The sequence below is a fragment of the Brevibacillus sp. HB2.2 genome, from assembly GCF_013284275.1.
Lineage (GTDB): Bacteria > Bacillota > Bacilli > Brevibacillales > Brevibacillaceae > Brevibacillus > Brevibacillus brevis_D.
Map to the genome: position 1 here is coordinate 1 of NZ_JABSUV010000028.1, position 57671 is coordinate 57671.

At 47.9% G+C, this 57671-nt stretch carries 50 protein-coding genes (1 of these 50 running past the window's edge); 19 read left to right on the forward strand and 31 right to left on the reverse strand.

All coding sequences use genetic code 11. The annotated features are described in order from the left end of the window. Positions 1-30: 30 nt before the first annotated feature. From pruA to HP401_RS31170, 6 genes are all read right to left on the reverse strand, one after another. Entirely contained in the window at positions 31-1578 is a 1548-nt protein-coding gene (gene pruA, locus HP401_RS31145; RefSeq protein WP_012684430.1) for an L-glutamate gamma-semialdehyde dehydrogenase, read from the reverse strand. A 261-nt stretch (positions 1579-1839) separates the two neighbouring features. Continuing rightward, on the reverse strand, positions 1840-2907 hold the full coding sequence (locus HP401_RS31150) for a CamS family sex pheromone protein (RefSeq protein ID WP_012684429.1): 1068 nt from the start codon (positions 2905-2907) through the stop codon (positions 1840-1842). Between the two features lie 41 nt (positions 2908-2948). After that, positions 2949-3875, reverse strand: a complete 927-nt coding sequence (locus tag HP401_RS31155) for a WD40/YVTN/BNR-like repeat-containing protein (protein ID WP_173606237.1) — start codon at positions 3873-3875, stop codon at positions 2949-2951. 20 nt (positions 3876-3895) lie between these two features. Beyond that, positions 3896-5911 (reverse strand): NAD-dependent DNA ligase LigA, encoded by a 2016-nt coding sequence (ligA, locus tag HP401_RS31160; RefSeq protein WP_172141804.1) that lies wholly within the window; start codon positions 5909-5911, stop codon positions 3896-3898. Between the two features lie 234 nt (positions 5912-6145). Further along, positions 6146-8494 (reverse strand): DNA helicase PcrA, encoded by a 2349-nt coding sequence (gene pcrA, locus HP401_RS31165; protein ID WP_173606238.1) that lies wholly within the window; start codon positions 8492-8494, stop codon positions 6146-6148. A gap of 101 nt (positions 8495-8595) precedes the next feature. After that, positions 8596-9396: a VanW family protein gene (locus HP401_RS31170; RefSeq protein WP_173606239.1), complete on the reverse strand. Its 801-nt coding sequence runs from the start codon at positions 9394-9396 to the stop codon at positions 8596-8598. Positions 9397-9589: 193 nt separating this feature from the next. On the opposite strand from HP401_RS31170, the gene HP401_RS31175 reads away from it, so the two are divergent. Next, positions 9590-10639 carry a DUF418 domain-containing protein gene (locus HP401_RS31175; protein ID WP_173606240.1) on the forward strand — a complete coding sequence of 350 codons (1050 nt, stop codon included), beginning with the start codon at positions 9590-9592 and terminating at the stop codon, positions 10637-10639. Between the two features lie 167 nt (positions 10640-10806). Here the strand turns inward: HP401_RS31175 and mglC are convergent, their stop codons facing one another. The 9 genes from mglC to HP401_RS31220 all read right to left on the reverse strand — a co-directional run bounded on the left by mglC (position 10807) and on the right by HP401_RS31220 (position 22036). After that, a complete protein-coding gene (mglC, locus tag HP401_RS31180; protein ID WP_173606241.1) occupies positions 10807-11826 on the reverse strand; it encodes a galactose/methyl galactoside ABC transporter permease MglC in 1020 nt (339 codons plus the stop codon). A gap of 18 nt (positions 11827-11844) precedes the next feature. Then, positions 11845-13362 carry a sugar ABC transporter ATP-binding protein gene (locus HP401_RS31185; RefSeq protein ID WP_173606242.1) on the reverse strand — a complete coding sequence of 506 codons (1518 nt, stop codon included), beginning with the start codon at positions 13360-13362 and terminating at the stop codon, positions 11845-11847. Positions 13363-13444: 82 nt separating this feature from the next. Next, on the reverse strand, positions 13445-14491 hold the full coding sequence (locus HP401_RS31190) for a galactose ABC transporter substrate-binding protein (protein ID WP_173606243.1): 1047 nt from the start codon (positions 14489-14491) through the stop codon (positions 13445-13447). A gap of 125 nt (positions 14492-14616) precedes the next feature. Beyond that, a complete protein-coding gene (locus HP401_RS31195) occupies positions 14617-15603 on the reverse strand; it encodes a substrate-binding domain-containing protein (protein ID WP_173606244.1) in 987 nt (328 codons plus the stop codon). Beyond that, positions 15600-17363 (reverse strand): cache domain-containing sensor histidine kinase, encoded by a 1764-nt coding sequence (locus HP401_RS31200; protein WP_173606245.1) that lies wholly within the window; start codon positions 17361-17363, stop codon positions 15600-15602. Before HP401_RS31200 ends, HP401_RS31195 begins: the two co-directional genes overlap by 4 nt. A gap of 3 nt (positions 17364-17366) precedes the next feature. Further along, positions 17367-18971 (reverse strand): response regulator, encoded by a 1605-nt coding sequence (locus tag HP401_RS31205; RefSeq protein ID WP_173606246.1) that lies wholly within the window; start codon positions 18969-18971, stop codon positions 17367-17369. Positions 18972-19041: 70 nt separating this feature from the next. Continuing rightward, positions 19042-19527 carry a tetratricopeptide repeat protein gene (locus tag HP401_RS31210; RefSeq protein WP_173606247.1) on the reverse strand — a complete coding sequence of 162 codons (486 nt, stop codon included), beginning with the start codon at positions 19525-19527 and terminating at the stop codon, positions 19042-19044. Positions 19528-19606: 79 nt separating this feature from the next. Further along, the gene (locus tag HP401_RS31215) at positions 19607-20845 is read right to left on the reverse strand and encodes a PqqD family protein (RefSeq protein ID WP_173606248.1); all 1239 of its coding nucleotides are present in this window, start codon (positions 20843-20845) and stop codon (positions 19607-19609) included. Between the two features lie 36 nt (positions 20846-20881). Continuing rightward, complete coding sequence (locus tag HP401_RS31220; RefSeq protein WP_173606249.1) at positions 20882-22036, reverse strand: HesA/MoeB/ThiF family protein; 1155 nt, start codon at positions 22034-22036, stop codon at positions 20882-20884. Between the two features lie 503 nt (positions 22037-22539). On the opposite strand from HP401_RS31220, the gene HP401_RS31225 reads away from it, so the two are divergent. Further along, a complete protein-coding gene (locus HP401_RS31225) occupies positions 22540-23097 on the forward strand; it encodes an RNA polymerase sigma factor (RefSeq protein WP_012684413.1) in 558 nt (185 codons plus the stop codon). Next, entirely contained in the window at positions 23094-24803 is a 1710-nt protein-coding gene (locus HP401_RS31230) for a DUF4179 domain-containing protein (RefSeq protein WP_173606250.1), read from the forward strand. Before HP401_RS31225 ends, HP401_RS31230 begins: the two co-directional genes overlap by 4 nt. Before the next feature lie 63 nt (positions 24804-24866). On the opposite strand, the gene pcrB is transcribed toward HP401_RS31230, so the two are convergent. From pcrB to HP401_RS31245, 3 genes are all read right to left on the reverse strand, one after another. Continuing rightward, on the reverse strand, positions 24867-25562 hold the full coding sequence (pcrB, locus tag HP401_RS31235) for a heptaprenylglyceryl phosphate synthase (protein ID WP_173606251.1): 696 nt from the start codon (positions 25560-25562) through the stop codon (positions 24867-24869). A gap of 17 nt (positions 25563-25579) precedes the next feature. Further along, positions 25580-25870: a YerC/YecD family TrpR-related protein gene (locus tag HP401_RS31240; protein ID WP_007717484.1), complete on the reverse strand. Its 291-nt coding sequence runs from the start codon at positions 25868-25870 to the stop codon at positions 25580-25582. A 118-nt stretch (positions 25871-25988) separates the two neighbouring features. Continuing rightward, positions 25989-27044 (reverse strand): DUF3048 domain-containing protein, encoded by a 1056-nt coding sequence (locus HP401_RS31245; protein WP_173606252.1) that lies wholly within the window; start codon positions 27042-27044, stop codon positions 25989-25991. A gap of 180 nt (positions 27045-27224) precedes the next feature. Between HP401_RS31245 and HP401_RS31250 the strand changes: the two genes are divergently transcribed. The 3 genes from HP401_RS31250 (at position 27225) to HP401_RS31260 (ending at position 31066) form a co-directional block, all read left to right on the forward strand. Next, entirely contained in the window at positions 27225-27926 is a 702-nt protein-coding gene (locus HP401_RS31250; protein ID WP_012684409.1) for a response regulator transcription factor, read from the forward strand. Beyond that, complete coding sequence (locus HP401_RS31255) at positions 27923-29338, forward strand: HAMP domain-containing sensor histidine kinase (RefSeq protein WP_012684408.1); 1416 nt, start codon at positions 27923-27925, stop codon at positions 29336-29338. Before HP401_RS31250 ends, HP401_RS31255 begins: the two co-directional genes overlap by 4 nt. Before the next feature lie 228 nt (positions 29339-29566). Beyond that, a complete protein-coding gene (locus tag HP401_RS31260) occupies positions 29567-31066 on the forward strand; it encodes an IMP dehydrogenase (protein ID WP_012684407.1) in 1500 nt (499 codons plus the stop codon). Positions 31067-31112: 46 nt separating this feature from the next. On the opposite strand, the gene HP401_RS31265 is transcribed toward HP401_RS31260, so the two are convergent. The 13 genes from HP401_RS31265 to HP401_RS31325 all read right to left on the reverse strand — a co-directional run bounded on the left by HP401_RS31265 (position 31113) and on the right by HP401_RS31325 (position 40671). Further along, a complete protein-coding gene (locus HP401_RS31265; RefSeq protein ID WP_173606253.1) occupies positions 31113-32204 on the reverse strand; it encodes a GerAB/ArcD/ProY family transporter in 1092 nt (363 codons plus the stop codon). Between the two features lie 37 nt (positions 32205-32241). Beyond that, the gene (locus HP401_RS31270) at positions 32242-32475 is read right to left on the reverse strand and encodes a hypothetical protein (protein WP_173606254.1); all 234 of its coding nucleotides are present in this window, start codon (positions 32473-32475) and stop codon (positions 32242-32244) included. Positions 32476-32544: 69 nt separating this feature from the next. Continuing rightward, positions 32545-33747 carry a Ger(x)C family spore germination protein gene (locus HP401_RS31275; RefSeq protein WP_173606255.1) on the reverse strand — a complete coding sequence of 401 codons (1203 nt, stop codon included), beginning with the start codon at positions 33745-33747 and terminating at the stop codon, positions 32545-32547. A 55-nt stretch (positions 33748-33802) separates the two neighbouring features. After that, positions 33803-35314 (reverse strand): spore germination protein, encoded by a 1512-nt coding sequence (locus tag HP401_RS31280; protein ID WP_173606256.1) that lies wholly within the window; start codon positions 35312-35314, stop codon positions 33803-33805. Positions 35315-35439: 125 nt separating this feature from the next. Further along, positions 35440-36414, reverse strand: a complete 975-nt coding sequence (locus HP401_RS31285; RefSeq protein WP_173606257.1) for an aldo/keto reductase — start codon at positions 36412-36414, stop codon at positions 35440-35442. A 75-nt stretch (positions 36415-36489) separates the two neighbouring features. Further along, positions 36490-37296, reverse strand: a complete 807-nt coding sequence (locus HP401_RS31290) for a sigma-70 family RNA polymerase sigma factor (protein WP_064201895.1) — start codon at positions 37294-37296, stop codon at positions 36490-36492. Between the two features lie 22 nt (positions 37297-37318). Next, the gene (locus tag HP401_RS31295; protein WP_173606258.1) at positions 37319-37900 is read right to left on the reverse strand and encodes a lytic transglycosylase domain-containing protein; all 582 of its coding nucleotides are present in this window, start codon (positions 37898-37900) and stop codon (positions 37319-37321) included. Further along, positions 37894-38469 (reverse strand): dTMP kinase, encoded by a 576-nt coding sequence (locus HP401_RS31300; protein ID WP_087342261.1) that lies wholly within the window; start codon positions 38467-38469, stop codon positions 37894-37896. Before HP401_RS31300 ends, HP401_RS31295 begins: the two co-directional genes overlap by 7 nt. Positions 38470-38473: 4 nt before the next feature. Beyond that, positions 38474-38893: a hypothetical protein gene (locus HP401_RS31305; RefSeq protein WP_087342257.1), complete on the reverse strand. Its 420-nt coding sequence runs from the start codon at positions 38891-38893 to the stop codon at positions 38474-38476. A gap of 37 nt (positions 38894-38930) precedes the next feature. Next, positions 38931-39485, reverse strand: a complete 555-nt coding sequence (locus HP401_RS31310; RefSeq protein ID WP_173606259.1) for a sigma-70 family RNA polymerase sigma factor — start codon at positions 39483-39485, stop codon at positions 38931-38933. Positions 39486-39803: 318 nt separating this feature from the next. Then, complete coding sequence (locus HP401_RS31315; protein WP_173606260.1) at positions 39804-39971, reverse strand: hypothetical protein; 168 nt, start codon at positions 39969-39971, stop codon at positions 39804-39806. 90 nt (positions 39972-40061) lie between these two features. After that, positions 40062-40322, reverse strand: a complete 261-nt coding sequence (locus HP401_RS31320) for a hypothetical protein (RefSeq protein WP_142498371.1) — start codon at positions 40320-40322, stop codon at positions 40062-40064. A 94-nt stretch (positions 40323-40416) separates the two neighbouring features. Then, positions 40417-40671, reverse strand: a complete 255-nt coding sequence (locus tag HP401_RS31325) for a hypothetical protein (protein WP_173606261.1) — start codon at positions 40669-40671, stop codon at positions 40417-40419. Between the two features lie 134 nt (positions 40672-40805). Here HP401_RS31325 and HP401_RS31330 point away from each other — a divergent pair, with 134 nt between their 5' ends. The 13 genes from HP401_RS31330 to HP401_RS31390 form a co-directional block, all read left to right on the forward strand. Continuing rightward, a complete protein-coding gene (locus tag HP401_RS31330; RefSeq protein WP_173606262.1) occupies positions 40806-41237 on the forward strand; it encodes a hypothetical protein in 432 nt (143 codons plus the stop codon). Positions 41238-41341: 104 nt separating this feature from the next. Continuing rightward, on the forward strand, positions 41342-42193 hold the full coding sequence (locus HP401_RS31335) for a hypothetical protein (RefSeq protein ID WP_173606263.1): 852 nt from the start codon (positions 41342-41344) through the stop codon (positions 42191-42193). A gap of 169 nt (positions 42194-42362) precedes the next feature. Next, complete coding sequence (locus HP401_RS31340; RefSeq protein WP_087342237.1) at positions 42363-42767, forward strand: hypothetical protein; 405 nt, start codon at positions 42363-42365, stop codon at positions 42765-42767. A 98-nt stretch (positions 42768-42865) separates the two neighbouring features. Next, on the forward strand, positions 42866-43096 hold the full coding sequence (locus HP401_RS31345; protein ID WP_254457130.1) for a hypothetical protein: 231 nt from the start codon (positions 42866-42868) through the stop codon (positions 43094-43096). 59 nt (positions 43097-43155) lie between these two features. Further along, positions 43156-46410: a hypothetical protein gene (locus HP401_RS31350; protein WP_173606264.1), complete on the forward strand. Its 3255-nt coding sequence runs from the start codon at positions 43156-43158 to the stop codon at positions 46408-46410. 12 nt (positions 46411-46422) lie between these two features. After that, positions 46423-47034, forward strand: a complete 612-nt coding sequence (locus HP401_RS31355) for an S-layer homology domain-containing protein (RefSeq protein WP_173606265.1) — start codon at positions 46423-46425, stop codon at positions 47032-47034. A 48-nt stretch (positions 47035-47082) separates the two neighbouring features. Beyond that, the gene (locus HP401_RS31360) at positions 47083-48498 is read left to right on the forward strand and encodes a hypothetical protein (RefSeq protein WP_173606266.1); all 1416 of its coding nucleotides are present in this window, start codon (positions 47083-47085) and stop codon (positions 48496-48498) included. A gap of 11 nt (positions 48499-48509) precedes the next feature. Beyond that, positions 48510-51545: a M23 family metallopeptidase gene (locus HP401_RS31365; RefSeq protein WP_173606267.1), complete on the forward strand. Its 3036-nt coding sequence runs from the start codon at positions 48510-48512 to the stop codon at positions 51543-51545. Then, on the forward strand, positions 51545-51964 hold the full coding sequence (locus tag HP401_RS31370) for a hypothetical protein (RefSeq protein WP_064201880.1): 420 nt from the start codon (positions 51545-51547) through the stop codon (positions 51962-51964). The genes HP401_RS31365 and HP401_RS31370 overlap by 1 nt, the downstream gene beginning before the upstream one ends. A 6-nt stretch (positions 51965-51970) precedes the next feature. Continuing rightward, the gene (locus HP401_RS31375; protein WP_012684382.1) at positions 51971-52390 is read left to right on the forward strand and encodes a hypothetical protein; all 420 of its coding nucleotides are present in this window, start codon (positions 51971-51973) and stop codon (positions 52388-52390) included. 13 nt (positions 52391-52403) lie between these two features. Continuing rightward, on the forward strand, positions 52404-54212 hold the full coding sequence (locus tag HP401_RS31380; RefSeq protein WP_173606268.1) for a hypothetical protein: 1809 nt from the start codon (positions 52404-52406) through the stop codon (positions 54210-54212). A 14-nt stretch (positions 54213-54226) separates the two neighbouring features. Then, positions 54227-55315 carry a hypothetical protein gene (locus HP401_RS31385; protein ID WP_173606269.1) on the forward strand — a complete coding sequence of 363 codons (1089 nt, stop codon included), beginning with the start codon at positions 54227-54229 and terminating at the stop codon, positions 55313-55315. 82 nt (positions 55316-55397) lie between these two features. Then, on the forward strand, positions 55398-57671 hold the 5' portion of the coding sequence (locus tag HP401_RS31390; RefSeq protein ID WP_309145145.1) for a 3-keto-alpha-glucoside-1,2-lyase-like domain-containing protein. 984 nt of this gene lie beyond the right edge of the window; the window shows 2274 of its 3258 coding nt (coding positions 1-2274); it begins with the start codon at positions 55398-55400; the stop codon falls past the right edge of the window.

Sequence of the window (57671 nt, forward strand, 5' to 3'; positions counted from 1 at the left end):
GTAAAGGAGGCAGCTTTTTTATTGTGTAGCTTACAGTTTTTCAGAAACCATTTTTGCTTGTGTGAAGAGCAGGAGGTAGTCTGGTCCACCCGCTTTGGAGTCAGTACCGGACATGTTGAAGCCTCCGAATGGATGTACACCTACCAAAGCGCCTGTGCACTTGCGGTTGAAGTACAGGTTACCTACGTGGAACTCTTCGCGAGCGCGCTCCAGGTTCTCACGGTTGCGGCTGATGACAGCGCCAGTCAAGCCGTACTCAGTGTTGTTCGCAATTTCCATTGCATGATCGAAATCGTTGGCTTTGCAGAATGCTACCACTGGGCCAAAGATCTCTTCTTGCATGATGCGAGCTTGTGGATCTACATCTGCAAATACAGTTGGCATGATGAAGTAGCCGGATTCTGGACCTTTTTCGCCACCTGCAACCAGTTTGCCTTCTGTTTTACCAATCTCGATGTACTCGAGGATTTTGTTGTATGCTTTCTCGTCAACCACAGGACCTGTGTAGAAATCGTTGGTTCTGATGTCGCCCACAGTCAGTTGTTTGGTCAGCTCTACTACGCGGCCCAGTACTTGGTCGTACACGTCTTGGTGAACGATAGCACGGGAGCAAGCGGAACATTTTTGACCGGAGAAACCGAATGCAGAAGCCACGATGGACTGTGCAGCCAACTCGATATCGCAGTCGTTATCAACAACGATGGAGTCTTTACCGCCCATTTCAGCAACCAGACGCTTCATCCATTTTTGACCTGGACGATGTTTCGCAGCCAGTTCGTTGATACGAAGACCTACGTCACGGGAACCTGTGAAGCTGATGAAACGAGTCAGGTTGTGCTCTACGAGGTAATCTCCGATTTGGCTACCGGAACCTGGTACGAAGTTTACAACACCAGCAGGTACGCCAGCGTCTTCGAGAATCTCCATGAATTTCGCAGCGATTACTGGAGTGGTAGAAGCAGGCTTCAATACGACTGTGTTACCCGCTACGAGAGCTGCTGTCGTCATACCAACCATGATCGCAAGAGGGAAGTTCCAAGGCGGGATAACGATACCTACACCAAGTGGAACGTAGTACAATTCGTTGTCTTCATCAGGGATACGAGGCAGATCATGGCGCTGGGACAGCTTATCCATTTGGCGGCCATAGTATTCCATGAAGTCGATTGCTTCTGCTGTGTCAGCGTCAGCCTCTGCCCAGCTTTTTCCTGCTTCTTTTACGAGCCAAGCAGAGAACTCATGCTTACGGCGACGCATGATTGCTGCTGCTTTATACAGATAGCGGGAACGCGCTTGTGCAGGCACCTTTTTCCATGTTTCGAAAGTGCTAGCAGCTGTTTGGATCGCTTTCTCAGCCAGTGCTTGATCAGCCTGGGAAACAACGCCCACTACTTGTTCTTTATTAGAAGGGTTGAAGGAGTTGGATTTCTTTTCAGTTGTGATGCGTTCTCCGCCGATGATAAGCGGATACTCAAGGCCAAGCTCACTTTCTACCTTAGCGAGAGCTTCTTCAAATGCCTTTTTATTTTCTGGCAGACTAAAATTGGTAAACGCCTCGTTTTTGAATTCCACTTGCATCTTGTGACGCCTCCTTATCGATATCTTCCATGTTCGGATCACTCATAAAACATATGCAAGGATCATACCAACAAAACCATTTAAGGCTCGACTCTATTAGTGTTTGCATTTTTGCAGAAAAATCACCGACAAGATTCAAGAAGTATCTCGAACACTTTTGTGCACACACCGTTCAACATTTCACACATTTGTTCAACCCGTTATTTTTTGTGTACAAAAAAAAACACCCGACCTGATCATTCGGGTGTTTTATGCTTTTCCTTATTGTCTGTATATATGCATATACGGCTCTCCACTTGTCGGTCGAATGTAGATCGACAATGGTTTGTTCATCGACTGTACATACAGGTTGACGTGAACGCTTTTGTCGAAGAGCTGATTGATGCTTCCTGCTGCAAATTGCGTAAACTGCAATGCCTCTGTTCTGGAGTCATACTCTGCAGTGGCGGTAATCGTAATCTCAGTGAGCTTGCCGTCCATGAAACGTCCCAAACCAGTCATTCCGATATATTCAGGGAAATAGCCCTTGGATTGACGCATGAGCTTGTCGTACTGCAACGACTGCTCTGGGTATTTCTGTTCAACCTCTGAACTCGGGAACAGGAAATATTCCTCTTCGATCGGCAGCCACTTGGATATTGTTGCTTCATTCGCCCCTACTGTTCCTGACATGATGAAGTGCCCCGGCACCAGAGTAGAATTCACTTCCGGTACTTGATACATCAAAATCAGGATCGGAACTTCCGGATTGGTTGCACGTACAGACTGCACGATACGAGCTGCAACCTGCTGACCTTTTGCTTGTAGTTCTTGTGCCGTGTACACCTTGTCCTGACCGGTTGCATCCTGATAATTCGGCGAAAGCGACAAGCCCAACACCATACCAGCAAGGCTCTTATCCTTCTTGCTCAGATAATCATGCTCCAATACGTGCACGAGAATTCCGTTTTTCTTTTTCCCGTTGGCCCCAGCCGTCTTTTCCTGTGCAATCCACTGGGTAACTTGCTCTTTTTTTATCACTTGACCTTCTTGGAAATAATAATCGGACGTCGGGTATGTCTCCCGAGCAAACTCCATCAAGCCTAATTCAAGGTGACTGAAATCGACGCGATATTTCGTATCAGCAAGCATTCCTCGTGTCTGGTTTTGCTTGTACGGGGTAATGCTTCCGTAGTAATCCTCGGATACTTCCACTACCTCCGACAAGGACGGTGTAGTAGGCTCAGGAGCTTTGTCCTTGCCCCCAGGTATCAGCGAGCAGCCAGTCAATGCCATCACAAGAAGTACAGCTGTCAAGAACCTGCATCCTGCCAAAAACTTCACTTTCATAGATTACTCCTTTTCGTATCCAAAGGTGGGCGATGTACAAATCATTCGTTCCACTTGATCCATCGATTGTCTTCGAGCTTGTAGATCAATGCCGATTCGCCAATTCCCACCCATTTTGTATCCTCGCCACCTGAAGCAATGACAATCAGCTTTTCTGGTGAACGAGCATCCAGCAAACGCCATTCGCCCTTGATTTTCTCATAGATACCTTTTTCGGTTGCGACAGCGAGAGTACCAGTTCGTCTGTTAATAGCGAGCGAATAGATCTGCTGTACTCCGGGAATCTCCTCTGTCTTCCACTGCCCCTCTTCATTATAGAGCAAGCTGAATTGGGCCGCTACATAGAGTCGGTCTTGTTCGGGATCAAAGTCCATGGCAAATACTTCCTGGTCCATTGGCTGCCACAGACTCCAAGATTGGGCCCCGTCTGTCGATTGATAAATGCCTTCACCCGAGACAAAGGCAAACAGACGTACTTCGTCTCCTCGGCGATTCCCCACAAAGCTGGTGATATTCGCTGGCTCTGGTAACCCCTTGTTGACTGAAGTCCACTTTTTACCACCATCTGTTGAATGAAGAACCCCATCAATTCCACCGACAAATATTCGCTTCGGATCATCCGGGTCCACAAACCATCCTTCAATCGCATACTGCTCTAAATCTGTCGAGAGAGATCCCCACGTTCCACCGCCAGTTGAGCTATACAATCCAGCATTCGTACCAACCCATACTTGACGAGCGTCATCGGTCATCATCAGATTGTGAATCGTTGCTCCCAGTTCCAATACGTCCTGATAGGTCAAGTTCCCTTGTAGAGCAGCAGCTGTAACTGTTGGAGGATTCGCATTGATTTCTTTACTGCCAGTACTGCTGTTATTTCCACAGCCAACCAATTGCAGCATGGCTACTACACCGATTCCCCATTTCAGGAAGCTATTCATGCTCTTCACGTCCCTTCCCTTACTCATCCGTTGTCGCCACCGTTTTCTTAGGCGTTGCTCTCCAATACTTGCAGGAAGCCTGCTTCGTCCATAACAGCCACGCCTAGTTTTTCTGCCTTCTCCAGCTTGGATCCGGCTTTTTCACCTGCAATCACCAGGTCTGTCTTTTTGCTGACGCTGCCTGTTACCTTGCCACCCAAGCGCGCAATCGCTTCCTCTGCTTCCTGCCGCGACATTTGCGTCAAGGTACCAGTCAAAACGATTGTTTTGCCTGAGAATGGGAGGTCTGCGCCACTCTCAATGCGGATTCCTTTGTACTCCATGTTTACTCCGGCCGCTCGCAGTCTCTCAATAACTGCCTGAGCCTGCGGCTGTGCGAAGTAGTTCACGAGACTCGCAGCCATTTTCGGCCCGATCTCATCGATTTGTGTAATCTCTTCTTCAGAAGCCTGCATAATGGTATCGATATTACCAAAATGCTCCGCAAGAACACGTGCCGCCTTGGCTCCGACCAAACGAATGCCAAGACCGAACAATACGCGCTCCAGCGAGTTCTCCTTGCTTGCTTCAATAGCCGCAAGCAAATTATCTACGGACTTTTCACCCATGCGCTCCATGCCCAATAGAGCATCGCGCTGCTGGTGCAAATAATACAAGTCAGCGACACTGTGGATGATACCGTCGCGATACAGCTGGGCCACGACCTTTTCTCCCAAGCCGTCAATGTTCATAGCCGTACGGGACACGAAATGAATCATGCCTTCACGGATTAGGGCCGGACACATTGGATTGATGCAGCGCAGAGCCACTTCTTCCTCCAAGCGTACCAGCTCACTCCCGCATTCAGGACAATGCGTTGGCATGGCAAATGGCACTTCATTTCCTGTACGACGCTCTGGCAAGACTGCGATAATTTCCGGGATAATGTCCCCCGCTTTTTTGACGACAACATGATCGCCGATAAGGAGGCCTTTTTCCCGAATAATGTCTTCGTTGTGCAAGGAAGCACGCTTCACGGTCGTACCTGCCAAACTGACTGGCTTCAATAAAGCAGTCGGGGTGACATTCCCTGTACGCCCCACAGATACTTCAATCCCTTCGAGAATCGTAACCGCTTCTTCGGCAGGGAACTTGTATGCGATGGCCCAACGCGGACTTTTCGCAGTAAAACCAAGCTCCTCCTGCTGAGCGTAACTGTCGACCTTGATCACCATGCCATCGATTTCATAAGGCAAATGAGGACGCTTTTCTGTCCAGCCCGCAATAAAAGCGAGCAGTTCATCGACGTCGTCAAATACACGTCGCTCCTGATTGACCATGAAGCCGAGCGTCTCCAGCAAGTCAAGCCCTTCACTGTGCGATTCCACTGTTTCCCCTTGCAAATCGCCAATGCCGTAAATAAACGTATCGAGTTGACGGGATGCAGCAATTTTTGGATCAAGCTGACGGAGTGAGCCTGCTGCGGAATTGCGCGGGTTGGCAAATAGGGCTTCTCCACGCTCCTCGCGTTCCTTGTTCAGCTTTTCAAATGCTCCCTTGGACATGTAAGCCTCACCGCGAACCTCAAGGGTTAACGGCTTCGTCAGCCGCAAAGGAATGGAACGAATCGTTTTCAGGTTTTGTGTGATGTCTTCGCCTGTTGTTCCGTCTCCACGAGTAGCTCCGCGGACGAACAGCCCATTTTCATAATGTAGCGATACGGCCAGACCATCAATTTTCAGTTCAGCTACATATCGGACAGCCTGACTGCCAACGGCCTGACGCACCCGGCGGTCAAAATCCCTGATGTCCTCCTCATTAAAGGCGTTGCCAAGACTGAGCATCGGTGTCTTATGAACGACCTTTTCAAAGAAGGGCAGCGGTTCTCCCCCTACACGCAAGGAAGGAGAATCAGGTGACTGCAAATCAGGAAAGCTGGTTTCAAGCTCCCTTAGCTCCCGCATCAATTGATCGTATTCCTGGTCAGAAATCTCAGGTCGATCCTCTTCATGGTAAAGACGATTATGTCGCTCAATTCGTTTCGCTAATTCTTTAATTTTTGTTTCCGCCGTCAATCGATCCATTTCGTTCATCCTTTCATACTCATACCTGTTCAAAAAGTTGGCTTTTCAGCACCGAGATAATGGCGAGAACCGCACGAAGGAGGAGCGGAGTGTAGGTACCTACATGAGCACCGGACTTCGAAGGTGAACGCCATTATCGATGCGAATAAGCTTCCCGGATTGCTTCGTGATCAAAAGACGACTTTTTGAACTACCTTTTTGCGATTGGCCTGTATTTGCATTTGTATTTGCACATTATCCTTTTTGAATAGGGGCGAACTTCGCTAAAAGCTTTTTAATGCCAGTCGGGCTTGGGAAAGCAATGTCGAGCTCCATGTCGTCGCCTGTTCCTTTTACTTTGACGACCGTACCGTTGCCCCATTTGCCATGTGCCACTCTATCGCCAACCTTCCAATCAATACTTGCTCCTTGACCGTGTCCAGGCAGTTTTTCACCCGCCGGACGAGTAAACGTAGCAGGTGTGCTGCTTGCGGTCCGTTGACCCGTGCCAAATTTCGGAGCAGAGCCTGCTTGTGAGGAAGGCGCTCCAAACGGTTTCGCTCCCGTGTCACGTCCGAATGCACTGCCATCCCGCTGTCCAAATGCACTACTGCGTCCACCGCCAGAAAAGCCTCGGTCCGCTGTCGCTGGATTTCCTTCCAACAGCTCAGCCGGAATTTCTTGCAGGAAGCGAGACGGCGCATTCACATTCGTCCGTCCAAACAACGTCCGCATACGGGCACATGTCATGTACAGACGCTCCTCTGCCCGTGTAATTCCCACGTAAGCCAGACGGCGTTCTTCCTCCATCTCGGCATCGTCAAACAAAGAGCGGCTATGCGGGAAGACACCTTCCTCGCAACCTACCAGAAACACCACAGGGAACTCCAGTCCCTTGGCGCTGTGCAAGGTCATTAATACAACCTGTCCCTCTGCCGATACTTCCTCCTGGGCACCGTCATCTCCCAAGGAATCGATGTCTGCTACCAGCGCGAGGTCTGTCAGGAACGCAAGCAAGCTCTTGTCTTCATTTTTGCGCTCGAACTCCTGGGTTACAGACAGGAACTCCTCGATATTCTCCAGACGTGCCTGTGCTTCCAGCGTTTTCTCCTCTTTTAAAGAATCGCGGTATCCAGAGCGCTTCAGCACTTCTTCCACCAGTTCTGTCACACTCAAGTAATCGGTCATTTGCATCAAATTCGAGATAAGATCATTAAAGGACAGGATAGCATTCGTCGTGCGCGAAGGCAGCCCCATGTAAGCCGTCTCCTGAATCGCTTGGAAAAGGGACTGACCATTTGCGTTCGCATACGCTTGTAGCTTGTCTACTGTCGTATCCCCGATATTTCGCTTCGGTACATTGATAATGCGCTGCAAGCTGATATCGTCATCCGGATTGGAGATGAGACGCAAATAAGCCAAGATGTCCTTGATCTCTTTGCGATCGTAGAACTTGGTTCCGCCGACGATGGTGTACGGCATGTTCGATTTGATGAAAACTTCCTCGACCACACGAGACTGTGCATTCGTCCGATACAGGATCGCGAATTTGTCGTAGCTCTTGTACTGTGCCATCTGCTTGCGAATCGTATCGACGATAAAGTACGCCTCGTCGTGCTCGGAATCACCCTGGAAGCACATGATCTTGTCGCCGCCAGGATTCTCTGTCCAGAGTTTCTTTTCTTTGCGCAACTTGTTGTTGGCAATGACTTGGTTCGCTGCCTGCAAAATCGTTTTGGTGGAGCGATAGTTTTGCTCGAGCTTGATGAGCTTGGCTTCGGGATAGTCTTTTTCAAAGTTTAAAATGATCGAGATATCGGCACCGCGCCATTTATAAATACTTTGGTCAGCATCCCCCACGCAGCAAACATTTCGGTGCTTGTCTGCCAGCATGGAAATCAAAAGGTATTGCGCCCGGTTTGTATCCTGATACTCGTCAACGTGTATATAGCGGAATTTCTTTTGATAAAACTCCAATACTTCCGGCACTTCTTTAAACAGACGAACTGTCGTCATGATCAGATCGTCGAAGTCCAGCGATTGATTGTTTCTCAGCTTTTTCTGATAGGCCGTGTAAACCTTTGCTGCCACTTGTGCAAATGGATCGCCCGCAAGACGCGTATAGGTTTCTGGATCGGTCAGCTCGTTTTTCGCTCCGCTGATCGCAGCCAAAATCGAACGCGGCTCATACTGCTTCGGATCGATGTTCAACTCTTTTAAACATTGCTTGACGACAGACAACTGGTCACCCGCATCCAAAATGGAAAAGCTGCGATTGATGCCGAGTCGGTCGATATCCCTGCGCAAAATCCGCACACACAAGGAGTGAAACGTCGACAGCCATGCATCCTGCGCTGCCGCTCCGCCAATAATGGCAGCCACACGGTTTTGCATCTCCCGCGCTGCTTTGTTGGTGAAGGTGATCGCCAAAATGCTCCAAGGCGCTACCTGCTTGGCACTGATCAGATATGCGATACGCTGTGTCAGTACCTTAGTCTTGCCGCTACCCGCACCGGCCAAAATCAAGACGGGACCTTCTGTTGTAAGGACTGCTTCCCGCTGCTCGGGGTTTAGTCCAGCTGTGATACGATCTGCAAAAGACATATGTATAAATCCACCTTTCCACGTTCCCTAGACGAAAGCATATGTTCCTATTTTCGCACAGATCGCAGTGGAGTTCCAGTTCGTATCCCGAACAGGAAACATCATCCTTTCGGTAGCAATGGCTCGTACATCAAATAAGCCCGATTCTCCGTCAGCCATTCTTGCTCCACCCGTTCTCCTTCCAGCGTGTAGACATCTCGATACAATTCATTTTTCCGTTCATACCCTCCCCAAATCGAAGGAAGGATCTCATGTTCTTTCTCGATAATGACGTACGTCCGTGTCGGTGGCATGTCGGAACGCCATTCCCCTACCAAATGTGTATCGGTCAGGTAGACATGCAGTTGAAAGGGCTGTTGCGTCCGGTTGGCGATTTGCAAATCCAGATAGTTATAGAAACAAGTCGCTCCACTCCCAAACGGCTGTGTCCGATGCGAATCAGGAAAAACATCGAAGCTATGACGATGTCGTTCCGTCACTGTCAACGGTGTATGAAGGGTCATCCAGTACAGCAGATTCGAGAGCTGACAAAGCCCTCCGCCAACTCCGGCCGTGACGCGTCCCTGCGAGAGCAGCATCCCCTCTACATAGCCTTTGCTACGGGTCGGCTTGCCAATCTGCTTCCAATACGAAAAGGTTTCCCCCGGATGGATGATCAATCCGTTCAGTCGTGCAATGGCCAGCCTCAAATTGATCACTTTGTTATGCTGCATCCACATTTCCACGTTCTGCAATGGGCGTAACAAAATCGTTTGATGAGAATAATGGACATAGCGCAACCATTCGCTTCTTTTCTCATGAGCGAACCTCGTTCGACCAAATGTCCATTGTACATACCTTTTCCAACGAAAATAGGCCATGCCCGCTGCCAGACGCCACTTTCCCCGTGCGATTGGTTTCATTGCGCACCCCAACTTCCTGATTATTACAATAGACGCAGGAATTTGAGATGAAGTTGCGGTCGAATACGGGAGCCCCCTCACTTCTTACACTTTTGTAAGCGAGACGTAAGCAAATGCCATGTCCCTCCATCCCCGGTTGAGCTAGGATAGGAGAAGTGCGCGATCGGGCGACCAACAACAAGAGAAGGAAGTGATGGGATTGAAAGAAAACGCACCTACGTTGAACCAACGAATTGATACATTAGATACTGTACGGGGCTTCGCCTTGATGGGCATTCTCCTCGTCAACATCGTGGCATTGCTGTATGCGCAAACACCTGAGCTAGGAAGTATAGACCACTGGCTGTTCCAGTTTTTCAATTTCTTTGTGGAATCTCGCTTCTTCGTAATCTTCTCCTTCTTGTTTGGCGTAGGCTTCTATATTTTCATCAGTCGAGCAAAAGAAAAAGGGGCCAATAGCACCGTTTTGTTCATTCGGCGTCTGATTGCCCTACTCGCTCTTGGCTTTGTGCATAAAATGTTTCACCCTGGTGAAGCACTTTTCATCTACGCTATTTTCGGCTTCATCTTACTGCCCTTTTATCGATTGAAGGCGCGAACCAATCTGATCATCGGCCTTATTCTGTCTATCCTTGTCTGCTCTATTGGCTTTAAAGCGCTTTTGGTGCTTCCCTTATTTATTTTGGGACTCGCTGTCGGGCAATACGGGGTCTTTCAAGATATTCCGAAATTTTTACCCGTGATTAAAAAAGTGCAGGGCGTGACCTTCGTCCTTTCGTTAATCGGCTTGTTTATCCAATACCGACTGACTCCAGCTGATCTGGCAATGAGTGGCGCGAATCTGGTTGTAGACGATACCCTGTCAGAAGAAGCCCTCCAGCAGTTGATGAACTACACGATTGCCTTGACCTCCACTGGTCTTGTCATGGCTGCCTTTTACACGACGACCCTGATTCGGCTGCTGCAAAATAAAACCGTCCAGACCATCCTCTCTCCGCTGACCAGCTATGGGCGCATGGCATTGACAAACTACGTCGGACAAACCGTATTAATCCTTGTGGGAGGCTATGTGTTCGATTGGTTTGGCAATCTCGGCTACCTGCAAACGACACTGATCTGCCTCGGTATCTACGTGGTGCAAATGGTAGTAAGCGTACTCTGGCTGTCTGTCTTCCGCATGGGGCCACTTGAGTGGGTCTGGCGATTATTTACGTATATGAAAATCACACCGTTGCGAAAATAAACAATCAGAGACCCCAGAAAAAGCTGCCTTGGTTGACAGCTGATCCGGGGTCTCTTTTTTATAATATCGGAAAGTGTAAACTTCTTCGGGTTTCCTCCCGATATTACGGAAAACATTCCGACAATACGCGGTCGCTCATCCATGAGCAAGCCTCGAAAAAGGTTTTCTTATTTTTTCGCCAAGTATTTACGAATGTCAAAAGCAACGGCTGCCACAATGATGAGTCCTTTGATAATGAGCTGCCAATACGGGCTGACTCCAATAAACGTAAGACCGTAGTTGATGACGCCAAAAATAAGGACACCCGCAAGCACACCTGGAACGGTACCAATTCCGCCAGACGTCGAGACTCCTCCTACCACACAGGCTGCAATGGCGTCCAGCTCGTACATGTTACCGTAGTTGTTCGTCGCCCCCCCTGTCCGGGCTGCCTCCAAAACACCACCGAGTCCATACAGGGCACCCGCAATGGCATAGATCATCATGAGGTTGAAAGCGACGTTGATCCCGGAAACAGTGGCGGCCTGCATGTTGCCTCCGATGGCGTACATGTTTTTACCCAGCCGTGTTTTGTTGAAAATCACCCAGACGATGAACGCAACCATGATCGCAATGATGACGATATACGGAATCGAATACGGGCCACTCGGGCCGATGTACCCCGTCCCAAGCTGATTGAAGTCACTCCGCAATCCAGCTATTGGCTGAGATTGATTGGGCTCCCTGTCAAAATAGATGGAGTTGAACCCGTATACAATGACCATCATGCCCAGCGTGGCGATAAAAGGGGGCACACTAAAACGAGACACAATAATGCCGTTGATCAGGCCAACCAGCAAGCCCGCAGCAATTGCAATGAGAATAGGGATAAGCAACGGCAAATCGGGTAAATCCGGGAAAAACCTCCGCGGATAGTCTTGAGTTTGCAGCATCGAGGCGGAGATGACAGCCGTCAATCCGACCACTCGCCCCGCGGAAAGATCCGTTCCGCCTGTAATAAGAACAAACGCAGCACCCAACGCAATAATGGCGCGAGTGGAGGATTGCATCAAAATATCCCGAAGCGTTGTAATGGAAAGAAAATTGGGATCGTAAATCGCAATACCCGCTATCAACAAAACCAAAACGATATAGATGGCATTTTGCGTAACAAAGCTTTGCACCTGTTTAGCAGACAACGAAGACATGCCTATTCCCCTCCTTTCTCATGCTAGATGCTTGGTAGCCAGCCGCATGATCTCTTCTTCGGTTGCCGTTGTCCCTGACAAAAAACCGGAGAGCTTACCCTCACACATGACCATGATTCGATCTGACATGCCAAGCAACTCTGGCATTTCCGAAGAAATCATGATGATGCCTTTTCCCTGACTCGCCAGCTCCGCTATGATGGTGTAGATTTCGTATTTGGCGCCGACATCGACTCCACGCGTAGGTTCGTCCAGCAATAAAATATCTGGATCAGTCAAAAGCCACCGCGCTAGCAGAACCTTTTGCTGATTGCCTCCTGACAGGTTTTTGATCATTGCTTTCATAGAGGGAGTCTTGACACGGAGCATCTCGATGCTTCGGCTGACATCTGCCCTACGCTTGCGCTCATTGAGGAGCAGAAAAGGTGTTTGGTAACTGGCCAAATTCGCGATGACCGTATTTTCCAGAATCGATAAGACAGGAATGATGCCGGTGACTCGCCGCTCCTCCGTCAAGAGCGCCATTTTGTACTTCTTCGCATCCTTCGGTGATTTGATCCGTACCTCCTGACCGTTGATCGACACTTTTCCTGCCGACACTGCGCGCAGTCCAAACAATGCCTCAATCAGCTCTGTTCGTTGTGCACCCACGAGACCGCCTACGCCTAAGATTTCGCCTTTGCGCAATTCAAACGACACGTGCTGAAAAGACTGGGAAAACGGGGAGGTCAATCCCTCTACCTTCAAAATTGGTTCCCCGGGTGTATTGGAGCGACTCGGGAAACGCTGCGTCAGGTCCCGTCCGACCATTTTGGAGATGATCAGGTCTGTCGTCAGCTCAGCTGCCCGCCATGTACCGATGAGCTTGCCGTCGCGCATGATCGTCACGTCATCCGCAATCCGTAAAATTTCTTCCATCTTGTGTGAAATATAGATGATGGCGACACCTCTGCTCTTCAGTTCACCGATGATCGCAAATAGCTGCTCCACCTCGTTTCCCGTCAGTGACGACGTCGGTTCGTCCATAATAATCACTTTCGATTGGTAGGAGACCGCTTTGGCAATTTCAAGCGACTGTACCTTGGATACAGACAAGTCACGGACTACAGCGTGCGGATTTAGGTCCATTCCCAGATCAGCAAACAGCTTTTCCGTATCCGAAAGCATTTTTTTCTCATCCACAAACGGAAAAGGACCGATTCGTTTAACCGGAAAACGTCCTAGCCATATGTTTTCCATGACATTGCGAAAGGGCACCGGATGCAGCTCTTGATGAATCATGGAGATGCCGTGCGCTAGCGCGTCCTTTGAGCAGCTCATCGTCACCTGCTCATTGTTTAAGACGATTTCTCCCGCATCTGGCCGATAAATTCCGAAGAGACACTTCATCAGGGTCGATTTGCCTGCACCATTCTCTCCCATCAGTGCATGGACTGTTCCGGGCCGGACTTTTAGCGTGACATCATCGAGTGCCTTGACCCCTGGAAATTCTTTATGAATGTGGTTCATTTCCAACAAAAACACCTGCTGGGCCATGGAATGCCCTCCTCTGTGCAAAATCATCCCCATCATCGAAACAGGAGAGTCGGATTCGTCTCTTCACCGACTCTCCTGCTTCTTATTTCGCGTCGTTCATGTTCTCCTTGGTGATTTTTTTGTAAGGCACCCACACGTACTTGCCGTCCGTAATGTCAAAGCCTGTGGAATCTTTTGTTGGCGTTTCCCCTTTGGCCAAAGACGCCGCGATGCTAAGCGTTGCTTTTCCCTGGTTGTTCGCATCGTTGAGAACCGTTCCGAGCAAGGTTCCCGCTTCCAGCTCCTTCAATGCAGGCGCTGTGGCATCCACGCCAACAACGGGCATGTACTTACCATTCGCGAAATAGCCAGATGCCTTCAGCGCTTCAATTGCCCCCAGTGCCATATCGTCGTTGTTGGCAAGAACTGCTTCGATCTTGTCACCGGAAGCTGCAAGGAAGGCTGCCATTTTTTCCTGCCCTTTTACGCGATCCCACATGGCCGTATCTTCCGCGACCTTCTCTACTTTAATCCCTGCGTCTTCAATCGCCTTCACCGAAAACTTCGTCCGCAGCTCAGCATCCTGATGCCCTGGCTCGCCTTTTAACATGACGTATTGGAGGACACCATCCTTGTTTTTATCTGCTTCCGGGTTTGCCTTCCAGTAATCGACGATCAGCTGCCCCGAGATCGTGCCGGATTCCTCCGCTTTTGCTCCCACGTAATAGACCTTATCCCACTTCTGCATATCCTCTGGCATCGGCTCACGGTTGAAAAAGACGACAGGGATATTGGCCTGCTTCGCCTTGTCGATAAGGACGCCAGCAGCTGTGCGATCCACCGGATTGATGGCGAGGGCATTCACCTTTTTGTTAATGAACAAATCCACTTTGTCATTTTGCGTAGGCTGAGCATTTTGGCTGTCTACAATGTCCACTTCCGCTTTGCCCTCCGCTGCTTTTGAAATCGCATTGCGTACTCCCGTCATGAACGTATCATCGAACTTGTAAATGGCGATCCCGATTTTGGGATTCCCCGCAGGAGCCGCCCCTCCCCCCGACGCTGCTGGCTGCGAACCGCCTGACTGTGAGCATCCAACCACCGAGAGTGTAACAGCGGCCACCAGTGTAGTAGCAATCAGCTTTTTCATTCGATAATCCCCCTTTATCCCCTATGTTTACATCTGATATATACCAAATGTAAGCGTTTTCCAAATTGTGTTCCATCGAAAATTCTGCGCATTTCTAGCAAAATTCTCATCTGTTTTTCGGTGGCCTATTTAACGAAGGGGAAGAGGAGCTTTTGATTCTCCGACCAGAACATATTCTCCCGATCGATTACCTTTGTTCCGGTGTCGACCAGACTGGGCACTACTTCGCCATTGCTCGCTTCGACGGCGTACTTGACGCCGAGATATCCCATCGATAGCGGCTTCTGGATGATCGTCGCGGAAATGATACCTTCCTGCAAATACTCCAGTACTTCCGGCGGACTGTCGATGGCGACGATTTTGACTTTGTCCCGTAGTCCACTGTTTTCCATTTCCTCGGCCACACCGATCGCTGTACTGGAATCGAGTGCAATCACTCCTTTCAACTGCGGATGTTTGCCGAACAGTTTGCGCGTCCACTCACCAATCTGCTTTTTATCCGAGGGAGCATTTTCGTTGGCAACCAGTTCAACCTGCATTTCCCGTGGGAGCAAATCGAGGACGCCCTGTTCTCTTCGTTTGGCATTTGCCTTTATCCGATCTGTACCGAGCAATGCGATTTGTCCCTTTTTTTCAATTAGATACACCATTTTTTCGAAGGCCTTCCTGCCCATATCGTAGTTATCCGTCCCAATGTAGCTCTTGACGGCTGAATCTTTTCCGACTGTGTCGAGTACAAGGATCGGGATGGCCCGCTCCCTTGTCAGCTTGATGGCTTCTCGCAAAACTCGTTCGTCACTAGGTGCCACCACGATTGTCTCGGAGCCATCTGCGATTGCTTGCTGCACCAGCTCCATTTGTCGGCTAGCATCCTCCTCATAGTCCGGTGCGTAAAAATTCAAGTTTCGCTCATATTCCTTAGCAGCCATCTCCGCGCCAAGCTTGACCGTTCGCCAATAATCGCCATGCTTCATACGGACGATTAGCGCCACTGTCTTTTTCTTGTCTACTTCCACATTCGTTAGCGAAGCACTGCACGAGTAAAAAAGCGTCACCGCTACCAAAAAGACCAGTCCGTATACGGTAAAACGTTTCCCCGCTACTGTCCTCATAAACAATCTCGCTCCTCTGCAACCTGCCGCGGAATCCATACACGCACAACGGTCCCCTCTTCCTGTTCGCTCTCGATTTCCAATCCGTACTGTTCGCCAAAGGTCAGTCGGATGCGTTCCTGCACGTTTTGAATTCCAACGCCCGAGCCTTCTTCGCTTTTGTAAAAGCCAGCCTTTACTTGTGCAAGAACATCTGGGGACATGCCCAAGCCATTGTCACTTACCTGAAGTAACACCTTACCGTCGATGAGCGCTGCAAAAATGCGAATCCGGCCCGGATCAGCCAAATGCTCGATCCCGTGGTAGATAGCGTTTTCCACAATCGGTTGGAGCAGTAACTTCAGCGTCAGGCAGTTGAGCACCTCATCCTCATTCTCGACCACGATCTCGTACTCAAATTTTTGCTTGTACCTCATTTTTTGAATAATGAGATAATGCAGTGCATGCTCCAGCTCTTCGCGCACCGTGATAATGTTCTTGCCTCTACTCAGGCTAATCCGAAACAGCTTTGACAACGAAGTAATCGTGGTGATGACATCCTCGTTTTTTCCGTTGCCGACCATTCTGACCACAGAGTTCAGCGTATTGTACAGAAAATGCGGATTGATCTGTGCCTGTAGCACCTCCAGCTCGCTTTTTCGTTTGGCTTCCTGTTCCCGAATGATCTGGTGCATCAATTCCCTGACCTTCGCGACCATCAGATGAAAACGCAAGGAAAGCTGTTCCACCTCATGGCTTCCCCGGATCGGTTCACTCTCTGAAAAATCTCCCTGCTCCACCTTTTCCATGGACCGCTCCAACAGCTTGATCGGTCGAGATATTTTTGCAGAGAGATAGTGCAGTACAAACAACACCATGACAATCACAAAGATGAGCAACCAAAAAATGAAGCGACTAATTTCTTTTTTGGTCGTCACAATCTCGTCCATGTAGGAAACCCCAATGATTTTCCAGCCTAGCTGATCGATGGTCTTGATCGTGATCAAACGCGTTTCGTCCTGCGTCTCTTCTACATAGCTGCCGTAGGAATGCTTCAGCGGCAAGGAACGGTTTTCATTTTTCAATCCCGCGTAAATCAACTGCTGCTGCGGATGGTAGACGATGTTCCCGACCAAATCGATGATGTAGACGTACCCCTTTTTCCCCAAGCCCACTCTCTGGCATAGGTCATCGATCTCTTTGAAATTCACATCGACTAAAAGTACGGCAGGAATTTCTCCGTCAGGTCCGTGGAGAAGAATTTCCCGACTCATCGAGACGACCCAGGTGTACTCACCTTTAAACAAGTTCTGGATATGCGGGAGCGAAAAGTTCAGATTCGTCGGGTCCTCAATCGCCTTTTGGAACCAGCTCTGTTCCGTCAAACGAGTGTTTTTCCTCAGTACTTTGGAAGGAGTTGTGGCCAATAACGTTCCGTCTCGTGTAAAAACCGCGATGGAGACGATGTCCTTTCTCGTTTCTACGATTGTCTCCAGCTGTTCGCTCAGCTTGTCAGCCGTGAGTCCCTTGCTTCTTCTGATCTTGTCATCGACGAGCTCGAAAATTTGCGTCATCCCATTCAAGTAGCTGTCCAGATTGTATTTCACCTGCTCCAGGATTTGCTGTGTGTGCAGATAGGCGTTTTGCTCTGCCGTCTGCGCAAATTTTCCGTACAGCATCACCCCGACAAACAGCATGACGAGTACCGTCACGAGTGTAAAGGAAGTGGTAATGATAAATTGAATGCCTTTGACCTTGATCACCGTAAGCAATCGTTTCATCGGTTAACCTTCCTGCTCGCTCTGACTTCGGTACTCTTTAGCGGACATGCCTGTATACTTGCGAAAGCTGAAGCTAAAGTAATTGGGATCGGTATATCCTACTTTCTCCGCGATTTCAAAGGACTTCAAATCGGTCGTCCGCAAAAGCTCCTTGGCCTTTTCCATGCGCAACGCCAGGAGATAGGACACAAAGGTGGTTTTCGTCTCTTTCTTGAAAATACCGCTAAAATAACCGAGGCTAATGTGCAGATGCTCGCACACCTTGTGGATGGATATGTCGGGAGAATGATAATGTGCGTGGGTGTAGTCCAATGCCTGTGTGATCAATCGCCTGTACGTCGTTTGCCGTCCGCTTGCGATACTCGCCATGAGGCGCTCACAAATATCTGTGATCTGTTCTCGAGCATCCTCCATACCAGTAAAAGTCGTCATGACCTGCAACAGATAACGTTGCCCGCCAAATAGTTGATCCATGTCAACTTCGGCACGATGGGCAGTCTTCAAAATGGTCGTCATAATTTCCAACAAATAAATTCGGTAGTCCTCAATGGATACGGGAACACCCGCCACCTGATCAAACAATTCATCAATCACGGCCCGAAGCTCCGTACTCGTCCCCATTTTGATGCACCGAACCAATTCATGCTCCCTTCTCTCATCGAGGCGTATCTGCTCACTCGCTTGCTTTTCCACGTCATTGATCACAATCACCCTGTTGCAGCCGAGGATGCTTTTGTAATCGAGAGCCTGCATGGCCTCCTCATACGAATAAGGGAGTGCTGCTATATTTGCCACAGCGTTGCCGATTCCGATTGTTACCGTGATGCTCATATATTTTTCAATCGTTCGCCTGATTTCTTCTGCCATATGTTGTGCTCGCACTTCGATTCGCTGCGTGTCGTCTGCTTTTGTTCGCATGAGCAGCACAACCTGATCTTCATGGAGAAAAACAATACCCGCCTGTTTGCCCGCGTTCAGCTGCTCTTCTGCGATATTTTTCACAGCAAAAAGAAACAACTGCTGCTCCTCCTGCTTGGGCTGGTCTACACAGATGACCGCCACGAGATATTCGGGACTTCTGAGCTCAATCCCGTATTCGCAGGCTTTTGAAAAAACATCGTGCTGTACGAGTTGACGACTCAGCAAAGATGATAAAAAAACCTCCCGCAGCACCGGCAAGCTTTTTCGATAGCTATCGCGCAGCAGCTGAACGTTTTCCCGATGGGCCGCCTCTTCGTCCATCCGTCGCTTGACCTTGTCCAGCGCTTCCATCAGCTCACTCGCGGAAAACGGCTTGAGCACATATTCATCAATTTGCAGCTTCACGGCCTTTTGCGCGTACTCGAACTCATCAAACCCAGTCAAGATAATGATGCGGATGGCAGGGTAATCGCGCCCGATGGACTCCGCCAGCTGAAGTCCGTTCATAAAGGGCATCTTGATGTCGGTTACGACGACGTCCGGTCGCAGCCTCTCTACCAGCTCCAATGCCTCTCTTCCGTTTTCTGCTTTGGCAACCACCTCGTACCCGTGGCTGTGCCAGTCAATTTCTTGGCTAACCCCTTCTCTTACATCTTCTTCGTCATCTACCAATATCAGCTTATACATAGGCACCTCCCGCTGTTGTACTTGTACAACGGGAGGCGATTGTTTTCCTGCAAATGGAATTAGTATGACGCTACCATGTCTTATTCAGATCATCTGCATAGAACAGAATCGCTTTTTGATAGGCCAAAATCGTAGGATCACTTGAGGTTTCCGCGAGGTTTTTCAGGAGGAGATTCATGGCTTCGTGATGCTTCCCGAGATTGTAATACGCCATGGAAAGAAAAATCGGAAAGGAACGGTCGCTGGGGAACTGTTGCATCCCCATCTCGAGCGTAGCTGCTGCCTGCTCGTATTGTCCCAGCGTGCGATACGTACTGCCCAGACCGAGTAATGCCCCTTGCAGGTCTTCTTCGACAGACAGTCCCAGTTCAATCGCTTTTTCGTAAAAGGGAACGGCTTCCTTCTCCAATCCGGCTGCGTCGTGGCACCACGCACACTGATAATGAGCGACAGGATCAGTCGGAGATTGGTTGACGAGCTGAAGGGCAAGCTGGATCGCTTCGTCCAGATGCCCTTCTTTTCGCAGATGAATGATAGTTTGGATCATCGGGTTCATGTGAGCACTTCCTTTGCCTGAGTATCTCTCTTTCCCCTAGCGTAACAGGGCAGCTTGGCAAGGTGAAGACACAAATTAGTTATGTGCCCTGCAAGGATTTTGTCCGCTCTCTTTCGCTTCTCCGTTGTCGATAGGCTCTCATCCACGACCAGCCCAAAATGAGAAACGGAACTAGCACCAACAGGATCAATAGGATGCCGTCCCAAAACTCCCACGAGTGAAGCGGAGCGTTTTTCATGTCGTCAGCAATGATCCAGATGAAATCAACCGCCATGCGCAGCTGATACTGGACAAAGAACCAAATTCCCCACACTGATCCAATCAAATAGACCCAGCTATACCAGCGGATGACTCTCTTCTCATGGTCAGCTACGTACTCCCATTCCTCCTGCTCTTCCTGCGTCAAGGAACGGAATTTCCCTTTCAAAAACATACGTGTATTCACCATCAGATTGGAGCATTGGAACTTGGTTGCTAACACGTAGTATAAGTCGGTCTGCATGAAAACCATGAACTGAAAGGCCAAAGCCATGAGCAGAATGACATTCAGCATGCGAATGAATGCTTCCATGAAGGGCACAAGCGTCAGCCAGCCTTGATCATTGGCAAACAACAAAATCACACCGATACCCATAAACATCGCATCCCACGACATTCCCGCCAAAAATGCCCTGTATCTTCGCTGTGGCTCAACGAGAACAATATTGGACATATTCGTCTCTGCTACGGCAAAAACAAGTCGATGCCCCAGACCGATACGACTGCCGATCCCCAATGAGCGGGCCGCCATCAAGTGGGCCATCTCATGGAAAAACAGAAAAACCCAAGTGGCCACGAATGAAACCACTACCGAAACCGTCACGGAAGAAGAAACAAAAATATCGGAATAGACCGGGATATACTTGCCCGTAAACAAACAAATGAAAAGACCCGTGAAAAAGAAGATACCGTATAATCCAAAGGCAACACGGTTAAAGAAAAACTGCCCCGTCCCCTGCTTGATCCAAGAGAAATGATCTACAACCGGCACCGGCTCGTTGACAACTTCTCCATCTACCATGTGGACAAATTGATAGGAAGCAATTAAATCCTGCGCAAAGTCAAGCACATCTACCGGTTCGCCCAACCGTTCTTCCATGATCGTCGCGACTTCATGAATGCTCTTCCCTTCATCCAGCATATCGATGATCTCGACACCAATGGCCGGAAGCACAATGAAATTGCTGATATCCGTTCGTCCAATGAGGATCTCTTCCTCGTTTTCCGCCCGACGCGCAAGCGGGTGCATCTTGAGAATGCTATCTCCCGAGATATTCACTTGTCAAACACCTTCCTCTCTTACAGGAACGATTCCTTACTTTGCTAGCACTTCGTTTCTCTTGATATGAAAAATCGGCTCCGTTCCGCTGCCGCTTCCACAAGTCGGGCATTCGGCTTCATTTCGCTCCCACTCAAAAAACACGCTCTTTTCCAACGTGTTGAAATCGAAAATGATAAATTTGCCCGCCGATTGTACAGGAGCAATTCCAGTCAAATACCTAATTGCATCGGAAGCCATCATTCCTGTAATCATCATAGTGTTGGGTGCAATGGTGGCAGTAGGCAGAATAAAGTTGGTATCGAGCAGCCTTTGGATCAGCTGCGGATAGTCCTCGATCTGTGTAGAACGATGCAAATGCATGCAGTCGATACAGCCTGTCTTACCCGGTTCTACCATGAAGAACTGTCCTTCGATGAGGTTGAATCCCCCGGCAATGAACGGGATTTGCAGTTTGGTGCAGGCATGATTCACCCATCTCTGCAAAAAGAAAAAGGGCTGATCGGCTGCGAGCATCACGAGGTCACTTCCCGCAATAACCCGCTCCACGTCTTCGCTGGACTTGATTTGCATCGTCTCCGTTTCAATCAATACCTCAGAATGAAGCCTTCCGATGAAATCACGTGCCGCTTCTACCTTCAGGCGACCAATATCATGCTCGTTAAAGACCATTTGTCTGTTCAAATTGCTGAGCTCTACTCTATCAAAATCCACGAGCTTGATATGCTGAATACCCGCTCCTACCAGATTGACCAGTAGCGTAGAGCCAAAGGCACCCATCCCTAAGATCGTCACTTTTTTTCTACTTACCTGTTCCTGTAGCCCACTTGGACTTTGATTGAGATCGGTAAACAAGGAGAAGTAGCGAATATTCGCTTTATATCTTTCCTTTTGCTCCGAAGTCAGAACGGAAGCCTCTTCCTTCGCCTGATCCATTAGGAAACCCAAACCACTCAGTGATTCCACTGCTTCCACTATTTCTTCATACGTAATTTCGGGGTAATCGACAACCAACAATGTATGTATTTCACCGACAGTACGAGTGCCATCCATCAGTTTGATCATCTTGCGGATGGACCCATTCTCGTCTTCCAATTCGAATGTATAGCCAGGAGCCTCTCCCAAGCGGAGCATCTGCTCTGTCACTTCATAGACGGGATGCACTGGTTTAAATAAAGGACGACGTTCCATACAAAACACCTCCCAATAGTGGGGTTCGCTAACCCGGCTCATTTTAGATGAAAAAAAGGAATAGCTCGTGTGCTATTCCCCCTCTTCTTAAGAGAATTAAGCTGCTACTGCAGTAGTGCGAACGCTTTCAACTTTTTTCGCTTGGATTTTCATGGATAGTTCCTCCTCTCTCTGATTCAAAAATAAAGACAAGTTGATTATATTTCATAAATTTACAGAAATCTACAAATATTAGCAAAGTTTTATATATTTTGGTAATATTCGACTATTTATTTCGTATGCAATAGTATTTTCCTTCCATTTTCTATCAAAAATCTCATAATTCCTTCTTTTAGGAAAAAACTCTTGATTCTCTTGTTGGAAAATACCCCTTATTTTGGGACGCTTTCCTTTTGGGATTCGTAGTACTAGGATGTAACGAGAAAATTTCACCAAGATCACTTTTGTTTGATCAAAAAAGGAAAAGCTGCGCAGCGAGCCTTTTTTGCCTAGGGGGAGCACAAATGGAGGAAGATCGAGTGATCATCGGGCGGGTCTTGCAAGGAAACAAAGACGCCTACTCCGAGATCATTGCCAGATACCACGGAAAAGTAAGTTCCATTCTTCGTAAAATGCTGGGACATACACCGGATGCACAGGATATCGTGCAGGAAATTTTCATTAAGACGTACTACCATTTACCAGAATATAAGGCAAACTACGATTTTTCTGCATGGTTGTACCGGATTGCTGCCAACCATTGTCTGGACGAGCTGCGTAAACGTAAACGCAAGCTTACGCTCAGCTCGAATGAAGAAATAGAGCCAGTGGATAGCCACACGCCGGAGGTTGCCTTTTTGAATAAGGAGGGGCAGCGCTTGTTGCGTCAAAGGATGATGTCCGTCGAAGAAAAGTATCGGATCGTCCTCGAAATGCGCTACTTCGAATCATTGAGTTGTGAGGAAATCAGCCATCGACTGTCGATTCCATCGAGTACTGTGCGGACGCGCCTGTCTCGTGGAAAAGACAAGCTAAGGGAAGCTATCGGACATGCAGGGCAAGGGGGGGACTTTCATCTATGAAATGTTTAGATAAAGGACAAATTGCTTTGTATCTATACGACCTTCTTGAACCAGAGGAAGCCGAGGTCATAGCAGCCCATTTGGAAGAGTGCCGTCATTGCCAGATGAAGTTGAAGCAGGAGCTGGACGAGCTGGAAGACCTGGAAGAATCACTAGCGACAGATGAGCCATCCGATGCTGTCATCCATGACATTATGGCGAATCTCCCCCCTTACCCCATTCACGTCCTGAAACGATCAGAAAGACAAAAGATACAGAAGAAAATCGATTGGAAAAAAAGGAGCCTGGATATCGTGAAAAAAGCAACCATCGCCGTAGCAGGAATGGCAGCAGTAGTCTATTTTGGAACACTGACTTCACCATCCTTTGCGACTTATGTAAATAACTTGTATGCCTCTACCATAAAATCAGATCCGCAGCAGACAGAGAGTAGCTTGTTTGCAGCAGAAGCTCCCGAGGACGCCCTCATCCAGCGTGGACTTGAAAGAGGATATAACAAGAAGCTTGATTTGAAAGCCGTCGACAACGGAATGACGCTGGAAGTAAAAGAAGTTATGGCAGATACGAGGGATGTCCGGATTATTTTCGGCTTCAAGGATAAGAATGGCAAGCAGCTTGAAAAGTTGTTCCGGAATTTGCCAGTGGGGGATGAAGATAAACTGAACGAAACCTATGAAATAAAAATCACAGACGAGGACGGAAACGTTCTTGAAACAATTGATAAGTACCATCTTAAATATAACAAGAAGGAAAGCATCGGCGAAAAAGAGGAGTACTTGATGGTCAGCCGACCGATTAGCCGATATTTTACAGATGTCAGCAAGATTCCTGACAAACTAAACATCGAGCTTCGCATCAAGAAGCTGGACAAAGTTGACGGAAATTGGAGCGTAACCATCCCTGTTGATATTTCCAAAGCCAAAAAGGAAACGAGAATTGTTCCCATTAACGAGCATTTTACCGCTCCCAATGGCGAAGTGATTAATCTAAAGCAAGTGATGGTGACACCTGGCCAAACTGAATTCGTTATCGAGAATACGGAAGGAAGCGGTAGCTCCCCATCCTTAACTTATGAAGTAGTGGACGACAAGGGGGCTGTACTCGCAGCTTGGAGCACTCTGGACCTAGTGAGTGAATTTGGGGAAGAGCCGAATCCATTTTTCAAAAATGTAAGCAGAGAATATTTCGTTCGTGCAACCGATGACAAAAATATTCACTTCATCACCTTTCATTCCTTGCCAACGGATAAAAATCTAACCTTTAGAGTCGGTGATAATTACGATCAGGTTCCTTCGAATTTTAAGCAAAAGCTGTCCATTGAGACACTAAAAACCACTCCTGTAACGATAAAGCATGAAGGAAGCACACTAACCTTCTCAAACTTTGCTTCAGAAGAGATAACGAAAACAAACCCAATCACTTCTGAAAAAATCAAAAGGCTGCGTAATACATTACAGCTAGAGGCAACTTTGGCACCGGGTGTGATCTTTTTAGACTCCTGGCAGGGTGCTGATGACAAGGGAGAAGAATACGATTTTAATTTCATGGGCTCCACAACAAAAGATGAAAAAGGGAATTTTATCATGAAAGGTACACTCGTAGATGAGATGGACGTTATCCCGAAAGAGCTGACGCTTACGATCGAGGAACAAGTGAACAAAGCAAAAGATATGGATTGGAGCGTAGCACTTCCACTGAAGAACTAGCGCAAAAATAAAACCACCACTCCCAACGAGACTGTAACAGCTCATGGGAGTGGTGGTCTTTTTTTAGTATTGGGTTCCTTTTACAGCCTTCACAGTAGCGAGCGCAGCAGCGAGATCATCATAAATGACATTCCCTACAACAACCGTATCTGCAATCGCGGCCATTTCTGCCGCTTGCTCCGGGTTACGAATCCCGCCGCCATAAAAGAGGTGGGCTTCGCCCGCGCCTGTCTTGGCAGCCTTTACGATTGTCGGATCGCCGTATGTACCGCTGTACTCCATATAGACAATCGGCAAACGACAAATGTTCGTCGCTACCTGCGCGTACGCTTTGGCCTGCGTGGCATCCGCAATCGGCCGTGCTTTTGTCAGCTGTGCTACGCCCGCGTCTGGATTGGCGATGATATATCCTTCTGTAATGATCTCATCCCAATGAATATAAGCACCAAACGCTTGAAGCCCCGATACATGCGGAGCAAAAATCCAGTCTGGATCGCCAGCGTTCAATACGAGCGGGATCAAGTACGAATCAAATCCCGGCACAACTGCATCCAGCGAGGAAATCTCCAGGACAGCCGGTACTGCGTAACGACGCAGTCGCGACATCAATTCGAGGGTATTGTCATAGGTCACACCGTACGTGCCGCCCACAATGATCGCATCTGTTCCGGACTCGCAAATCGCCTCCAAGGCCTCGTCATCGATTGTTTTATCCGGGTCTAGTTTAAATGTATGGCGCCAGCCACGATAGTCAATCAACGTTGCCTGCCTCCTAGCTATTTTCCGATCCGCTCAAGTGCCATCTGGTATCCGTCATTTCCATAGTTCAAACAGCGTTTGACGCGGGAAATCGTCGCCGTACTTGCCCCGGTCTCTGCTTCAATCTGATTGTAAGTAAAGCCTTTGCGGAGCATTCTCGCCACTTCCAGGCGCTGTGCGAGTGACTGCATTTCGTTCACTGTGCACAGATCGTCAAAAAATTGATAGCACTCTTCCATCGTTTCCAGGGAAAGAACAGCTTCAAACAACTGTTCGAGCCCTTTTCCTTTTAATTTTTCCAATTGCATGTCTGTCACCTCTGTTATATATCCGTCTATCGAGCGATTTCTCACTGTACAATTTTTAAGCACTAAAGCTTCACCAATTATCTTAGAAGAAACCGCCTTCATCCGCAACCCCTAATCCTTACTGGAACGTGAGGGACTTCGACAGACCCGGTGAGTTCGGTAATATAGAAATCCAGGTATTTCCAGGCAAAAGTGGTGCTTCTTGCGTCAAAGCCGCGTCCTCATAGGCACGGATGACACCATTGCTGCGCTTCCATTTGATCTTGCGAGCTTTTCCTTGCTGGAACAAATAGCCGTCCCCCGGACCGATTACATCGACCGATAGACGCCCTTCTTTATCCAGCACGCGGTGTTTGGCAGAGATGACCAATAGATTGGTCGTGGACAACTGTTTCTTGTCGCTCAAGTCCAAATGTGGCTTGCCTGCCGTAAAGCGCATGTATTTCTTTTGCTCGGCATCATATGTAAAAGCCGCTTTATTCAATGAGTGGAAAGTCAGATCTACCTGTGTAGCAGGCTCACCTTCCTTGATCTCGGTATCCTCCGGCAAGAACGTGAAGCGAGGCACCTCTGCCGTTTGACGCATCCCTTTATCCTGCATCGCTTTTTCCAAAAGCTCTGGCTTGGTGTACAGGTTATGTGGCATTTTGCGGAATTTTTCGCGCCAAAAGTATTTACCGTTCGGGATTTCATCCAGATGACTGAGGTCTTTTCGCGCCAAGGTTTCCAGCGCATCCGGACTGCCTCCCGCGTGGACGAGGACTGCATCGAAACCAGTCCCGATCTGGATAAAATAAGGGCGGATACTGCGGACAGGTCCAATTACTTCCGGCTTTTGGCTTTGGAATATCGCAAGAAAACGGGTCATTTCCCCTTCTGACAATACCTCATAAATCATGTCCGCTTTGTTGATGCCTGTTTGTGGCCGTGCTGGCGGAGCGTTGTTGATCATCACCATGATCGGGCGTTTGCTCCCCAGGTTTTCTTGACTGCCAATTCCTGTCATCGGTGCCTTATACGCATATTCGATGGGCTGATTCGTTTCCGGTGGCGTTTGCACAAGCGGATCAGGTACCTGTGGACTAGGTTGGGTGTCCACTGGCTTTTGACCGCAAGCCGTCGTTAAGAGCATGAAGGCTAGTACCATGAGAGACGATTTGACTGTTCGTTTCATAATGAATCGCTCCTTTCCATCTCTCGTTGTCTTTTTTTCCCTGTTTCTTTTTCCAGAAGGATAGAGGGGAATCCTGCTTCCACACGTTTTCCACGATTCTCATACGTCCGTGCCACACATCTGGTTTTGGGCTATGCTACAATACGGATATAAAACAGATGCAAAGCGAGGCCGAAATCTATGAATACCCCCTACCTCGTCTATCTGGTGGACGATGAAACGAACCTGTTGGACTTGCTACAATCGTATTTGCAAAATGCCGGATTGCAAGTGAAAGCGTTTTCTAGCGGCAAGGACGTCTTGCCGTTACTTGATGAAGAAACACAACCACATTTGTGGATTTTGGACATCATGATGCCCGACATCGACGGCTATGAGCTTTTGCGTCTTATCCGCGAAAAGTCGAATGTCCCCATCATCTTCATCTCCGCTCGTGATCAGGATGTCGATAAAATCATCGGACTGGAACTAGGCAGCGACGACTACTTGGCGAAGCCATTTCTCCCTCGGGAGCTGGTCATCCGTGCGAAAAAGCTGCTCCAGCGCACCTATGAGAAGCCTGGTGCCGCTGCTTCCTCTACCCAGACTTTCCAAGATTGGGTAACGATCGATCCTTATATCATCTCAGAAAAAGGCAGACAAGTAAAAGAAGGCGACGAGCTTATTGATTTAACCACCAAAGAATTCGAGCTCATTGTCTACCTTTTGCACAATCAAGGTCTGGCCTTGAATCGTGAGCAGATTCTAACCTCCATCTGGGGGGAAGACTACATCGGCTCAGATAGAGCTGTCGATGACTTGGTGAAGCGCATCCGCAAGAAAATGCCCAAGTTTCCATTGGAGACGGTCTATGGCTTCGGCTACCGAATGACGCGTATATGAGCAAATTCAGGCTCAAAAACCTGCCGATTTCCAGGCAAATCCTCATTTTGTTCATGATCCTGACAAGCGTCCTCGGGGTTGGCCTTGGCATCGGGTATCCACTGGCTGTCAAACAGTATCTGGTATCCAACACTTACTCGCTCTTGGAAGAAGAGTTTTACACATTATCTCAGCATATCTCCTTCAACGAGCATAATGAGCTGCTGCCTGTTCCGGCTGCTGCCCCATACTTTTTACAGCTCTTGCTCCAACGCTATGAGTACTCCTTTGATATGATTGTCTATGCCGAGAACGGTCAAGAGCTGGGCAGTCGGAGCAATAGCAATGGCCGCATTCCGTATGAGGATTCCAAGGAGCTGTTCCTAAAAGCAGCTACATACCCAAGCCAAAAACTGCAGCATGGTTCACTGGACCGTGGAGACGAGAGCTATTTGTTCGTCAGCAAAAAAATGGACTACCACGGCTTCCCTTACTACATGGTGCTGTTCTCCAAGGAACAGGAGCTCAACCAGATCAATTCAATTTTGACTCGTCAGTTTTTGCTCGTTTTTGGTCTGCTGCTGCTCGTAAGCTGGCTTTTGGCCGTGTGGTTTAGCGGGTATTTGAGCAGACCGCTCCGCACACTTGAAGAGCTGTGCAAAAAGATCGCTCGTCGTCAGTTCGATATCCCGCTAGCGATGGATCGCGGGGATGAGATCGGGCAGCTCGCCCGCTCATTCGATATGATGAAAAACCAACTGAAGGAATACGACGAGTCGCAGCAGCATTTTGTCCAAAATATTTCCCATGAGCTCAAAACACCGATCATGGCGATTCAAGGATACACGCAAGGACTCATAGAAGGCGTCTTCCAGGGCCCTCAGGCTGAAAAAGGGCTTTCCATCATCATGGAGGAGAGCAAGCGCCTCGAAAAGGTCGTCGGGCAGCTCTTGTATATCACGAAGATCGAGTCTGTCTCGCAAATGATGCAAGTCGACCGTGTCGACCTGTCAGAAATGATGCACCTGTTAAAGCAGCGGCTCTCCGTGCTCAATCCGCAAATCGAGTGGGAGTTAAATCTGGCAGACGACCTGATCGTGGAGGGAGACGGCGAGCAATTGAGCACTGCATTCGTCAATATCATGGAGAATCAACTCCGCTACGCTAACAGCCGACTTACGATCTCAGGGAGACAAGCGGGCAAAAGCGTCGTCGTCACGATTTCAAATGATGGTCCCCCCATTGAGGAAGCGCTGCTACCGCATTTGTTCCAGCGTTTCCGCAAAGGAAAGTCGGGCAAGCATGGGCTCGGACTCGCGATTGCCCGTGCTGTCTTGGAAGCACATAAAGGGACGATCGATGCCCGCAACGATGCAGATGGACCTTGCTTTACGATGATCGTACCCATTGAATTCAAAGGCCGATTAAGTTGATAGAGGGGACACTTGTCCTCTCTGTTTCTATTCTAAAGAAGAAAGATACCTTGACAAATCCGAGCTTCTCATACACACGTGTTCATGACCTGTTCGCAATTTCAGGAAAGAAATCACTCCTTCTAACGATTCCCTATTGACGTTGTCGTACTTCACGGTTAACATGGTAAAAATTTCTCTATTAAAAGAGGCAGTTCAAAAATCAATTTCACCTAGGAGGAGAGAATCGTGGCTTTTTATTACACAGAACCATCTCGGACGTTTAATGAGTTTTTGTTGTTGCCAAATCTCACCACAAAAGAATGCACACCGAACAATGTGGACTTATCCACTCCGATTACCAAGTATAAAAAAGGTGAAAAGCCTGCCATCTCACTAAACATACCGTTCTCATCCGCAGTCATGCAAGCAGTTTCCGACCATCATATGGCGGTCGCATTGGCTAGATGTGGCGGTATTTCGTTTATTTTTGGCTCCCAGTCCATCGAGAGCCAAGCAACCATGGTTCGCAAAGCAAAAGGCTACAAGGCTGGTTTCGTCGTGAGCCGATCCAATCTGACGCCAAGCCATACGCTGAAAGACATTTTGGAATTGAAAGAGGCGACAGGCCACTCCACCGTTGCCATTACGGAAGATGGTACGGCAAAAGGCAAGCTGCTCGGAATCGTAACGGGTCGCGATTATCGCATCAGCCGCGACTCTCAGGACAAGCTCGTCAGCGACATCATGACTCCATTCTCGAAGCTGATCTATGGCAAATCCGGCATCACGCTCTCCGAAGCCAACGACCTGATCTGGGAGCACAAGCTCAACTGCTTGCCAATCGTAGATGAAAATCAAAATCTCGACTTCCTCGTTTTCCGCAAGGACTACGATTCCCGCAAAAACAATCCGCTGTCCCTTTTGGACGCGAACAAGAGCTATATCGTAGGTGCCGGTATCAATACAAAGGACTACAAGGAGCGCGTTCCTGCGTTGGTGGAAGCAGGCGTTGATATCCTGGTCATCGACTCCTCCGATGGCTTCAGCGAATGGCAGCGCGAGACGGTTCAATTTGTAAAAGAAAACTTCAACGTTCCGATCGGTGCAGGTAACGTCGTCGATAAGGAAGGCTTCCGCTATCTCGTGGAATCGGGCGCAGATTTCATTAAAGTAGGGATCGGCGGCGGTTCCATCTGCATCACCCGTGAGCAAAAAGGAATCGGACGCGGTCAAGCCTCTTCCCTCATTGAAGTGGCAGCAGCTCGCGACGAGTACTTCAAGGAAACAGGCATTTACGTTCCGCTCTGCTCCGACGGCGGAATCGTACACGACTACCACGTGACACTGGCTTTGGCTATGGGTGCAGACTTTGTCATGCTGGGACGTTACTTCGCTCGCTTCGACGAAAGCCCGACCAAAAAAGTGAAGATCGGCAACAACTTCGTGAAAGAATACTGGGGAGAAGGCTCCAACCGCGCTCGCAACTGGCAACGCTATGACACTGGCGGCAAAAGCAGTCTCGTCTTTGAAGAAGGCGTAGACTCCTACGTACCATACGCAGGAAGCCTGCGCGAGAACATAGACCGTACCTTGAGCAAAATCAAATCGACCATGTGCAATTGCGGGTCGCTCTCCATCTCAGAGCTTCAGCAAAAAGCGCGAATCACCGTCATCTCTGCTACCAGCTTGGTAGAAGGCGGCGCACATGACGTTATCTTGAAAGAAAGCAGCATGGCTGCTGAGTAAGACAATCGGCGCGTAATCACAAAAAACCAGTCTGCAGCTCACAGTGCTAGCAGACTGGTTTTTTTCTTAAGGCCCCCACACTCAGCAAAAGAACGGGCAAGAACAAACCGTACGTCAAGGAATAAGGCATCCAAATTTCTGAAACGAAAGTATCAAAATACGAGCGGTTAGGCATCGTCGCCAATGCCACCACAATCATGATCATCCCCAGTGGCAGTGTCAATTGGCGGTAATCTCGCAACCCCAATGTATACGCGATTCCACAGCTCGCCGCATAATAGCAAATGGTAATTTTGACAAAGAGTGTGATAAACCAGATTACGGCCATCAACACTTCTATTCGCTCCAAAAAATTACCGATACTGATTTTTTGCGCAAGTGTGTAGCTTGGGTAGGCGAGTAGTACAGTAATATCGGCGCCTAAAACCAAGATTGCCACAGAAGTAATCATCGTCAGGCAAAAATTCGCGAAAAGGATGCCCCAGATATAAGCTTTGGCAGCACTCGCTGGCCGTTTTACCAAGGGAAACATCACGATCAGAATGACCGTTTCCAGCAAATAACCCACGTATCGGAAGTTCCCCCCGATAACAGGAGCGATTCCATGCGCTACCACAGGCTTCACATTTTCTATTTTGATCTGGGGGGAAATAAATGCGATCAAGACAAAAAAAAGCAACAGAAAATACGGAAACAACAGCTCACCCACTCGAGAAAAGGCTTCTGGTCCACTGCGGACCCCCATAATGATGATCACCAAAAAAAGGACAAGAATAATTTCAATGGGGGTCTCCTGCATAATCTGCGTCGTGACAAAATCGCCAATCTCCATCAGCATGAGCGAAGCGTCGATGAAGAAGTAGGTGATGAACAAAACAGCCACCGCTTTCCCTATCCACTTTCCCAATATTTCCTCGCTGTACTGAAAGATAGACTTGTTCGGATACCGCATACTCAGCGAAACATACAGGTAGGTTAAAAGAAAGCCTTCCCCCCACCCCATGAAGGCGGAGATCCAGGCGTCCTGTTTGGCAGCGGTAGCAGTAAGGGATGGTACGTACAAAATCGCATCACCAATCCCGAAGAGCGCCACGAGTATCATGAATTGCCTTGCGCTAATATGACCGTTGTCTATCAATTCCTCTCGCTCCCCCGCCTCGCTGCTGGCTACTGCTTCATTCCACAGTTCCCAAAATGAAGTCGCTGAATGGTTTATAGACAAATGTGATCCAGTCCAACGGGTTGGGAATATTCACCCTAAGCGATTCGGCTATCCCAAGTCCCGTCCCAACTACAAGCAAAATGAAGAAAACCAGCAGTTCCTTTTTCATCGCGTTCCTTCTCAAATAAGGCACCTCAAAGAGGGCAATGAGTAGACTGATCAGCAAAATCAATATGATGGTCCACATGCTGTGCAGTGCACCTACTTTTTTTGCAGGATTACCTTTACCATTTCCACAGATGGAAAAAGTTATGCTCTACTCCTTTTTCATGAAAGGAATAAACGAATTGCCCACTTTTCCTGTCCGCCTGATCTTCACGTCTGTTTTGATTTTCACTTTCAGGTTGGGGAATTGAGAATCCCAATCCTCTTTTACCTTTTCCCACCCTTTGGGGTCATTTTTGTAGATCGACTTGCCAAATCCAAAAACATCCGATCGGTATTGCTTTTGCGCTTTATGGATGGCGCTTACGATTTTGCCTCGGATCTGCTTTTCTACGTCAGCTTCCAATTTGTAAATCGTTTTGGGATCGGACAAATCGTTGCTGCATGCTACCTCGCCCACATTGCCTTCTGCGGAAATGCTCACTTCCACTTGTGGTTTGCCTTTTTCCATCTTGCCATTGACAGTTGTTTTGTTTCGGATGATCTCAATGACTATTTTATTGTTTTTATCACAAGGAATTTCTTCTACTGTACTGTCCACCCTGTCTGTGATGTAGCTGAATCCGATGCTTTCCTCTTCGTTAAACCACCCACGTAGCTTGTCTCCTTTGAAGACACCGATTTCGTGGTACCTCAATAATGATGACTGGCTTTCCTTTTGGGAATTCCCCCCGGAAGTCCCCATATGTACCTTCCCTTTCGTATTAACGCCTACCAACACTGGCTCGATCCCATCCCGTAGCAAATCCGCAATAAATTCATCCAATTGAATGGAGACAATCGATCCCCAGGCACTCTCTGCTGTTTCCAAGCTTTTATAGAGCTTCGTCGCCGGGATTTTTTCCAGTGGATCGATCATGCTGAGAATTTGTAGTGCTGTCGCGTCCTTGGCTAGAATGACATAAAAATCAGGCCGGACCTCATGATCGCGAAATAACAAATCCAGCACTTCCTTTGCCCCTTCTTTTGCTATCTGCTCCCCTAAAACCAGCACCTGGATATGGGAAAAGTAAAGCCTTCTTGGGGTTACCGTTGTCATTTTCCGGATTCCCTCAAAAATGCTGGATGCCCGCATGCTGTAAGTCGCAACAGATGATTGGTTCATTCCCCCTCCCTCTTTTGACGCTACCCCTCCCGGATTGACGATTTGGGCGGATATCACGTACTCTCCGTCAATCTTGTCGATACCTGTTCCCATGACGATCGCCAAATCATTCAATTCTCTACGATTCCAGCAGCCTGTCAACAAAACGAGAAGAGCAAGGGTCAGGAGGAACACCCCTTTTCGTTTCATGCCGTCTCCACCTCAGTTCATCATTATTTTTCATCACCTCGGCACGATACTTACGCTATATTTTACTTTTTCGTTCTCTGACGCTGTTTTTCTGGCGCAAAAAATGGGGACGCGTATGCATCATCCAGATGGGAATTCGAAGCAGTGTATCCTTTTGATCGGCCAGATTCACAGGGGCCAGCGGAGCCATATAAGGGACACCAAACGAGCGCAAAGTGCATAGGTGAATGCACAAGGCGATCATCCCCACAAATATGCCGATAAAACCAAAGCTGGCGGCAAGTGCTATCAAGCCAAACCGCAACAATCGAATTGGAATGGACATGGAAAAGGAAGGGAAGACAAAGCTGGTGATTGCCGTAATGGAAACGACGATGACCGTAGCGGGTGAAACCAGTCCTGCCTGCACAGCCGCTTCCCCCAGCACAAGTGCTCCCACGATGGATATTGCTGATCCAACCGCCCTCGGCATGCGCACTCCTGCCTCTCGCAGCATTTCAAAGGTAAACTCCATCAACAGCGCCTCGACTGCAGCAGGGAATGGCACTCCTTCACGCTGGGCTGCTATGCTCATGAGCAGGTTCGTTTGCAACATTTCCTGATGAAAGGTGGTAATAGCAACATAAATGGATGGACCAAGCAACGCGATAAAAAAAGAAATAAACCGCAAAATACGCAGGATCCCAAAATCTGCACGCATGTAATAGTCCTCTGGAGACTGGAAGAATTGGACAAAGACGGCTGGTACCAACAAAACAATCGGTGTACCGTCCACCAGAATGGCGACGCGCCCTTCCAACAGCCCGGCTGCCACAGAGTCTGGACGCTCTGTATTGTAGATGGTCGGAAACGGCGTGAAGGTATGATCCTGAATCATTTCTTCAATGTTCCCGCTCTCCAAAATTCCGTCGATCTCAATCTTTCCCAGCCGCTCCTTTACTTCTGCCACTACGCTGTCCTGCACGACTCCTTTTATATACATCATGGCGACTTTGGTCTGTGTCATGTCCCCGATCTGCACGGTCTCCAACCAAAGATTGCGATTATTGATCCGCCTGCGCACCAAAGCCGTATTGGTTCGGAGGTTTTCCGAAAACGCTTCTCTGGAACCCCGAACTACCGTTTGCACGGAAGTCTCCTGAACACCACGATCTTCCCACTGCTTCGTATTTGCGATAAATCCGTTGGAATATCCATCTACCAAAATAACGGTATCCCCCGTCAATAGCGCATCATACAAATGGTCAAAGTCATAGACCTCTTCCACTCCACCAATCGTCAGCAGGAAATCCTTCATTAGTATCAATGATCTTTCTTCGCACTCGGCTTCCGCCGGGATGTGCGCTTTTTTTGCATGGAGCATAAGAGACTCCATGAGGCTGCTAATCATATTTTTATCGACCAGACCCTCGGTGTACAAAATCCCTACCACAATCTGATCAACTGCTTCCAGACGTACTTGCCTCGTCACGAGATCCGTGCTGTTACCCAGCTCTTTTTTCACCTTTTCTAGATTTTCGTCCAGCGAGCAATGAAAAAGCGCAGATTGTTTTTTTGTATCCATCATTTCGAATCACTCTTTTTCCAATTCGGGATATGTTTACTATCCCTCATGGCTGTGGGGTCTATGCTGAACGCAAAAAAGCCCCCTATTCAAGGAGGCTTTGGGACTGAACATGTTAGTCATCATTGTTACGGCAAACGATATACGGCAAATGGTTCCCCATTTCGATACGTATCACTCAATCGGTCCAGCTCTGCCAAGGTCGCTTCATCCAACGCCAACGCTGCACTTTGCAAATTATCCGTAAGCTGCCCTACACTGGTCGCACCCACGATCACCGAAGAGACAGCCGGCTTGTGCATAAGCCAAGCCAGAGACAGCACACTGGAGGATACACCTAGCTCCACCGCTATCCGACTGATTTTACGTCCAAACTCCAGCTTGTCTTCACTTAACAGCCGGACGAAACGCGGCTCCTTGTCCGCCCGCGAACCAGCCGGAGCCTGTTCTGCGGAGGTATATTTGCCTGTCAAAATTCCGCCAGCAAGCGGGAAGTACGGAATGATCCCCACCCTCTGATCAAGACAAAGCGGTACGAGTTCACGCTCCGGTGTCCGATCTGCCAATGAGTAGCTCACCTGCGTCGATATGTATCGATTCAGCCCTTCCCGCTGACTGATGCCAATTGCCTTCATCAATTCCCAGGCCGCATAGTTGGAAGCCCCGATGTAACGCACTTTCCCGGATCGAACCATGTCATCTAGTGCGCGGAGTGTTTCCTCCAAAGGCGTCTCTGGATCAAACGTATGAATTTGATATAAGTCCACATAATCGGTGCGCAAACGCTTCAAGCTTTTCTCCAGCTCCAGCATCAGGTGGTATCGCGATGAGCCTCTCTGATTTGGTCCTTCGCCTTTTACCAAACCAGCCTTCGTCGCCAAAACGACCTCGTGCCGCTTTCCTTCAAGAGCCAGCCCAATGATTCGCTCCGATTCTGTTTGCGTGTAAATATTTGCCGTATCAATAAAGGTAATCCCGTTTTCGATTGCGGTATGAATGATGTTTACAGACGTTTGCTCATCCGCACGCCCTCCGAATGAGTTCGTACCTAATCCCAATGCCGATACCTTCAATCCACTGCCACCGAGTCGGTAGTATTTCATATTGTGATCGACCTCTTTTCATAATAGGAGTGCTCCTCTATTATCTCCTATTTGGGTGGGGATTGAAAAATAAGATTAGGAAAGTTTATTTTTCGAAATATTCTGTATTTTTTTCATAGTTCTTGATACACACATTTGGGATACATTTAAAAATTCTGCTGTTTGTGTCTGATTGTAGCCTGCCATCCTTAGTTGCAGGACTTGCCACTCTTTTAATGAAATTTGATTTTGCAGTTGCGCAAGCAAAGCAGTAACATATAGCTTGTCCAGCACGTACTCTTCCACGTCTCGTCCTTCGTCCTTCAAGACATCCATAGCGGTGGCAGCTTCATGGCTAGAAGCGGATGCCTTCAAAAACGGCTCTTGTAAATACTTCACAGGTCTCCCGACATCCAGCGCTTTTTTGATCTGTTCCACATTTTCACCCAACAGTAGGGACAATTCTTCTATGGTAGGGAGATATCCTAAGTCTGCTTCGATTTTACTGATGTGATGGAGAATCGTTGTTGCCGTTCTAGTCGGCCGTACAATATTTCCGCTATCTCGCAAAAAGCAGTTGATCTCCCTCACAATCGTTATGACTGCAAAGGACGAAAACTTCACGCCTCTTGCTATATCAAAGGCTTTGATTGCCTTGATGATTCCCATTCTCCCCAATTGCAAAATATCCGCTTTTTCCAAACAATATTGCTTCACTAATGTCTCCGGCTTTCCGATATATTTGTGCACAGAATGCCAAATGAGCTCTTCATTTGCGAGTATAACTTCACCAAGATACTCACTGTCTTCCTTGCAGCGGCGAATATTCTCCATGTTATACAAGGAGTATTGTTCTTTTTTCTTGCCCAATCTCTGATTTACGAACACAGCATGCTCACTCATAATACCTCCTCCCAGCCTATCTTTACGATTCTCTTAATAAGCCGCTCATTTTTTTGTAGTGGGCCATGACTTTTGTATAGTAGCCATCGTGATAACGATTTCGGTCGACATTTCCCTCGCCTTGGTTATAGGCGATGATACTTAAACGAAGATTTCCATATTTCTTTTGCAAGAGATCCAAATACTTGATACCCGTTTGTAGATTGATCACGGGATCAAATAGGTCATCAGGGTGAACTCCCAGCCAGCTTCCTGTCCGCGGCATGATTTGTAATAATCCTCTTGCCCCCTTGCCGGAGATCGCGTCGTCCTGAAAACGGCTTTCCTGCCAGATCATCGCCATGATCAAAACCGGATCTATTTCGTATTGCTCGGATAATCCAAAAATCGTTTCTGTATAAAGCTCGACTGTAGCTTTATCAAGTCTTGATGCAACCTGTGTGATTACGTTGGAAAGCTCCTTTTTTCTATGCCACTGCCTATCTATGTCCCCGGCCAGCTTCACCACAGGATGAACTTCCGACAGTCCCTTTTCTACGACTGGCAGTACAGCATTTGCGGGAATGAGCACTGCGGCAACAATGCCGATAAGCTTTGTTAGCACGTAACTCGCTTTTTCAGATGTAGCTGATGAACCGCTTGCAGAATGTTTTTCTGCATTCTCTCCACGCCGATTGCCGTATCCAGTGTATGTACCGATCGGCGCGAAGCATGGGCAAGGGAAAGATAGGCTTCCTGCACCTTTAGCAGCATGGCATGATTCGCATCTACTTCGGTTCGCAGAAAAAAGGTTGCATCAGGTCGCTTCGTCAAATCACTCATCGTGGCATACCAGGAAAGGGGAGTATCTTTTATATAGAAATAGTAGTAATTGGACAGTTCATAATGATCAATGATGATAAAATCAACGTTCTCCTTCGAAAGCCTCGCCATTTCTCGCTGATAGTCCAGAAAGTCCGCTTCAAAAAGCTTTCCTACCGCTTTCTCATCCAGCTCAATTTCGCAGCGAAGCCACATGCCAATGACCGCTCCGATCGGGGTATCTAAACGCGGAAATGATACTCTTTTCACTTTATAACCGAGGCATCTCAAATTTTCTTCCAGCAACGCCGCTTGGGCTTCCTTCGCATTGGCGTCAATTCCTTCGAAAGCGACAATCGTGGGCTGTCTCATGGCACTACTCCGTCTCCTCATTTGTCGAGATTTCCTCTGCTGCTTCACGAAGCTTTTTCTCTGCTTCAAGCTCAGCAGCCTGAGTAGCCAGATGATCTGCTAGCATTTGCTCGAATTCTTCCTTTGTAATCTCATAAATCTCGGAGTCGAGTGGGTTTACCGTGTATCCCATACCGTCGGTCAGTAAAAAGTTTGTGTAGGTCAATGGCTCCTCACGAAACTCCTGCTTTTCGTAGTCGAAAGCAATGACTGCTTTTTCAATGCCCGCTACGCAACCGCCGAACCAGATATTTACCTCTTCTTCTCCACCTTCTGCTGTAGGTGTTGTATGCATATTGGTCGGAACGTGTACGTATTTCCCAATGACCTGATGGGAGAGCTCCTCGGTCAATTCCTCATTCATCTTTTTCAACAAAACTGCCATGCTGGATCATTCCTTTTCATCGATTATTTGTGTATGTCTACAGCTCACCGTACTGCTTCAAAATTGCCTTGATGATTTGACACACTCTTTCCTTGCTGATATTGAATCTCTGGCCAATTTCCTCATGGTAATAGCCTTCACTTCTCATCTGGAGAATCATCTTATCTCGCGTGGACAGCTTCATATACTCCATGATGTCGAGCATCATCTCTACTTCCTCATATCGAAACTCCTCACTCGGAGCGGCAATACGGCTGATCATCGTTTCCTCTTCATTCTCATCTCCACTAGAGACTAGAACTGCATTACTGTTTGTCAGGTTTTTTTGGGTGCCGGCTTTTCGCAAGCAGTCGCGAATTTTATTCGTAATCACATGATCGACAAAGGTAGTCACTCTGGCTTTTTCCTGATCGTAATCCTTCATCGTGCGATACACCTTTAAGAGAACCTCCTGGACGACATCATCATGAGTCATTCCAGCAAACGTCATCCCTGTCAGCTTGGCTTCACAGTTTTCCTTGGCCTTCTGCAAAAAATCATCGACTTTCCCTGCGAAAAATAACTCGTCCATTTGGTGAAGTTGATCTGTCATGAACTTCATCCCCTCCTCATGCTCCTATTCATAGTTGCTCTATCACACTAGGTAATGGGAGGAGGGTTTTAGCAACCAACTTTCAAAATTTTTTTCGGACAAGTTTGCAAGGTACCAGCCGTGAATACTTTTCCATTCAAAATCTTCCAGGAAGCACACTGACGCTTGATGTACCGTTGGCAATCGCGGCAAATGTCATGAACGACACAATGACAAGTCATGGGCACAACATCCTGTTCCTTTGCTGACATCACGAAGTCATTGACTGTCATTTTCTTTTGGCAGGCTTTTTCATAATCACATCCCTGACAGGCCATGCTACTCACCGATCCTGACAATCCCAATTCCTTTTAGGGACGCAGGATTCACTTGAACATGCTCGCGAAAGAACTCTTCCAAAACGGCTATGGGGGTGTCTTGGGTCGACGTATATTTCATGACCTGCACCTGCTGTCCATCTGCCGAAAAACTAATCTGATAGTACATGGTTTCTCCCCTCCTTTTGCTTCTTGTCGAATCTATACGAAGCGCTTTGAGATGAATTAAGCGGAATTTAAAAACAAAAAAACCAGCCGTTTATTCCAGCTGGTCCTCTACATATAATTCCTCTATCATTTCCTCTGTGATATTCATCTTCCCAAATTCCTGACAAACTTTTTGAAGTCCAAGCAGCAAGGAAGCATTTTCTGTGAAAATCTCGTTCAGATCCATTCCCAACATGCCAAGCGCGTCACTGAGCTCCTCCCAGCCTTCGCGATCGATATCCTCTCCTAGTAGAAATTCAGCTAATGCAGCAACAATTACGACATACAATACAGCTTTTTTGGAATCTCTCATTCTTATCCCCTCCATTCTTATTTGTTGGAAATAGAATAGACAGTTTGGAATGAGTTATCTCCCTTTCAAAAGAAAAAGCCCGCTGTGGACGGGCTTACTTTACATCTGAGATGATTTTTTGAATCAAACTTTCATCAATCAAATGGCTGGCTACTGTCAATGCCTTTGCCATTCGCTCCTTATCTCCATCAAAAACCTCGTGGATAATGTGACGCACACTTTCTTCATTCAGCATGAAGTTCTTTGCCATCGCCATAATCCCAACAACAGCTTCATGATCTTCGAGCGCCTTCGCAGAAACTTTTTCCTTTGTTTGTTTAATGATGATTTGTATTCCATCACTTCGCAATGTTATGACCTCCTGGCTTCTATACGAACCAATTATGTATTTCAAGGGAGACATCCTCCCCATCTGTCTAATCTATGAACGTGGTAGGAGCACATCTTGTTTCAAAAATCCCTAGAAAAGGAGGTGAATCATTCATGGTTGTCGACCTCTACCACCATCTCTATGAATTACTTTCTGCGGATAGTCAGTTGCTCGCATTACTCGGAATTGCTCCAGAAGACAAGGACTCCCTATCCAAGCAGATTATCAAGCGAAGAAAACTAGCTCCGCTATCTGATGTTGCGAAGCCGCTCCTTTCCTTCTACGCAACCTCCGGAAAGCGCGACACCGGTAATCCGCTCCTTCTCACCAGCTTTTTCCGATTAGATGTGATCACGCCTGGCGATATCGAGCTAGCGCATCAAATCGCAAATCACCTTTTCCATCTCTTAGACGGCAAAAGCTTATCGATGAATGGAATAGAAGGTTTGGACATGTATGTTGTCTCGCAGCAGGAATCCGATACGGGTCATTCCTCTGCGTACTGCTTCACACTAGTCACGAAGTTTACTTTGCAAGTTTGTTAGACATTTCAAAACCCCGTCTATCCTATGACAAGCTGATCGCGATTCCCTTTTCACACGATTCAGCAACAGCACACAAATCCCCTATCTAGAAGGAGTGACTTTCATTGTCTAAAAAAATGATTATCAAAGGTGTCGGTCAATTTCTTGCCAAACGCGCTTCCAAGGATGGAAATGGCGTCGAAGTCATTACGCTTGGTAATATGCAGGACCTGAAAATTGACATGAATGTTGAAATGGAGGATATCTTTGGCGGCGATGGACTCTTCGCCATTGACACTCTCGTAAAATCCAAAAGCATTGAGATTACCGCAACGGATGCCAAATTTGATCTGGCCGCGCTTGAGCTGATGATGGGCTCCAAGCTGCAAGAGCAAAAGAGCGACTATGTATATGTACTGGGTGAGCAAAAAGCAGTCACTGCTGGCAGCCTGGATCGCACAGGATCCACTGGTGGCGCTGGTGTTTGTGAAGTTGACTTTGGCGGTACTCTCTTCAACGGCGGCGGATTTGCTGTTCGTCTGAAAAATAGCAATCGCCTGTTGAAGCAAGTAAACCTGAGCACGTCTGCTGCTCCAAAAGCTGATGAATTCATGGTGGATACATTCAAGGATGGCAGCGAAGATAAAGCTCGTCTCATCTTCTCTCCTGCCCTGCTCAATGAAGATGTGGTCTTCAACTATCAGCGAATCGAAACCGTAGACGTGGTCGACATTTTGATGGATGAAGTGCCATTCCCGGTTCATGTTGTCCATCACGGCTCCTTCCTGCAAAAAGACGGAACCTATGCAGGTATTGAAACAGAGCTGTTCTCCTGCATGGCAAAAGGCAGCTTCTCGATCGATGCGGCACGCTCCACAGCTAGCACTTCCGCTATTTCCTTGTCCGTTATTGATCCAGAGCGAGCAGATGGCAAGCTAGGCAGTGTGAAACGCTTCGTGTCTAACAAAAAAGTGTAACTCTTTCGAGGGTAATCAGGCTGAGTGGAGAGCCCCGTGCTCTTCGCTCTTGCCTTGTATTTTTTCAAAGGGAATAACTTACAACGAATCATAGCGAACGACAACGCATTTTAGCAAGTAGATATATTTAACAAATACAATCTAGCATTGTTCTAGGAGGGATTCTTCCGTGCTAAACCACCAAGAAGATTTGGAAAAAAAACACGCAGAGATGATGAACCAGGAAGCTGTAGAGCGGATTAAAAAACAGCAGGAGGCTGATCTGGTAGAGGCTATTTTCTTTGAAGATGATAGTGAAATCATGCTGCGTGACGGCAAAACCTACCGGATTCCGCCTGTGACCTTAAAAGACGCCCGCATCCTGATGAAAAAGCTAGGAACCGTTCATATCGACGCGATTATCCTTAATTTTCTCCCGTACGAAAACAAGGAAGAAGACTTATTCGATATCCTGCTTCTGGGCTTTCGCAACTACCCTACGGTTACTCGTGAGTACTTGGATGAACATTGTGATTTGGAGACGGCCAAAAAGCTTATTAACATTCTCATTGGTCTAAACGGCTTAAAAAAGTAGAGAGTGGCGAGGGTGACAGTTCCGCCATTCGCGATACGGAATCTGGTGAGCCACTTGATTGGGGCGATCTATTTTTTCATCTCCACAAGGATTGTGGTTTGAAGAAATGGGATATTTGGGAGTACACCCTTCCCCAAGTAGCAGAATTAATGAAGAGAGTGAACAAATATATTCAATTTGAAGTAGAGACACGCATGGGTTTTCCTTTCTTAAGAAGAAAGGGTACGAATTCTGCTGCCAGTTCTCCCCATGCATCTAATTCGCAAGACTATCAGGAAATTTCCGAAGACGATATTGCCGTACTTGGCAAAGTGTTAGGTGGTCTATAACCCGTTTCTGTCTATTCTAAGACCAGAACGGGATTTTTCTTTTGAGGAAGGTGATATTCATGGAAACTCAACGTTTGACCGATGCCCTCCGCTCTATAACGAATGCTGCACGGAGTTCTGTAGAGCAGTCGGCATCCCCATTTCGAGCCGAGCAAGCTATCCCATTTTTTCAAGCAATGAATCAGCAACTGTATGAATTACGCCAGATGATACACGACATCGAGTCGAAGCCACTCAGCTTTTCCCGTAAGTACGAGTCTCAGCCAGTTTCCCAGGCTGCTCCTGCTTCCCGGCTGTCGGTAAGTACAGGAGCCATTTCCCCGTTTCGCTTTGCTACTGCTCCTGATGCTCCCGTTAAAAGAACAGAAAAGTCCTACGGCAAAGGAAGCACCCTTTACCCAAAAGCATGGGAAGAGGCTGGCGTAAATATGTTGCAAAACATGATGAGCAACGGCCTTCATACGCTTATCGCCTCGATGGATAGCGAAAATTGGGAGTCAGCGAAATCTTTGAACCGCCTGATAAAAAAAGCAGAGCGCAATTTTTTGTTCAAGGATACAAACATGATGGACTTGGCTCAGGCACGCGTTTCAGGACGCACGACGAATCAAAAACAAGTAGAAGAAGAAGCACATGGCTTGCGCCAATACTTGCGATCAGGAGTCAAACAAGACCTGCGGGATATCGCGCTAACACATGCCGTCAGCCTTGAAGAAGTAACCAGAGCCTACTATACGTCTTCTCGCCGATCAAATGACCCGCATGTAACGGTAGCCAATATTCGGGAGAAAGCAGCCATGTTACCAAATGACCCTCTTGCTCCCCAAACCCGGATGCAAACCATCTGGCAGGCAGCCTCCCTTGAAGCATTCGATATTTTTAAAAATCAGCCCCGTAGCTTTCCCGCGCTTTTGTTGCACCTGCTTCAGCGCATGAGGGAAAGTCAGAGCCAATTATCGCTCGCTGTTCGTCTGTTGAAAAATACTGCGGATCAATACGGAGGAAAAGCTGCCTACGTCAAAGCCCGGCGCAATCTTCATGAAGGAAGTGAGCACCGAAGAAAAGAGCGTGTTACCGCACTGCTTGGTCAATCCTCTTCTCCCTTTACACAAGAAGCGCTGGAGATCCAGTCCTGGCAATTGCAAAATCTGTCTTCCTATCAGGCAGCCCGCACTCGATTGATTCGCAACAGGCTCGAACAGAAAAAGGTCCAAGAGCTGTATCCGCACAATGGCAAATTGTTAAAAGCACTGATTGCAGAAGAGAAAAAGCTGCTGAAACAGTTGCATCTGCTCCGGCTGAAGATGCGCGATGTAGAGCGTCAGGCACATTTGCTCGCCAGCCGAATTCATTTGACCCAGCGGGCATTCGGTGGTTTGCAAAACACGATTACCACCTTGATTCCTGCCGTCACCTCGCTGGACGAGAGACTGCGTGCTCTCTCTGATACGTCCGTTGCTACTGATGAGCAAATCAAGAACATGACCAGTGACTTAAAGCAGCAGGAAAAACAGCTCCAGAAAACACGGGAAGCCTTGAGGGAATTGACAGAAGCACTGTCCACGGCTGTACCCAAACCTCCGAGTGCCGCAGCGGGTCCTCAGGCTGCTCCCTCAGCTCCCGCCGCCAGCAGTTCATCCTCTACCGTAAGCAAACTCCCCCCAGTTGCTGCTGCTCTCCTTTTTGAGGAGTTCTCAGGTGATCTCAAGACGAAGATACAGGAAAAGCTCAAAAAGAAGGAGGACAAGAAAGAATCGGACGATACGGAGGACGATACGGATGAGTCAAGCTCCACGCAGGATACCCCACCGAGAGGGAGCGCAGACAGAGATCCATCGCCTCCCGATAATGATCCAGGCCCAAGGGTACCACTATGGCGAAAAGGATTAAAAGCCGCCGGGAACTTGTTAAAAGGTGTTGCTCTCGCACGCGTTGCCATGACAGCGGCAGAATTTTTGGATGGCTTAAACACAGATTGGGTGCAACCTATGTTTATGTCCGATACCCAGCGGCAAAGCAGAGTGTTGGAAAATCAAAAAGGCCTCGTGGACAAAATCACGAGTATCGACAAAATGCCTCCTGGTTTAAAGCATCTTTTTTTTGTAGATACCGCCATTACAGGTATTTCAGATGGTTTGATCAACTTACTGGGTGGCACTACTCCTTCATTTAGCGATTACTATAACGCTTACGAAGCTGCTTACAAATATGATGGAAAAGACCTCACAAATGAGTTAGATAATACCTTCCAGTTAGACAAGAAGGAAGCTCAACTCGAATTCGATAAATACAAAGCTGCGAACAAAAAACGTGAGGAAAAAGACAAGAACTCATTGCTTATCGATATCGATGACAGCGGCTCCAAGCTGGACAATACCCCAATTACTTCATGGGAAGAGGTCAAAACACTCGACCTTGGCAAAGAAGTGGTTGGTCATCACCTGGAAAGCCTCTCTCTAGAGGAAGGCAAGTTAAGATCCGAATTAAAGAGAACGCAGGCTACTCTTAGAAATCAAGGTAAATCCGAAGATTCTCCAGAAATGCTGAAAGCTTATGATGATTACTACAGTGGCATTAATACGAAACGGAATGAACACTTAGCCTTTTTCGAAGAGGTATTCGCTAAAATCCCTAAGGGTTCAGATGCCTCTGACGTAGTAGACTCAGTAATCGCTGATATAAAGGCTTCTATCGCCCAAAATAACCTCGATAAAAACAACCATACCTCCGGCACAAAAATTAAATCTGCGATGAGCAAAGTGAGCTCTGACCTGGAAAATAAAGAGCATCAGTATTACATTGACCGAAGCGAAGCAGTCTTAGCTGGTCACAGTTCCAATTCTGAATTCATGAAGAATCTCGAGGAAAAATATTTACGCAGTACGATTGAGTCGTTAGATGCAGGGAATTCTGACATGGATCGTCTTTTGGCTGAGTACCAAAACAACGAAACATATAAGAAAAGCATCGAGGACTTTAAAAAAGGTCTCGAGAAAGCCAAATACGACAATCTCGTATCTCTGCACATGTCCAAGCAGCCCACCAAAGGAACCTTCAACATGCCCGACGGCTTGCAGCCACTGACATACTGGGGCATGCAAACGGCCAATGGAACACATAGCACCTACGACTTTACCTATGGCGGCGACAGCAATGTGAACATTACCATCTCCAATATGAGCGGAACGGAGGCTGACCTCCAACGCCTCGGCTCGACCGTCAGCGAAGCCGTTCGTAATACACAAGCAAGCCTTTCCACCGAATTAAGCCAACAAGTCCGCTCTGGAATCGCCACGAGCTACACGAGATTGTAAGGAGGTACAGAAATGACCCAACAATACGCCTTTGGCACTGCCAATCAGCGCTACAGAAAAAAGCTGTTCCTTGATACTGGCTTTGAGTTCATGGAAGTAAACGCCCGACTCATCGAGCCGTATTCTCCGCCAAGCCCCCAGCCTTCCTTGCGCGAAATCAAAATCATTAACGCTCCCTCGCACATCCACCACTCCGGTTTTAGCAGCTACCAATGTTCATTGACCTTGCTTTTTCCAGACAAGGAATCGTATAACGATTACTTGAGCTACGCAGGCTGGACCCACAAGTTTTACGATGAAAAGGGAAGCATTTTTCTCGGAAGCGCAGAATCTATTACCCCCCAAGTCCTTGAGGCAGGACGGCGCTACAGCGTAACCGTCGATCTGATCCTCATCAAAAAAGACTCAATTGAGCGCGAATCACGCTTTCAGTTTCAAGATATTGAAGGGCATTGGGCACAGAAAAACATTGAGGAAATGGCCGATCTCGGGCTCATCACAGTCATTACCCGAGACGGGAAGCCCGTCATTTACTTCCGCCCCAATGATTTCGTGACACGCGCCGAATTTATTGCTTTTTTGAATCGGACAAGGCGGCTGGTAGAACGGATGATTCGGGAATAGCTGAGGCTGTTCCGGGTTTCTGTCTACTCTATATAGGAGGTGATGAAAATGATCAGCTGGGCTGATGTGAATGAAAAAGACTGGTTTTTTAATGAAGTAATGGAGGCCAGCAATTATTTGATGGCTGACGGAGAACCGTTCATTCAAGGAATTGCTTATGGCTCCTTTGAAAGCAATGCTCCTTACTTGCATGAGGAGTACAAGGGCTCCACCGGACAAAAAGTTTTTACGCTTGCAGCCAAATTGACACCGGGTGCAGACAACCCCCTCTTTGTCTATATTGACGGCACGCAAACCCTTTTCAAAGAAATTCGGCCGAATCAAACAGACCCGAACAAAACGGACGTCGAGCTGTATTACGCACCATCTGCCAACTCAGTTGTCGCTTTTACCAGCTTCGGCAAGCCTGCCTTGGACCGTTTTGGCAAACCGATTCCCCCCAACTCCTCTTCCTTTGCTTATCCGAACAAACGCCTCGATAACGGAGACACGTATTTCTACAATCCGTTTAGCCGCCAATTCAACGAGTATTTGTACGCATATGGTCGCTCCTTGAAGCGAATGGATGTGCCAGAAGAGGAATGGAAATCGACACCGGCCCAAGACCTCGCCAAAAAATATATCGGACTCAAGCAAGACGTCTACATGGTCAGTCCTGCTCCGGGTGCAACGCTTTATCTACCCTACAATCTAAACGGCGTACAGGTGCGCTTCATCTACAACAGCTACGAAAACGGCGCTCTGTTTATGCGAGGCGGATACTTTTCGGTGAAAAGTCCTGGCGTATGGAGAAACGATCGCTTCTTTCCCAATGCCTACATCAATCGAGCAGAGGCTTTTCTGCTCATTGACCGGCTTCGGCGCTCTTTTTACCAACGCTTTACGGATTCACAACCTCCCACTCAGCGGCTGGATGAATCCCATACGGCATACGAGGGGCAACGTGTTTTTCGTCTGAACGGTACCTATCCTGCGGGTAAAAAGCTGCTTGCCGTCAAAGTGGATGGAAAAGTGGTCAACAGTTCCGACTATCAAGAATTTGATGATCATACGGTACTGTTCAACATGCCGCTTGAGGCGGGCAAAAACGTTCATTTCTTCTATGTTAAAGAGACGAGCACCCGCTTTGAAGATGTCGGGCGCGAAAAGTATATGTACAACAGCAACACCGGGGAAAAAATCGCGCTAAACGGCGGGATGACAGGCAGCAAGCCTTCATGGTGGGCACCATCCGTCCTTTCTATGGAAGACGAGCGATTTGGCAACGGTGATTACCTGGTCGAAGGGATTGCGATCAACAATTTCGCCGATGGAGCAGCTGTCGTCAACCATATGTACGAGGTATTTTCATCCAACGCGGAAGAGAAAGAAAAATGGTTCATGCCTTACTCGTTGCTCACCCGGGCACAGGCCGTCTCTTTTTTGAATCGCTTTCGAAAATGGTCCCTGGAACGGTTTAAATAGGAGGTGCTTTCATGCAAACGATGTCCAATGAGCTCCGCAGAATTCTCTCCGAAAGACTCAAACTCGGAGAATTATCGAAGCCCGCGTGCCGCGTCGAGATAGATCGACTCATCTTCGTGCCGGGCCGTACCGAAGAACTCGATTTCATTATGAGTGATCGGCGGGAAGAGAAAACATTGACCCGCACCATCATTCAAGATAGTTCAAAAGAGGGCGGAACTGCTCTATCCAAGATTTCTTTTGTCTTTCCTGTCGAGGGCAAAAGCATCCGAGATATTACAGCCTATATGGGCGACAACCGCAACCACAAAGGGATTGATATCGCTTGTCCGGTTGGTACGCCCATCAAAGCTGCCTGGGCTGGCAAAGTAAAAAAAGTGACCGTGTCTGAAAAATATACGAGCTTTGGCTTTCGCGTAGAAATTCAGCATGCGGATGGCATGTGGACCCGTTACGCCCATATGAGCGAAATCCACGTCAAAACCGGGGATTATGTCACACAAGGCACTATTATCGGAAAAAGCGGCAATACAGGAGACGTCCGCTCTGCCGGCGTTACGAACATGGGCACCTATGACGATCCCAATTCCCCCCGCTCCAAAGGAAGAGGTGCTCATCTGCACTTTGAGGTCTGGAACGGACAAGCCGTCATCGATCCGTTTCCTTATATGAATGGCTCGAAGCATCTATTCGCTGCCTCTTCCAATAACGGCGCAGGAGTCACAACCGATGCCACCTATGTTGGAACGCCAGGAGCAACTCTTTTTGACGAACGCTTTACCAATAATACGTGGCACACAAAATCTGTCTACAAAGTAGACGAGCTGACCAAAAAGCTATCCATGATCGAGAGAAGCACGACGGAGCATAGCAACCTCACCTTTACCTTTGATCCCAAAGGGTACAAGACTCTCTTCCCCTCCCCTACCGTTACGACAGGTATGAATCTCAAGCTGACCTCCGCTCACCCCGGCATTTTCAGCATGGGGTTCTCCACCAACTTCGGTGAAGGTGCCGGCGAGCTGCGCGTTTTTTTCAATGGAAAAATGCAAATCAAGGTCAACAAATTCTCTGGGACAGAAAACGTAGAGATTCGTGATATCCCCTTTCCCAATGGCGAAATGGAAATCCGTATTGAGCTGTTTTGGAATGGAAAACAAGTCAATCGCTTTTCCCTCCAGTACATTCAGATCAAGGAATTGCAAGGGCGACCCGATCTGTACGGGAACAAAGACAAAGTCGATCCGACGATACAGCAGGAGTTTTTTGAGGAACGGGAAATTACGAGCACCTTCATGCCTGGTCAGCCGCGAAAAGTATCGCTCCAGGTCGGAAAGTTCGTCTATATGGACACCCTTACTCTGGACAATATTAACCACATCGAAATGGACGACCAGTTTGAAATGGATTCACGTGAGGCACGGATCACGATTTCAAACCCGGGCGGCTACTACAGCCCGGACTATAATCCGTTTTACTTTCCGGAAACCTACAAGGAAACCCCTTGGTCTTATTTTGTGAATGGATTCCATGTCGGTGTCCTCTCCGAAAATACTCCTGTCCGGATCTACATGGGTTACGGTCTGAATTTGATGCGTGTGTTTACTGGGCTGATCGACAAGCTCGATTTGAATGGCGAGGAATCGACCATGACCATTTACTGTCGCGATATGTACAAGAAGATTTTGAACAAGGTCATTACTGAGGACAAGCAGTATCCTCCAGACGTCGGGCATTCTGCTGCACATGATATCAATGTTTTTTCCTCGATGTCTCGTCGGGACAAAATCATCTCGATGGCTAAAAAGCAGGCCAAGCAGCAGGGCCCAGAGCTCGATTATAAATTTCTGCTAGCCATCGCCGAGCATGAGACAAAAATGGGGACGCTCGGGAAAGGGATGCCTCCAGGAGACTTCATTCTCGGATATGGATGCTATACCGGTGAAAAATGCGATCCGCAATACCAAGGAATCGAACGACAGCTCTATCGCGGAGCCGTTCGCTATCGGGAAGCCATGGCGAGCAAAGGCTGGCGCTTCCAATCTGTCGACGACGTCAAATATTTTTGGCAAGGAGGAGACAAGGGAGCTTACCAATGGGCAAGCGATACGAATTGGTATAACAGTGTGTGGCAAATCTATCAAAAGTTCCGTTCCAGCACGGAGTTTGATCCAATCCCCGAGTGGGAGGGTACTGCACCTGTCCCAACCGAACCAACCGCTAAAGCCGCCTACCTCAAATCAGCTATCGTACAAGACTTGATCGCCCATGCAGGAATGTATAGTTGGCGCAGCAATCCGCAAGACATTTACTATCCCTATGCCATTGTACAAGAGACAAGCTATACCCACGCGACGCAAGCGACAGGCAAGGTTTTCAAGGCTGTACCGGATAAAGAAGGCGAATTCGTAGAAGTCGATGCCGAATCCATTTTGACCCCAAAAGGTTGGAAAAATCCTTTTATTGAGCCGCCCGGACGCAAATTCGAATCGTATCAATACAAAGTGGGAGAAGCCATCGCGGAAATCATGAAGGATACAGAATTCCGTTCCTATTGTGACCGTTACGGTACGTATCGCTTGGAAGAGATTGATATGAATCGGCCGATTGTAGCTACTTATACGGAGCACGACAATTTGATCACGATTCATAAGACGATCGACTTTTCCCGTGGCAGGAGCCATCTTGTCATTTTGGACGAAGAAAATAAGGCTGGTCATTTCGTAGATACCGAGATTTTGATGGAGCTAAAAGGCGAGGTCCGCACAGGCGTGAGGCACGTTCCTTCTGCGAAGACAGACGAATTGAAGCGACTGGCCGCGCGACGAACATTTTTTGATATAAAACGCTTGTGCCGTACGCTGCAAATTTCCATCCCTGGTAACCCTGCCTTGGATGTTCTCGATCGTATTTACATTATCGACTCCAATACAACCACCCGCGAAGCGTATACCATCAAAGGAATCCGCTCGATGTTCGATGCACAGAACGGCTATATGCAAATCCTCGATTTATTTTGGAGCAACAACGAGGGGGCGATTGTGTAATGGCCGGGATTGCGAATGATTATTTGATTTATCCAATCCTCGATCTGATCCGCGATGAAGTCCACCGTACCAAGACAGTAACAGCAGACCCGTTCGTCGAGGAACCCTCTGTACGTCTAATACGGGAGCATCCCCTCGATCCGGAAAAGGTCACGGGTGCCAAGCTATTCTACGAGTCTGGCTATATGCTGGATATTTCCCTCACATTTGGCTCTACAGACACGACCACCTTCCCACTTGAAGTCGATCAGCTCCATCCAGACTGGGAGTACTATTCTCTATGGCGCTTGACCTCGGTTACCGCTGCGGGCTACGCACCTGACGGAAAAACGGTAGGATCTTATCTGATCCGTCTACTCTATGATACGAGGGGCCTCTTAACTGGCACCGATGTCCTTCGTATAGAGAAAGAGAGGTGAGTACAAGTGGGCTTCTCCGTTGTTTATTCGGGCGGGGGCGTGATCGACAAGGTACGTGAGCTCCCCTACCCGCACTTTTCCAAATTTACTGAGCCCTTCATTCGCGGACGCATGATTGATGTAACCGCGTCCAAGCAAGTCTTTTCCGATACCTATGCCCTTCCCTACCCGACAGAATTTTTATCCGTGGCGTTTGCTACCAATAACTACTGTGTCGGCGATTACTGGGAACTGAGTCTGGACGGTGTGAAGGTCTGTGAAACGATTTATACGAAAGAGCTACCGGAGTCCGTCTCGATGGGTAACAGCTTTGGGATCGTCTATCCGCTAAAGCCAAATGCGCAGATCCGCTTTGACTTCCACAACATTTCAGGTACGGAAAAGAAAGTTTGGTACAATGTGAAATTTTTACGCAAGAAACTGTAAAGGAGGCGTATGGATGCCTAGTAAACAAGTAGCTTGGATCGAGGGCGAGGTCACAGCCGATTTGCTCATCAACAAGCTGGCTGATGAAATCGTCAATGCCAAAATCCCGGATACGAAGAACCGCTGGGAAAAGGTGTTTGAGGTTAATGAAGATAAGTGGGTTACGTTTAAGAAGACGATTGTTGCCGATACGCAAGGGACTTACAAGCATACGGATGGGAAGACTTATCCGGTTTACGTTTTGCCGGATGTGCGGGAGTTAATTTCTTATGGAGGTGTTCCTCTAGTCGATGCAGACGGGTATATCTACGAAACTCTTAATTCTAGTAATGTAAAATCGGGCAAAAAAATTCAGGTAAGAGAGTTTGTCTATAAAGATGATGAAGGCAAAGATATAACTCTATCTATTTCTGGACTACTGGTTGTTAATGTCGATGATACTGATCCCGCCAACACGGTCGGTAAGAAATGCTTTGCTGTTCAACAAGGTAAGTATGAATTAGACGGTCAAACTTTTACTGATGGTGACGAATGGAACGAATATCAAGTGATTACCCAAGTTCCATCTGATTGGAATGATGTTTTAGCAAAAGGGAAATGGACTGTTTATTACACATCTGGGGGTATCTGGACAAATGTTACTCCCTCTCCCTACAAATTCGGAATGGTCAAATACATTGCCAACCCCGTCCATCACTATGACCGTACAGTCGTCCTAAAATCTGTTCCTGACGTACCTTCGGGCCAAACGCCTAATGATTATTTCGTCATGCTGAAGCATCCCATCCAGCAGTACAACTACTTGGATGTGTCCTACGGCAAAGGCTTCACAGGCAAAAATCCGGTTGGAAACTCTATCGAAACGTATCAGCTTGCCTGCGATGAAAACAGCGTTATTCCAGGAAAAGTACCCGTCATCATCGACCAAAAACAAGCCGAACTTCAATACAACAAATGGAACAATCCTGATGATACCGACAAATACACTCCACCTCAGGAAGCATGGGCACTCGATTACGATGACAAAGTGGAAATCAAAAGCCCTTCCTCCCACTTTTTCTTCGGTGCTGACTCTGTCGTCTCCTGGGTACCAAACAAGAAGCGTCGCCCAGACTATTGGGTGGAATACAACCTCTCTGTAAGCAATGATCGTGTAGCAATCGTAATTGAAGGCGACCCTTCGCCTGATATGGATGCTTACTACAGCAGCTTTGCTTATATCGGAAAAACGATTCCTTTTGCTGACTATGACCACAAAGGCAATTTTGGCATCACAGTCGGCATGGGTGATTTGACAAAAGAAAAATCAAGCTTCCTTCCTGCCGACATCAAGCAGGACACCAACCCTAACTATTCAGGCTGGGGACGCTACACCTCCAACGGCATGTATTCCTTCTCCATGCTGCAAACCCGAAGCTCCGTTTACTTCCAGGCGTACTACCCTGCCTTCATTACCCAGCTCCCCAAATACGATGGAGTGGGCACGCTCCCTCCTGAGCTCTCCAAAATGGTACTCGAAGCAAACGGCTTCCAAAGTTCGAAATGGACGAAGAAATATCATGCATCGCCGATCTATCTGGTACACCAGTTCGAAGGTTATCGCGGCTACCTCGACAGTGTCGTAGCAATCGAGGACCATAATCTGATCAACAAGGACGAGCTCGTCGTAGATACAGAGGAACCAAAAGATCCGAAGAACCCCGCTGCCGGAACTTGGACAGAGGTATACAAGTTCTTCCGAATCAATACCCCTGTTAATTTCTTCAAGTATTCTCCCAACCCTACTGATTGCACCATCGCCATCTTAAAAGAAGTATATTAAAGGAGGATTTTCACATGGCCAATTTTAAATACATTGAAAAAATCACCACTTCTAAAGAGCTCCTGGATACAATTAAATCTGAAATCGAACAACTTACGAACTATACCTTTAACCCAGCTGCCGGAGAGACACAAGAAAAATCAACCTGGACAGTTATGACAGATCTCACCAAAAAAGATTCCGCTTCTGGCAAAACCTCCGAGCTTGTCCTGAAGGGCATCTCCAACATTAACAACGTGACCAAAGAGTTTTATGTTAAATTCGTCAATCCAGGCTTCACCAACCCGAAGGAACACAGTTCTTTGACGGTTCAAGTATTAACAGACTACAATGCCACAGCCAAAACCTTCGCAACAGAAGGACATCCGGTTAATTTCGAATGGGCTGACGAGAAATTCGTCGTGAATGGCAAACCGACAGATCGTACGATTGATAAACCTGTCTACCTGTACATGAACGTGATGAACAACCGCCTTTCTCTGGTTGCCGTTGGCGATCCGGCTGTTCACTTTGAAGATTATCGCAAGAGCTTCCTCTATGTCGGCTCGCTTAAGCCGTTCAAGTACAACATGGATGATGTGGTTGGAAACATCATGCTGACGGCTGGAGCTGTCGCTACTGAGCCTACTGCTCCAATCGCCCCACACGATTATGGTCAATACACCTCTTTTGGCAACAACACCTTGCAAATGCTGGCGACAAAATCAGGCATTCGCTTCCAAAAACACTACCCTGCCTTCATTACCCAAGCTCCACAGCCGGGCAAAGCATATTCCGATAGCAAGCTCGGGGACACTGGTCTTCTTCTGGAGCCTCAAGGCTTTAACGCATCTGCTTGGACACGCCGTTACCATTTGAGCCCGATTTATGTCGTACACGGATATGATGGATACCGCGGCAGCTTGGATGCATGCATTGCTGTTTCAAAAAACAACATTCTCCACTTGGATGAATTGATCATTGATGTTGATCCGAGCGACACGACCAAGAAACACAAGCAGGAAGTGTACCGCTATTTCGACCACAATACCGAACAAAATTTCATGAACTACTCCGCCAACGTAAAAATGGGGGTCGCTTTCCTGAAGGAAGTTCGCTACTAAAAGAAGTCCCTCTAAAACCGTATAGCTAGCAAAAGGGGGAAAACTAGAACGCATCTCTGGTGTTCCCCCTTCTTTTTGGGAGGTGAACCATTTGACCGGGATTTCTTCTCTAGCAGCCTATCAATTCAGACTTGCAGACCACTACGCTTCTATTCGCAACTATATCGGAAAAGTAACTTTCACGACTTCGCCCTCCCGTAAGTATTCCTTCGTCTATATTCCCTACGGACAAAGTGCCAGTATGGTCATGCTAGATTATTTGCTCGCGAATCGGAAATCGTTTGCCGCTGACCTTCAAGACTCCTTGCAGGATATGATCCGGAATGATACTAGCATGGCCAATCCCATGGAGCTGGTCGTAGTATCCGATCGCTCGCCGTTTAAAGAGGGCTTGCTCCAAGACGAGACCTTGGATGCTGACCGAATCATTAAGCAACCGCTACAAATCATTCGTCGCGTTCATTTATCAGATCGGGTCAAAACAGCAGGAATGGCAAAGCTCAACCCTGCCCAAATGTCTGTGCGTGTGAATAAGGATGAGCTGCATATTGATTTACCGCCAGCATCGGCAAGTCGTTCCATTTTTGCAAATGCGACTGTCAGAAAAGAACACTCTACCGCAACACGGACTGAACGATTCGCCGGAAAAAAGATAGACGAGTGGTTCACGGGAGAGCGTACTTCCACGTTCGATTTATTCGTCCATACCGAAAGAAGCTTGGCTGAGCGAAAGTTTTGGGCTTCTCTCTTTGTGCAGATGGAAAGAGAATACGCAACCAGATCGATCACTCAACACCTATCTATTGAGAACAGCCTACCTCTTTCCAACCGCAACAACAGACATACCATGTTTACAAATTGGTCTTATTCTATTGGCGAGCGACATACTTCCTTCCAGATGACCCGACACTTCGTGCAAGCCTTCCACAGGATGAAAACAAAGCCGACGAAAGTGCTTCGCGACATGGACTGGGCTTACCTCAAAGCCCGTCAGTATGACGCCTTGCTGCACTTCCTTCAACGTGCAAGCAGGATCGCTACGCAAGATTTAGCGATCCATCGGGCTTCTACAGGTTTCCGAACCATGCTCCAAGATGGTTCCCTTTTACAGAATCGAGACTGGGGCTATCGAGATTTCACGCGTCTTCTCTCCCTCGATTCCTTTTCACCAACAGCCTTCCGACCATACCAAAATGACCTGTTCATCAATCGCTCTCGACTCCATGCTGCTCGTCCCTATCAATCCCTAGGTACACTCATTACGGAATATGCTCTTGGTAATCGGGACGTGGTTTCAGAGCTCACTATTTTCCTATCACAGATTACGGGAACCCGAACGATTCAAACAGATGCTTCGCTCATGACCTATCTAGAACAAAGCTCCCGACACAACAGTCCCCTCTTGTTCGTTCCCAATCCCATCAATGATTCTCTTCGAGAGAAAACCAATCCGCTCTGGATTCCCCAGCACTTCGAACTCGGAAAGAAAGATCTTTCTCGTCCCACTTCAATCATCAAGGATGACCTTCGCGCAGATCGCAAGCTCGTACATGCTGCTCATCTTTGGGAAAAGGAACGCGCCATCGATCTTAGTGGGGGCAAAGCACCTAAGCCATCCTTTTATCAGGATGAGGATGACATTTTCGCCAATCTGGAAAATGTACGCCTAAGTCTCCTGACAGAAGAAATGGTCTTCGCAACCATCTTGCGCTTACTGCCCGCTCATCTTTTGGAAGACATCCTTGGTTCCAAAGAATTTCCTTCCCACCTGATGGACGACATGATTTTTGCCTCGCGCCTGACAGATGGTCAGAGTATTTTAGAAGCACTCATGGAATGGGCGCTGACCAACAAGACTTTCGATGCTTACGTAGATGAGGAATTTTTGGAGGGTGTGCGGACACGGGTTCAGGCATTGATCGAATCTGAGGTCATTTTCAGTAAAGCGTTGCAAGACAGGGCCGGCATTCTTTCCTTTGAGACATGGGAGTCCACCCGTCAGAATGAGATTCTCTCGCATCTGGAGGAAGATGGGGTTGCAGGAAAACGGGAAGTATTGCTCCCTTCAACGGTTGAAGAGGTGGAAATCACCAGCCAAATGGAGGCAGCTCCTTCATCCCTTACAGAAGCACTAGTCGGCGAAGATGTATTCCGTCCAGCCGAGCTGCAAATTGAGAATCCTTTTGGTTACATGGAACCCGATCCGTCCTTTTTGTTCGACGAGCATACGGCCCGTAAATCCGCTCACGCCAGCGACCTTGACGAGTTGCCGGTAACCGCACTGTTGCGCAGCAGAATCACGGAATTGTGCAGCGGCTATCTCTTCGCTACCTCCCCACATGAACGAGCCAGTTAC

Coding starts and splice junctions, on each gene's coding strand:
- mglC (WP_173606241.1), bottom strand. CDS start 11,826: ATGTCTTCGTTGTCTGCTAAACAGGTGCAAAGCTTTGTTACGCAAAAT.
- HP401_RS31350 (WP_173606264.1), top strand. CDS start 43,156: ATGGAAACTCAACGTTTGACCGATGCCCTCCGCTCTATAACGAATGCT.
- HP401_RS31305 (WP_087342257.1), bottom strand. CDS start 38,893: ATGGCAGTTTTGTTGAAAAAGATGAATGAGGAATTGACCGAGGAGCTC.
- HP401_RS31275 (WP_173606255.1), bottom strand. CDS start 33,747: ATGAAACGAAAAGGGGTGTTCCTCCTGACCCTTGCTCTTCTCGTTTTG.
- HP401_RS31240 (WP_007717484.1), bottom strand. CDS start 25,870: ATGCAATTGGAAAAATTAAAAGGAAAAGGGCTCGAACAGTTGTTTGAA.
- HP401_RS31150 (WP_012684429.1), bottom strand. CDS start 2,907: ATGAAAGTGAAGTTTTTGGCAGGATGCAGGTTCTTGACAGCTGTACTT.
- HP401_RS31230 (WP_173606250.1), top strand. CDS start 23,094: ATGAAATGTTTAGATAAAGGACAAATTGCTTTGTATCTATACGACCTT.
- HP401_RS31200 (WP_173606245.1), bottom strand. CDS start 17,363: ATGAAACGATTGCTTACGGTGATCAAGGTCAAAGGCATTCAATTTATC.
- HP401_RS31205 (WP_173606246.1), bottom strand. CDS start 18,971: ATGTATAAGCTGATATTGGTAGATGACGAAGAAGATGTAAGAGAAGGG.
- HP401_RS31225 (WP_012684413.1), top strand. CDS start 22,540: ATGGAGGAAGATCGAGTGATCATCGGGCGGGTCTTGCAAGGAAACAAA.
- HP401_RS31185 (WP_173606242.1), bottom strand. CDS start 13,362: ATGGCCCAGCAGGTGTTTTTGTTGGAAATGAACCACATTCATAAAGAA.
- HP401_RS31245 (WP_173606252.1), bottom strand. CDS start 27,044: ATGAAACGAACAGTCAAATCGTCTCTCATGGTACTAGCCTTCATGCTC.
- HP401_RS31250 (WP_012684409.1), top strand. CDS start 27,225: ATGAATACCCCCTACCTCGTCTATCTGGTGGACGATGAAACGAACCTG.
- HP401_RS31385 (WP_173606269.1), top strand. CDS start 54,227: ATGGCCAATTTTAAATACATTGAAAAAATCACCACTTCTAAAGAGCTC.
- HP401_RS31380 (WP_173606268.1), top strand. CDS start 52,404: ATGCCTAGTAAACAAGTAGCTTGGATCGAGGGCGAGGTCACAGCCGAT.
- HP401_RS31355 (WP_173606265.1), top strand. CDS start 46,423: ATGACCCAACAATACGCCTTTGGCACTGCCAATCAGCGCTACAGAAAA.
- HP401_RS31220 (WP_173606249.1), bottom strand. CDS start 22,036: ATGGAACGTCGTCCTTTATTTAAACCAGTGCATCCCGTCTATGAAGTG.
- pruA (WP_012684430.1), bottom strand. CDS start 1,578: ATGCAAGTGGAATTCAAAAACGAGGCGTTTACCAATTTTAGTCTGCCA.
- HP401_RS31315 (WP_173606260.1), bottom strand. CDS start 39,971: ATGTACTATCAGATTAGTTTTTCGGCAGATGGACAGCAGGTGCAGGTC.
- HP401_RS31360 (WP_173606266.1), top strand. CDS start 47,083: ATGATCAGCTGGGCTGATGTGAATGAAAAAGACTGGTTTTTTAATGAA.
- HP401_RS31175 (WP_173606240.1), top strand. CDS start 9,590: ATGGGATTGAAAGAAAACGCACCTACGTTGAACCAACGAATTGATACA.
- HP401_RS31255 (WP_012684408.1), top strand. CDS start 27,923: ATGAGCAAATTCAGGCTCAAAAACCTGCCGATTTCCAGGCAAATCCTC.
- HP401_RS31365 (WP_173606267.1), top strand. CDS start 48,510: ATGCAAACGATGTCCAATGAGCTCCGCAGAATTCTCTCCGAAAGACTC.
- HP401_RS31310 (WP_173606259.1), bottom strand. CDS start 39,485: ATGACAGATCAACTTCACCAAATGGACGAGTTATTTTTCGCAGGGAAA.
- HP401_RS31210 (WP_173606247.1), bottom strand. CDS start 19,527: ATGAACCCGATGATCCAAACTATCATTCATCTGCGAAAAGAAGGGCAT.
- HP401_RS31300 (WP_087342261.1), bottom strand. CDS start 38,469: ATGAGACAGCCCACGATTGTCGCTTTCGAAGGAATTGACGCCAATGCG.
- pcrA (WP_173606238.1), bottom strand. CDS start 8,494: ATGTCTTTTGCAGATCGTATCACAGCTGGACTAAACCCCGAGCAGCGG.
- HP401_RS31170 (WP_173606239.1), bottom strand. CDS start 9,396: ATGAAACCAATCGCACGGGGAAAGTGGCGTCTGGCAGCGGGCATGGCC.
- HP401_RS31190 (WP_173606243.1), bottom strand. CDS start 14,491: ATGAAAAAGCTGATTGCTACTACACTGGTGGCCGCTGTTACACTCTCG.
- HP401_RS31370 (WP_064201880.1), top strand. CDS start 51,545: ATGGCCGGGATTGCGAATGATTATTTGATTTATCCAATCCTCGATCTG.
- ligA (WP_172141804.1), bottom strand. CDS start 5,911: ATGGATCGATTGACGGCGGAAACAAAAATTAAAGAATTAGCGAAACGA.
- HP401_RS31285 (WP_173606257.1), bottom strand. CDS start 36,414: ATGAAATACTACCGACTCGGTGGCAGTGGATTGAAGGTATCGGCATTG.
- HP401_RS31290 (WP_064201895.1), bottom strand. CDS start 37,296: ATGAGTGAGCATGCTGTGTTCGTAAATCAGAGATTGGGCAAGAAAAAA.
- HP401_RS31155 (WP_173606237.1), bottom strand. CDS start 3,875: ATGAGTAAGGGAAGGGACGTGAAGAGCATGAATAGCTTCCTGAAATGG.
- HP401_RS31270 (WP_173606254.1), bottom strand. CDS start 32,475: ATGTGGACCATCATATTGATTTTGCTGATCAGTCTACTCATTGCCCTC.
- HP401_RS31280 (WP_173606256.1), bottom strand. CDS start 35,314: ATGATGGATACAAAAAAACAATCTGCGCTTTTTCATTGCTCGCTGGAC.
- HP401_RS31320 (WP_142498371.1), bottom strand. CDS start 40,322: ATGAGAGATTCCAAAAAAGCTGTATTGTATGTCGTAATTGTTGCTGCA.
- HP401_RS31330 (WP_173606262.1), top strand. CDS start 40,806: ATGGTTGTCGACCTCTACCACCATCTCTATGAATTACTTTCTGCGGAT.
- HP401_RS31195 (WP_173606244.1), bottom strand. CDS start 15,603: ATGAGGACAGTAGCGGGGAAACGTTTTACCGTATACGGACTGGTCTTT.